Source organism: Leclercia sp. GLN_9, from assembly GCF_043105735.1.
GTDB lineage: Bacteria > Pseudomonadota > Gammaproteobacteria > Enterobacterales > Enterobacteriaceae > Enterobacter > Enterobacter adecarboxylatus.
The window spans coordinates 1-57,148 of the sequence record NZ_JBICLV010000042.1; the positions used below are offsets into that span (position 1 = coordinate 1).

General features: G+C 57.5%; 52 protein-coding genes and 1 pseudogene (1 of these 53 cut by a window edge). 30 read left to right on the forward strand and 23 right to left on the reverse strand.

The window, feature by feature from the left end:
• Positions 1-118 precede the first annotated feature (118 nt).
• Positions 119-715, reverse strand: a complete 597-nt coding sequence (locus tag ACF8PE_RS21300; protein WP_059307867.1) for a TetR/AcrR family transcriptional regulator — start codon at positions 713-715, stop codon at positions 119-121.
• Positions 716-842: 127 nt separating this feature from the next.
• Here ACF8PE_RS21300 and ACF8PE_RS21305 point away from each other — a divergent pair, with 127 nt between their 5' ends.
• Positions 843-1,244, forward strand: coding sequence for a RidA family protein (locus ACF8PE_RS21305; RefSeq protein WP_392495246.1), 402 nt, complete (start codon positions 843-845; stop codon positions 1,242-1,244).
• A gap of 78 nt (positions 1,245-1,322) precedes the next feature.
• Here the strand turns inward: ACF8PE_RS21305 and ansP are convergent, their stop codons facing one another.
• Positions 1,323-2,819: an L-asparagine permease gene (gene ansP, locus ACF8PE_RS21310; RefSeq protein ID WP_392495247.1), complete on the reverse strand. Its 1,497-nt coding sequence runs from the start codon at positions 2,817-2,819 to the stop codon at positions 1,323-1,325.
• A 324-nt stretch (positions 2,820-3,143) separates the two neighbouring features.
• On the opposite strand from ansP, the gene ACF8PE_RS21315 reads away from it, so the two are divergent.
• Entirely contained in the window at positions 3,144-4,127 is a 984-nt protein-coding gene (locus ACF8PE_RS21315; RefSeq protein ID WP_392495248.1) for an aldo/keto reductase, read from the forward strand.
• Between the two features lies 1 nt (position 4,128).
• Here the strand turns inward: ACF8PE_RS21315 and ACF8PE_RS21320 are convergent, their stop codons facing one another.
• On the reverse strand, positions 4,129-5,019 hold the full coding sequence (locus tag ACF8PE_RS21320; RefSeq protein ID WP_103792312.1) for a LysR family transcriptional regulator: 891 nt from the start codon (positions 5,017-5,019) through the stop codon (positions 4,129-4,131).
• A 111-nt stretch (positions 5,020-5,130) separates the two neighbouring features.
• On the opposite strand from ACF8PE_RS21320, the gene ACF8PE_RS21325 reads away from it, so the two are divergent.
• Positions 5,131-5,529, forward strand: coding sequence for a cupin domain-containing protein (locus ACF8PE_RS21325; RefSeq protein ID WP_117386476.1), 399 nt, complete (start codon positions 5,131-5,133; stop codon positions 5,527-5,529).
• On the opposite strand, the gene ACF8PE_RS21330 is transcribed toward ACF8PE_RS21325, so the two are convergent.
• The 3 genes from ACF8PE_RS21330 to ACF8PE_RS21340 form a co-directional block, all read right to left on the reverse strand.
• The gene (locus tag ACF8PE_RS21330) at positions 5,501-6,808 is read right to left on the reverse strand and encodes an MFS transporter (RefSeq protein WP_279869655.1); all 1,308 of its coding nucleotides are present in this window, start codon (positions 6,806-6,808) and stop codon (positions 5,501-5,503) included. The genes ACF8PE_RS21325 and ACF8PE_RS21330 overlap by 29 nt on opposite strands.
• Before the next feature lie 2 nt (positions 6,809-6,810).
• Positions 6,811-8,058 (reverse strand): MASE1 domain-containing protein, encoded by a 1,248-nt coding sequence (locus ACF8PE_RS21335; protein WP_392495249.1) that lies wholly within the window; start codon positions 8,056-8,058, stop codon positions 6,811-6,813.
• A gap of 75 nt (positions 8,059-8,133) precedes the next feature.
• Positions 8,134-9,669 (reverse strand): methyl-accepting chemotaxis protein, encoded by a 1,536-nt coding sequence (locus tag ACF8PE_RS21340; RefSeq protein WP_032618158.1) that lies wholly within the window; start codon positions 9,667-9,669, stop codon positions 8,134-8,136.
• Between the two features lie 348 nt (positions 9,670-10,017).
• On the opposite strand from ACF8PE_RS21340, the gene ACF8PE_RS21345 reads away from it, so the two are divergent.
• From ACF8PE_RS21345 to ACF8PE_RS21430, 18 genes and pseudogenes are all read left to right on the forward strand, one after another.
• Positions 10,018-10,557 (forward strand): (d)CMP kinase, encoded by a 540-nt coding sequence (locus ACF8PE_RS21345; RefSeq protein WP_032618159.1) that lies wholly within the window; start codon positions 10,018-10,020, stop codon positions 10,555-10,557.
• 110 nt (positions 10,558-10,667) lie between these two features.
• Positions 10,668-11,663, forward strand: a complete 996-nt coding sequence (locus ACF8PE_RS21350) for an LLM class flavin-dependent oxidoreductase (protein ID WP_144837994.1) — start codon at positions 10,668-10,670, stop codon at positions 11,661-11,663.
• The gene (locus ACF8PE_RS21355) at positions 11,660-12,781 is read left to right on the forward strand and encodes an amidohydrolase (protein WP_223610543.1); all 1,122 of its coding nucleotides are present in this window, start codon (positions 11,660-11,662) and stop codon (positions 12,779-12,781) included. Before ACF8PE_RS21350 ends, ACF8PE_RS21355 begins: the two co-directional genes overlap by 4 nt.
• A gap of 15 nt (positions 12,782-12,796) precedes the next feature.
• Positions 12,797-15,057 (forward strand): annotated as a pseudogene (locus ACF8PE_RS21360) (NtaA/DmoA family FMN-dependent monooxygenase).
• Between the two features lie 9 nt (positions 15,058-15,066).
• On the forward strand, positions 15,067-15,576 hold the full coding sequence (locus ACF8PE_RS21365; RefSeq protein WP_077227949.1) for a GNAT family N-acetyltransferase: 510 nt from the start codon (positions 15,067-15,069) through the stop codon (positions 15,574-15,576).
• A gap of 9 nt (positions 15,577-15,585) precedes the next feature.
• Positions 15,586-16,509 carry an amino acid ABC transporter permease gene (locus tag ACF8PE_RS21370; RefSeq protein WP_032618165.1) on the forward strand — a complete coding sequence of 308 codons (924 nt, stop codon included), beginning with the start codon at positions 15,586-15,588 and terminating at the stop codon, positions 16,507-16,509.
• Positions 16,493-17,266 (forward strand): amino acid ABC transporter ATP-binding protein, encoded by a 774-nt coding sequence (locus ACF8PE_RS21375; RefSeq protein ID WP_392495250.1) that lies wholly within the window; start codon positions 16,493-16,495, stop codon positions 17,264-17,266. The genes ACF8PE_RS21370 and ACF8PE_RS21375 overlap by 17 nt, the downstream gene beginning before the upstream one ends.
• Before the next feature lie 9 nt (positions 17,267-17,275).
• Positions 17,276-18,163 carry a transporter substrate-binding domain-containing protein gene (locus tag ACF8PE_RS21380; RefSeq protein ID WP_151584649.1) on the forward strand — a complete coding sequence of 296 codons (888 nt, stop codon included), beginning with the start codon at positions 17,276-17,278 and terminating at the stop codon, positions 18,161-18,163.
• Positions 18,164-18,202: 39 nt separating this feature from the next.
• Positions 18,203-18,823: a glutathione S-transferase family protein gene (locus ACF8PE_RS21385; protein WP_032618168.1), complete on the forward strand. Its 621-nt coding sequence runs from the start codon at positions 18,203-18,205 to the stop codon at positions 18,821-18,823.
• 31 nt (positions 18,824-18,854) lie between these two features.
• Positions 18,855-19,085: a tautomerase PptA gene (pptA, locus tag ACF8PE_RS21390; RefSeq protein WP_059307881.1), complete on the forward strand. Its 231-nt coding sequence runs from the start codon at positions 18,855-18,857 to the stop codon at positions 19,083-19,085.
• 468 nt (positions 19,086-19,553) lie between these two features.
• Entirely contained in the window at positions 19,554-22,067 is a 2,514-nt protein-coding gene (locus ACF8PE_RS21395; RefSeq protein WP_144837990.1) for a type VI secretion system tip protein VgrG, read from the forward strand.
• A complete protein-coding gene (locus ACF8PE_RS21400; protein WP_144837988.1) occupies positions 22,064-24,199 on the forward strand; it encodes a DUF3274 domain-containing protein in 2,136 nt (711 codons plus the stop codon). The genes ACF8PE_RS21395 and ACF8PE_RS21400 overlap by 4 nt, the downstream gene beginning before the upstream one ends.
• A gap of 9 nt (positions 24,200-24,208) precedes the next feature.
• Positions 24,209-24,916, forward strand: a complete 708-nt coding sequence (locus ACF8PE_RS21405; protein WP_032610787.1) for a hypothetical protein — start codon at positions 24,209-24,211, stop codon at positions 24,914-24,916.
• A gap of 3 nt (positions 24,917-24,919) precedes the next feature.
• A complete protein-coding gene (locus ACF8PE_RS21410; protein ID WP_144837986.1) occupies positions 24,920-25,627 on the forward strand; it encodes a hypothetical protein in 708 nt (235 codons plus the stop codon).
• Between the two features lie 3 nt (positions 25,628-25,630).
• A complete protein-coding gene (locus ACF8PE_RS21415; protein ID WP_392495251.1) occupies positions 25,631-26,350 on the forward strand; it encodes a hypothetical protein in 720 nt (239 codons plus the stop codon).
• A gap of 3 nt (positions 26,351-26,353) precedes the next feature.
• On the forward strand, positions 26,354-27,049 hold the full coding sequence (locus tag ACF8PE_RS21420) for a hypothetical protein (RefSeq protein ID WP_392495252.1): 696 nt from the start codon (positions 26,354-26,356) through the stop codon (positions 27,047-27,049).
• A gap of 13 nt (positions 27,050-27,062) precedes the next feature.
• Positions 27,063-27,320 (forward strand): PAAR domain-containing protein, encoded by a 258-nt coding sequence (locus tag ACF8PE_RS21425; protein ID WP_032618206.1) that lies wholly within the window; start codon positions 27,063-27,065, stop codon positions 27,318-27,320.
• Positions 27,320-28,702: a hypothetical protein gene (locus ACF8PE_RS21430; RefSeq protein ID WP_164540393.1), complete on the forward strand. Its 1,383-nt coding sequence runs from the start codon at positions 27,320-27,322 to the stop codon at positions 28,700-28,702. The genes ACF8PE_RS21425 and ACF8PE_RS21430 overlap by 1 nt, the downstream gene beginning before the upstream one ends.
• 31 nt (positions 28,703-28,733) lie before the next feature.
• Here the strand turns inward: ACF8PE_RS21430 and ACF8PE_RS21435 are convergent, their stop codons facing one another.
• The gene (locus ACF8PE_RS21435) at positions 28,734-29,627 is read right to left on the reverse strand and encodes an ABC transporter six-transmembrane domain-containing protein (RefSeq protein ID WP_032618172.1); all 894 of its coding nucleotides are present in this window, start codon (positions 29,625-29,627) and stop codon (positions 28,734-28,736) included.
• 92 nt (positions 29,628-29,719) lie between these two features.
• On the opposite strand from ACF8PE_RS21435, the gene ACF8PE_RS21440 reads away from it, so the two are divergent.
• Positions 29,720-30,301, forward strand: a complete 582-nt coding sequence (locus tag ACF8PE_RS21440) for a TetR/AcrR family transcriptional regulator (protein WP_032618173.1) — start codon at positions 29,720-29,722, stop codon at positions 30,299-30,301.
• A 216-nt stretch (positions 30,302-30,517) separates the two neighbouring features.
• Here ACF8PE_RS21440 and ACF8PE_RS21445 read toward each other — a convergent pair whose 3' ends face one another.
• On the reverse strand, positions 30,518-31,453 hold the full coding sequence (locus ACF8PE_RS21445; protein WP_223610539.1) for a LysR family transcriptional regulator: 936 nt from the start codon (positions 31,451-31,453) through the stop codon (positions 30,518-30,520).
• Positions 31,454-31,573: 120 nt separating this feature from the next.
• Here ACF8PE_RS21445 and ACF8PE_RS21450 point away from each other — a divergent pair, with 120 nt between their 5' ends.
• The 3 genes from ACF8PE_RS21450 (at position 31,574) to ACF8PE_RS21460 (ending at position 35,310) form a co-directional block, all read left to right on the forward strand.
• The gene (locus tag ACF8PE_RS21450; RefSeq protein ID WP_392495253.1) at positions 31,574-32,452 is read left to right on the forward strand and encodes an MBL fold metallo-hydrolase; all 879 of its coding nucleotides are present in this window, start codon (positions 31,574-31,576) and stop codon (positions 32,450-32,452) included.
• Between the two features lie 123 nt (positions 32,453-32,575).
• Positions 32,576-34,678, forward strand: coding sequence for an elongation factor G (fusA, locus tag ACF8PE_RS21455; protein WP_392495254.1), 2,103 nt, complete (start codon positions 32,576-32,578; stop codon positions 34,676-34,678).
• Between the two features lie 14 nt (positions 34,679-34,692).
• On the forward strand, positions 34,693-35,310 hold the full coding sequence (locus tag ACF8PE_RS21460) for a hypothetical protein (RefSeq protein WP_392495255.1): 618 nt from the start codon (positions 34,693-34,695) through the stop codon (positions 35,308-35,310).
• On the opposite strand, the gene ACF8PE_RS21465 is transcribed toward ACF8PE_RS21460, so the two are convergent.
• Positions 35,304-35,879 carry a flavin reductase family protein gene (locus ACF8PE_RS21465; RefSeq protein WP_392495256.1) on the reverse strand — a complete coding sequence of 192 codons (576 nt, stop codon included), beginning with the start codon at positions 35,877-35,879 and terminating at the stop codon, positions 35,304-35,306. The genes ACF8PE_RS21460 and ACF8PE_RS21465 overlap by 7 nt on opposite strands.
• Positions 35,880-36,015: 136 nt before the next feature.
• Between ACF8PE_RS21465 and ACF8PE_RS21470 the strand changes: the two genes are divergently transcribed.
• The 4 genes from ACF8PE_RS21470 to nhoA all read left to right on the forward strand — a co-directional run bounded on the left by ACF8PE_RS21470 (position 36,016) and on the right by nhoA (position 40,409).
• Positions 36,016-36,708 (forward strand): ABC transporter ATP-binding protein, encoded by a 693-nt coding sequence (locus tag ACF8PE_RS21470; protein ID WP_392495257.1) that lies wholly within the window; start codon positions 36,016-36,018, stop codon positions 36,706-36,708.
• Positions 36,705-37,673, forward strand: coding sequence for an ABC transporter substrate-binding protein (locus ACF8PE_RS21475; protein WP_230431502.1), 969 nt, complete (start codon positions 36,705-36,707; stop codon positions 37,671-37,673). Before ACF8PE_RS21470 ends, ACF8PE_RS21475 begins: the two co-directional genes overlap by 4 nt.
• A 62-nt stretch (positions 37,674-37,735) precedes the next feature.
• Positions 37,736-39,367, forward strand: a complete 1,632-nt coding sequence (locus tag ACF8PE_RS21480; protein ID WP_392495266.1) for an ABC transporter permease — start codon at positions 37,736-37,738, stop codon at positions 39,365-39,367.
• A 196-nt stretch (positions 39,368-39,563) separates the two neighbouring features.
• Positions 39,564-40,409, forward strand: coding sequence for an N-hydroxyarylamine O-acetyltransferase (gene nhoA, locus ACF8PE_RS21485; protein WP_059307893.1), 846 nt, complete (start codon positions 39,564-39,566; stop codon positions 40,407-40,409).
• 28 nt (positions 40,410-40,437) lie between these two features.
• Here the strand turns inward: nhoA and mazF are convergent, their stop codons facing one another.
• From mazF to ACF8PE_RS21525, 8 genes are all read right to left on the reverse strand, one after another.
• On the reverse strand, positions 40,438-40,764 hold the full coding sequence (gene mazF / locus ACF8PE_RS21490; protein WP_059307894.1) for an endoribonuclease MazF: 327 nt from the start codon (positions 40,762-40,764) through the stop codon (positions 40,438-40,440).
• Entirely contained in the window at positions 40,764-41,048 is a 285-nt protein-coding gene (locus tag ACF8PE_RS21495; RefSeq protein ID WP_392495258.1) for an AbrB/MazE/SpoVT family DNA-binding domain-containing protein, read from the reverse strand. Before ACF8PE_RS21495 ends, mazF begins: the two co-directional genes overlap by 1 nt.
• Before the next feature lie 143 nt (positions 41,049-41,191).
• Positions 41,192-41,872: a respiratory nitrate reductase subunit gamma gene (gene narI, locus ACF8PE_RS21500; RefSeq protein ID WP_059307896.1), complete on the reverse strand. Its 681-nt coding sequence runs from the start codon at positions 41,870-41,872 to the stop codon at positions 41,192-41,194.
• On the reverse strand, positions 41,869-42,564 hold the full coding sequence (gene narW, locus ACF8PE_RS21505; protein WP_130588830.1) for a nitrate reductase molybdenum cofactor assembly chaperone: 696 nt from the start codon (positions 42,562-42,564) through the stop codon (positions 41,869-41,871). The genes narI and narW overlap by 4 nt, the downstream gene beginning before the upstream one ends.
• Entirely contained in the window at positions 42,564-44,108 is a 1,545-nt protein-coding gene (narH, locus tag ACF8PE_RS21510; RefSeq protein WP_059307898.1) for a nitrate reductase subunit beta, read from the reverse strand. The genes narW and narH overlap by 1 nt, the downstream gene beginning before the upstream one ends.
• On the reverse strand, positions 44,105-47,845 hold the full coding sequence (locus ACF8PE_RS21515) for a nitrate reductase subunit alpha (RefSeq protein WP_392495259.1): 3,741 nt from the start codon (positions 47,843-47,845) through the stop codon (positions 44,105-44,107). The genes narH and ACF8PE_RS21515 overlap by 4 nt, the downstream gene beginning before the upstream one ends.
• A gap of 68 nt (positions 47,846-47,913) precedes the next feature.
• On the reverse strand, positions 47,914-49,305 hold the full coding sequence (gene narU, locus ACF8PE_RS21520) for a nitrate/nitrite transporter NarU (RefSeq protein WP_392495260.1): 1,392 nt from the start codon (positions 49,303-49,305) through the stop codon (positions 47,914-47,916).
• A 198-nt stretch (positions 49,306-49,503) separates the two neighbouring features.
• Positions 49,504-50,079, reverse strand: a complete 576-nt coding sequence (locus ACF8PE_RS21525) for a TetR family transcriptional regulator (protein ID WP_103792341.1) — start codon at positions 50,077-50,079, stop codon at positions 49,504-49,506.
• A 115-nt stretch (positions 50,080-50,194) separates the two neighbouring features.
• Between ACF8PE_RS21525 and ACF8PE_RS21530 the strand changes: the two genes are divergently transcribed.
• Positions 50,195-51,682, forward strand: a complete 1,488-nt coding sequence (locus ACF8PE_RS21530; protein WP_392495261.1) for an MFS transporter — start codon at positions 50,195-50,197, stop codon at positions 51,680-51,682.
• Between the two features lie 92 nt (positions 51,683-51,774).
• Here ACF8PE_RS21530 and ACF8PE_RS21535 read toward each other — a convergent pair whose 3' ends face one another.
• The 6 genes in view from ACF8PE_RS21535 to ACF8PE_RS21560 are tightly spaced (at most 28 nt apart) and all read right to left on the reverse strand, a layout consistent with a single transcriptional unit that may run on beyond the window.
• On the reverse strand, positions 51,775-53,001 hold the full coding sequence (locus ACF8PE_RS21535) for a Zn-dependent hydrolase (RefSeq protein ID WP_234548571.1): 1,227 nt from the start codon (positions 52,999-53,001) through the stop codon (positions 51,775-51,777).
• Complete coding sequence (locus tag ACF8PE_RS21540; RefSeq protein WP_059307903.1) at positions 52,998-53,480, reverse strand: L-2-amino-thiazoline-4-carboxylic acid hydrolase; 483 nt, start codon at positions 53,478-53,480, stop codon at positions 52,998-53,000. Before ACF8PE_RS21540 ends, ACF8PE_RS21535 begins: the two co-directional genes overlap by 4 nt.
• Before the next feature lie 17 nt (positions 53,481-53,497).
• The gene (locus tag ACF8PE_RS21545; protein ID WP_077227675.1) at positions 53,498-54,655 is read right to left on the reverse strand and encodes a branched-chain amino acid ABC transporter substrate-binding protein; all 1,158 of its coding nucleotides are present in this window, start codon (positions 54,653-54,655) and stop codon (positions 53,498-53,500) included.
• A 28-nt stretch (positions 54,656-54,683) separates the two neighbouring features.
• The gene (locus tag ACF8PE_RS21550; RefSeq protein ID WP_032618195.1) at positions 54,684-55,403 is read right to left on the reverse strand and encodes an ABC transporter ATP-binding protein; all 720 of its coding nucleotides are present in this window, start codon (positions 55,401-55,403) and stop codon (positions 54,684-54,686) included.
• Entirely contained in the window at positions 55,396-56,163 is a 768-nt protein-coding gene (locus ACF8PE_RS21555) for an ABC transporter ATP-binding protein (RefSeq protein WP_077227676.1), read from the reverse strand. Before ACF8PE_RS21555 ends, ACF8PE_RS21550 begins: the two co-directional genes overlap by 8 nt.
• Positions 56,160-57,148, reverse strand: partial view of a branched-chain amino acid ABC transporter permease gene (locus tag ACF8PE_RS21560; RefSeq protein ID WP_077227677.1) — the 3' portion only. 118 nt of this gene lie beyond the right edge of the window; 989 of the gene's 1,107 nt are visible here — the last part of the coding sequence; the start codon falls outside the window, past its right edge — the gene reads right to left on this strand; the stop codon is at positions 56,160-56,162. The genes ACF8PE_RS21555 and ACF8PE_RS21560 overlap by 4 nt, the downstream gene beginning before the upstream one ends.

Here is a 57,148-nt window from a genome sequence, read left to right on the forward strand (position 1 = left end):
TGTGATGATTTTATTGCTTTGAGGGCAGTAAAATTACTGGGGATCTTTCAGCCCGGTGGGTTAGGGAGAGGGCCAGGACCGCCTGCCGCCGGGCAAAGAGTGCCGATATACACTCATGTTATTGCGGACGCTGGCACAGGCCGCTTGCCAGCTCCGTGAACACCGCAATGATCGCCGGTAGCGCCTTCTGCGGGTCCGGGCTGGCTGCTATCCAAAGTGCGGCATTCATGGCGGCGCTGTTTAACATATAGGCCGCGGCGTCAGCGTCCACGGCTTTGATCACGCCGCGTTCGAGCAGTTGGGTAAGGGTCTGGCGGGTGGATTCAAGGCAGCTCAACTGCCCCGGCCATTGAGCGGGATCGCCCAGAAACGCCGGACCATCAAGCAGAACGATTCGTCGCACTTCAGGGTCGAGCGCCATTTTGATATAGGCGACGCCTTCCGCTAACAGTTTCTCCCAGTCATCTCCCGCATCAGCGGCCTCAGCCTTTGCCTGTTGCGCCATTTCGCCGTCCATCTGGGCCACAACGGCGGCGAGAAGCCCCTTTTTATCGCCAAAATTGTGGTAGAGCGCCCCGCGGGTAAGGCCCACGCTGGCGGTGAGTTCATCCATGGATGCCGCGGCAAAGCCCTTCTCGGCAAAGGCTTTTCGCGCTGCCATAAGCAGTTTTGCGCGGTTCTCTTCCATCGTTTCGCTGCGGCGTTTAACAACCATAGGTTCTCCATCTTCATTTGACATACGCGGCGTATGTGTGATTAATTTGACATACGCCGCGTATATTAAAGCATTCGTATGCGCTGCGCTTTACGTTTTTCACCCTTGATAATGTACAGGATACCTTATGATCCAGCGCGAACCGGTTTTCCCCACCAACCGACATGCTCTTTATGAAGAACACGGTTATTCTGCCGCCATCCGTTCCGGCGATTTACTGTTTGTGTCCGGCCAGGTGGGCAGCCGCGCCGATGGCACGCCGGAGCCGGACTTTGCCGCTCAGGTGCAACTTGCGTTCGATAACCTGAAAGCGACGCTGGCCGCGGCGGGGTGTACGTTTGATGATCTGATCGATGTCACCACCTTCCATACCGATCCGCAAAATCAGTTTGCAACCATCATGCAGGTCAAACAGGCCATTTTCCCCCATCCGCCATACCCGAACTGGACAGCCGTGGGCGTAACCTGGCTGGCTGGATTTGATTTCGAAATTAAGGTGATTGCCCGGGTTCCTGCGCAGGCCCGTTAGGGCCGGGCAAGCGCAGCGCCGCCGGGAAAAGGGGGGAGCACATATAAAAAACGGTCACCTGAGTGACCGTTTTGTTTTTTATCTGGACGTCTCTTCTACCAGCGGACTGTCCCGATTTTCATCGTCCGGGTGTTTCGGCGCGGTGCTGTGGATCTCATGCACGCGCTTACGCACGCCAAACCAGCCAGCCACCAGCAGGACGGCCAGCAGAGGGATAGTGGCGATGGTATAGGTGCCGTTCGGGTAGTCGAACGCCATCAGAACCAGGACGCTGAACAGGAACAGCAGGGTCAGCCAGGAGGTTACCGGTACGCCCGGCATTTTGAAGCTCACTTCCGCCGCGGTGCCTGCTTTAATCGCTTTGCGCAGACGCATCTGGCACACCACGATAAAGGCCCAGGAGGCGATGATGCCCAGTGCCGCCACGTTCAGTACGATCTCAAATACCTGCGATGGCACCAGATAGTTCAGGAACACGCCAAAGACGTAGACCACCAGGGTCGCCAGAATGCCCGCATACGGTACCTGCTGCTTGCTCATCTTCGACATAAACTTCGGCGCAGAGCCGCCCATCGACATGGAGCGCAGGATACGGCCAGTGGAGTACAGGCCGGAGTTCAGGCTGGAGAGCGCCGCGGTCAGCACCACGATGTTCATGATGCTGCCTACGTAAGGCACGCCGAGCTTCGAGAAGAAGGTGACGAACGGGCTTTGTCCCGCCTGATAGGCGTTCCACGGCAGGAGCAGCACCAGCAGCACGACGGAGCCGACATAGAACAGGCCGATACGCCAGATCACGCTGTTGATCGCTTTTGGCACCATGTTCTCTGGATCTTTACATTCGCCCGCCGCCGTCCCCACCAGCTCGATGGAGGCAAAGGCGAACACCACGCCCTGGACCAATACCAGCGCAGGTAACAGGCCGTGCGGAAAGAAACCGCCGTTATCGGTGATCAGGTGGAAGCCGGTCATGTTGCCGTCGAGCGGTTTGCCGCTACCGAGGAACACCGTACCGACGACCAGGAAGATGACAATCGCCAGCACCTTAACCAGTGCAAACCAGAACTCCATCTCGGCGAACCACTTCACGCCAATCATGTTCATGGTGCCGACAATCGCCAGCGCGCCAAGGGCAAACACCCACTGCGGCACATCGCCAAACGCGCCCCAGTAGTGCATGTACAGCGCTACCGCGGTGATATCCACGATCCCGGTCATCGCCCAGTTAACGAAGTACATCCAGCCCGCAACATAGGCCGCTTTTTCACCGAGAAACTCACGGGCGTAGGAGACGAAGCTGCCGCTGGAGGGACGGTGTAAAACCAGTTCGCCCAGGGCACGCAGGATAAAGAAGGAGAAGATACCGCACACCAGATAGACCAGTGCGAGGGCCGGGCCAGCCATTTGCAGACGGGCGCCTGCACCTAAAAACAGCCCCGTACCGATAGCGCCGCCGATGGCGATCATCTGCACCTGACGGTTGCCCATCGCCTTGTGGTAGCCCTCTTCGTGGGCATTCAGCCAGCGACGTTTCGCAGCGTGATGATCGGCTGCGCTTTTATTGCTTGTTTTCATTGAGTTACCTGTTTACCTGTCAAAATCACTCTCATGATGTCCGTACCCGGCGGTCGCAATACAAACGATTGCTCATGCACGGAAATGCGCTGCCTTTCCAGTCATTCTGCGTATGGATAAGGCAAAAACATGGCGAAGCATCCTACCTGCAATTAATGATCGACGCAAAAAATAACGGAGTGAAAGTGATATGTATCGAACTAAATTTTTCGCCGCCACGATTTATGAATCCTGCTCATAACCACAAGCATTTGTCGGCTGTAGTATGCATAAATAAATGTGCCTACAGTAGGGACGATCAGACAACGACCCTTGAGGTGAAAAATGCAACAACGACAACTGGGTAAAAATGGCTTAACGGTCTCAGCGCTTGGCTTCGGCTGCATGGGACTGAGCCACGGCTACGGTCCGGCCACGGATAAACAGCAGGCCATCGCCCTGATTCGTGCCGCGGTGGATAAAGGCGTGACCTTCTTTGATACCGCCGAGATCTATGGCCCGTATCTCAACGAGGATGTCGTGGGGGAAGCCCTGGCCCCGGTGCGTGACCAGGTGTTGATTGCGACGAAGTTCGGGTTTGATTGCGAACAGCCCGGCCAGGTGCTTAACTGCCGACCAGAACATATCCGCGCGGCGGTGGAAGGGTCGTTAAAACGACTGAAAACGGACGTTATCGATCTCTATTACCAGCATCGGGTCGATCCTGATGTGCCGATTGAAGAGGTGGCGGGCACCATTGCCGATCTGATTGCCGAAGGCAAAGTGAAGCACTTTGGCCTGTCGGAAGCCGGTGTAGAAACCATCCGCCGCGCCCACGCGATCTATCCGGTGAGCGCTTTGCAAAGTGAATATTCCCTGTGGTGGCGCGAGCCGGAGCAGGCCATTCTGCCGCTGCTGCAAGAGTTGAGTATCGGCTTCGTGCCGTTCAGCCCGCTCGGGAAAGGTTTTTTGACCGGGACGATTAACGCTGGCACGACCTTTGACAGCAGTGATTTTCGTAACCAGGTGCCGCGCTTTAGTGAAGCCGCGCGTCAAGCCAACCAGCAGTTGGTAGAGGTGGTGCAGCAGCTGGCAGCAGAGCAGGGCGCGACGCCTGCGCAAGTGGCCCTCGCATGGCTGCTGGCGAAAGCGCCATGGATTGTGCCGATCCCCGGCACCACAAAAATGCACCGACTGGAAGAGAACCTCGGCGCGGCAGGCGTGACGTTGTCACCGGAAGCGCTGAACCACATCAACCAGACGCTGGCGAACATTGACGTGGTAGGCGATCGTTATCCGCAACATTTGCAGGCCCGGGTCGGGAAATAAACTACGTTTGACGTAACGCGTCGACCAGCAGGGAAAAGGCAGTGGTGTGCTGGCGGCGGCTGGGGTAGTAAAGACGGTAGCCATCAAACGCCGGGCAGTATGCTTCCAGCACCCGCACCAGTCGGCCCTGGCTGATAGCGTCCTGGACCGTATCTTCCGGGACGTAAGCCAGACCCAGACCTGCCTCAGCGGCATCCAGGCGCTGAGGCAGGTTATTCAGGGTTAACTGGCCGTCCACCCGCACGCGGATCTCCCGCCCCTCACGGGTGAACTCCCAGGCATACAGACCCCCGCGCGTGGGCAGACGCATATTAATGCAGCGATGATCGGCCAGTTGCTCGGGGGTTTGAGGCTCTCCGTGCCGGGCGAAATAACCAGGGGAGCCGACAACGGCCATCCGCATGTCCGGGGCAATCCGCACCGCAATCATATCCTTCGCCACCTGTTCGCCCAGGCGCACTCCGGCATCGAAACGCCCGTCGACGATGTCCGTCAGACCGTTATCCACCGTCACTTCCACATTGATATCCGGGTACTGAAGCATAAAGGGTTTCAACACCGGCCACAGGACCGCAGTCATGGCGTGCTCTCCGGCAGTAATACGGATATTGCCTGCCGGTTGGTCGCGCATGTCGCGCAGGGCGGTTAGCTCCTGTTCAATCTCCAGCAGGTGCGGGCTGAGGCGCGTAAACAGCTGTTCGCCCGCTTCGGTGGGCACCACGCTGCGGGTGGTCCGGGTCAGCAGGCGCATATCAAGACGTGCTTCAAGGTTACGCATGGCGTGGCTGAGGGCAGACTGCGACACGCCCAGTTGGGCCGCTGCGCGGGTGAAACTGCGCTCCCGGGCGACCACCATAAATGACAGCAGGTCGTTAAAATTATCCTTAAGCATCGCGGCGCTCCCGATATATGAATCTGGCTCATGGTTCCTTTCTGATTATGCAGTCTAATCCTCGCCCCGGTCTTGGGCTACTGTTAAGTCCACAGCAAACGAGGAGGTAGCATGAAAATTATCCGCAGTGGTTCATTACCCTCAGTCCGTGGCCCCGAGGCCTGGTTTACCGGCACCGTGCGCATCGACGCGCCATTTCAGGCCACCGAGCCGGCGAAAGTGGGCGGGGCGACCGTTACCTTTGAGCCGGGGGCGCGTACCGCATGGCATACCCACCCGCTGGGACAAACGTTGATCGTCACCCAGGGGCGCGGCTGGCTGCAGGAGTGGGGCAAAGAGGCAGAAGCGCTCAATCAGGGTGATATCGCGTGGATCCCCCCGGGCGTCAAACACTGGCACGGTGCCTGCGCGCAAACCGCGATGACCCACATCGCCATCGCGGAAGCGGTGGACGGCAGCCCGGTGGCGTGGCTGGAGAAGGTCACTGACGACCAGTATCCGCAGCCGTAAACCAGCGCTTTTTGAGGAGGTGGATCAGAGACACGTCTGTGGGGTGAACCACCGCATGCAGCGCCCGGGTATAGTCCAGCACCAGCCCGGGCGTCCAGGCCATGTTGGTGGCGCGCTTACGCAGCTGCGCGGCAATCCATAACTCAGGGATAAATAGCAGTCGCATAAAGCCGCCCCGGGAGCAGCGCTCTTTCAGCGCACCGTCCAGAGCGGCTTCCAGGGCGTAGGCCACGCTGCTGGAACAGTTGCGCCAGGTCAGGTTGTAGGTTTCGGTTTGTCGGTATTGCGTCCAGAAGCTGGTCAATGAGGCCGCATTGAAGGTGGAGAAGTGGATTTTGCGGTCGGACTCGCACCACATATTGGCTTCAAAGCGGTAGTCCGGTTGATACTTGCCCGCCACCGTATTAGCTTCCACCGCCTTCAGCAGGTTAAAAAACTCCGACGGCGAACGGTCGATCTCGGCCGCCGGGTAGAGGCTGATATAGAGCGTCGGCGGGACTTCCAGCGCCGCATGACCGGTGGAGATCACCCCGTTGGCATCGACGGCAGCGATGTAGCGGTTGATCACCGGGCGCGGGAGCGTCTGTTGTTTAGCGGACCCTTCCGGGGTCCAGACGTGGACGATCAGTTGATCCCCTGGCATGCGCTGTACATCCTGCGGCAGGGCCTCACGCGGGCCGATCATCAGGGTCTGCGGGGCGAGAATATCGAACACCGAGCGGCCGTGGCGGATCTGGCGCATCCGCAGGGAGAGGATCACGGAATGCACCCCGCCGGTGAGCATCACCATGCCGATAAACTGCGACACGGTGCCGTCATGTTCTGTCGGAAAAGGCAGGAACAGGAAAATGGCAAACAGGATTTGCAACACCCCGGACAGCAGGGCGCGACGCCAGTGGGTGAAGCGTACCACCACCGCAGAGGCGATGGTAAACAGGCCGGTAATGAAATACGCAATCCCAAACACGATGGCCAGCACAAGGGTACCGTCATGGCGACCCGATAAAATCAGAATGGCGATCAGCAGAAATACGCCGCCCTTAAAGTAAAAAATCCCCCGCTGAGTGCCTTTGGCCGCGGAGCCGAGCGCCAGCGACACCAGGCTGTCGAGCAGCAAAAACAGACCAAAAACGTGCAGGGGGAAGTGCAGCCCGCCCTGCAAACCATCAAGAAAAATGGCCAGCCCCAGCCCGCCCCAGAGCAACCCTGCCACCATAAAAAAGGGGGCCGCTTTGCGGACAAATGTCGCCCCGGCGAGTAAAAAAGCGATCTGCAGCATGGTTAACCTTCCTCCTGCGGCGCTGGGTTAAACAGGCTTCCCTTGTCTTCAGTCCAGAAGGCGACAATCACCGGGCGATCTTTGTCGGTCATCATCAGCATATTTCGCTCTGTTAAGGTGATGGGCGAATGACCGGGAATCGCCAGCGTAAAATGAAACGTCTCAGCGACAGGCTGGCCATTCGCGACCGCCTGCCAGCGCGCGGCCATCCGGGCCTGCTGTTGCGCATCGGGTAGGCACGCCAGCAGCGCGTCCCGGCTGTTAACCGGGGCTAAGGCGGCAGTAAGGGAAGGGTCCGCATCGGGATCCCAGGCGAGGCGGCCCGTTTCGGGATCAAGGGAGTACGCCATCGTCCGGGTTTGACGCATCGCGGTGCTCTGCGTTTTCTGGGCGCGAATAAACACCAGCAGCAGGGCGGCGGCAGAAAGATAAGACTGCGCCAGCAAAACCGACTCTTCCGCTGCCAGCCGGGCAAAATAGAAGGGGCCGGTTTCGCGCCAGGAGGCATAGAGCACCACGGCGCTAAAGAGAATAAACGCCAGCGAGGCCAGGCGATTACTGCAGATAACGGTGGCGGCCGTCAGCAGAACCAACGGCAGGCAGGCCAAAGCGTAGATCAGGGCGATGTTGTCGCTGCGGTCAGGCACATCGCTGAAGATCCACAGGGTCGCCAGCAACACGGCGAACACCAGACAAACACCGGGTAACGATGCTTGCCGCATCTCTTTATTCGTCGGTGACAGCAGGCCCATCAGCGGCGGGGTGACAAACAGCGTGCCAGTGACGTTGGCGCTCCAGGCGATCCACAGCCACTGCATTTGCCAGTTCCCGGCCAGCAGGGAAAGCCAGCCTACGCCCGCGAGTGCGGCCAGGGCGCTGATAACAATCGTGGAGATCACCCAGGTGACGATGTGGTGCAGCCGATCGTAGTCGCGGGAAAACCGCTGCACGCACCAGGCGATGCCCAGGTGGCTGGTCAGGGAAAACAGCGCCAGCACCAGCGAGACGTGAAACGTATGGTGAAAGGTCAGCCCCAGCATCAGGCGGGCGAGGAACAGGGTGAGCAACAGCGCGAGCCACTGCTTTCGCGCGGTGATCAGGAAGGCGGCGACGGCCACGCCCGACGGCAGCCAGATAAAGGCCACCCGGCTTTCCGGGCCGTCAAGGTTTAACGAGATCCAGCCCAGCAGATAATAGAGTGCGCCCCAGGCGAGTAACGAGACAGCTAAGGTCTTCTTATCTGCTTTCATCCAGGCCTCCCGGCAGCGACTATCGCTTTAAAAAGATATGACCTTTTCGCCGGGTTAGCCATTTTTGCTGCGGCGTTAGCCGCCGAACACCGCAATCGCCTGTTGCAGGCGGGTGGTGCGCTGGGTGAGATGATTTGCCGCCTGGGTGACGTGCTCCACCATCCCTGCGTTGTTATGGGTCATCACCCCGATACGTGAAATCGACTCGTTAATCAGGGACAGCGCCTGAGTCTGTTCCTGGGTTGCGTGGCCGATCTCCTTAATCAGAGCCGACATATTCAACACATTACCCATCATGGCGGTCAACTGAGTTTCGGTCTGCTCGACCATATTTACCCCGGCGTTAACGCTGGCGACGTTTTTCTCGATAAGTGACGCGATCTCCTTTGCCGCAGAGGCAGAGTGTTGGGCCAGATTACGCACCTCGGCGGCGACCACGGCAAAACCGCGTCCAGCTTCTCCGGCACGGGCGGCTTCCACCGCGGCGTTCAGGGCCAGAATATTGGTCTGGAAGGCGATACGGTCGATTACGGCGATGATATCGACAATCTGGCCGTTATCCCGTGACACCGACTGCATCACGTCGATGGTCTGCTTCAACACTGCTTCGCCGCGGTACGCGCTGGCGCTGGTCTGGTCGGCCATCGTGATCGCCTCTTCCGCCGTCTGGGCGGTCTGTTTGACCGCGCTGGCAATTTCTTCCACCGCTGCGGCCGTCTGCTGCAGATCCCCAGAAGTTTCTTCCGAGCGGGTCTGCAGGGCATCACCTTCTTTGGCGACCTGCTGGCTAATCTCGCGGATGCCGCTGATTTGCGTCCCGACATCATCCACCAGCGAGTTGAGGTTTAAGCCGGACTGATTGACCAGCCGCATCATCAAGCCAATCTCATCGACCCGATCGAAATGGGTATAGTCGGTTTTGCGGCCCGAGACCACGCGCTGCATCTGTTTGACGATGGTTGTTACCGGTCGGCATATCTGGGCATTAAGAAATAACGCCAGCAAAATAAACAGCAGCGCCAGGCCACCAGCCTGTATTACCCCGCCCGGAAGTAATAAAGGAAGCGCCAGGGCGAGCAGGGCGGTAATACCAACGGAGTAATTAACCCGCTTCGCGGTGCTGAGCCGTTTGAATATTGAAAGAAAAGAGAGTATTCCCCGACGCACCAGCACGCCTTTATAAAAACGATGGCCTTTTATTTCGTTATTTCGCACCCGCTGATAAAGCGCCTCACTGGCATCAATTTCGTGGCGCTCGGGAATATTACGCACCGAAATATAGCCGGTGAGCGTATCGTTCTGGTAGACCGGCGTAACGTTGGCCCGCACCCAGTAGTGATCGCCGTTGCGACGGCGATTTTTAACCAGCCCGGTCCAGCTCTCGCCCTGTTGCAGGGTATACCACATATCGCCAAAGGCTTCCGCGGGCATATCAGGATGGCGAATCACATTATGCGGTTCACCGATAAGGTGTTCTTCTTTATAACCACTGGCATCAATAAAGGCAGAGTTGGCGTAAGTAATATGACTCTGAATAGTGGTGGTCGACATTAGCGTCGAACCTTCGTTAAGCAAATACTCGTTTTGTGTAACGTGATTGTTACGCCTCATGAATAACTCCATGGTGATGTCTGAGTAAAAGAGAAGCCGCCCGAAAAAGAGTCAGGCAAGGTTAAGGTTTTATTCTTTAATATTACGGCTGGCGTATTCTCCACAATCTTCAATGAATTAGAAAGCGCCGGAATTAACTATTTTTTCGTATTAACCTGTGCTTATGTAATCAAATTGCAATGCGCGTGGGATAAAAAACAGCGCGGGCGGGAATTAATGTGACTTAAGGTAAATATTAAGGAAATAATGAATCCGTGGCAAAAACCAGACTGCCGATATCGTGTTTCATTAACATTCATAAAACATTATGATTGTTGGCCCGGTTTTTCCGTCTCAGCAGGAAATGTGATGAAAATCAATATTGTTGGCACCAGCGGCAGCGGTAAGAGTACGCTGGCCCGCAGAATGGCCGCCGAACTGGCGCTCCCTTATATCGAAATGGACACCCTGTACTGGCTGCCTGACTGGCAGGGCACCCCGGATCACCTCCTGTTCGCCAGGCTCGAAACAGTGCTCAACGCCAGCCCTGGCTGGGTGCTGGACGGCAACTACAACCGCACCCGTCCGGTAAAATGGCGCAACGTCGATCTGGTGGTGTGGGTGGATTATGGCTTTGTCCGTACCCTGCGCCAGGCGGTGACGCGGGCGGCAAAACGCGCCTGGACCCAACAGGAGCTGTGGCCCGGCACCGGCAACCGGGAAAGTTTTCGGCGCTCCTTTTTCAGCCGCGAGTCGATCCTGCTGTGGACGATGAAAACCTGGCGCAGCAATCGCGCACGTTATGAAGCGGACATGGAAAACCCCGCCTTTGCCCATATTCGCTTCGTGCGTATCACCTCCCGTCATCAGGCTGACGCGCTGATCGCAGAGCTTCGTGCCTCGCGCTAACCTGGCGCCTTATATCTGAAATCCGGCAAACCAAATGTAAATTAATTGTTTCTCAGCGGTGAAATCGCCCCTTAATAATGGCGACATGTTTAGTCAAACGAGATTGCAACATGTCATGGCGAATCAGCATTCTGGATAAAAGTCCTGTCGCAGAAAACGAAACGGCCGCCGATGCGTTAGCACGCACGCTGAGCCTGGCGCAGCAGGCAGAAACCCTGGGTTATCACCGTTTCTGGATTGCCGAACACCACAACACCCCGCAACTGGCCAGCCCGTCGCCCGAACTGCTGATCGCCTGGATCCTAGGGCAGACCAAACGCATTCGCGTCGGCTCCGGCGGGGTAATGCTGCAACACTACAGCCCCTACAAAGTCGCCGAAAACTTCAACCTGCTGGCCGCCATTGCCCCCGGTCGTGTGGATCTGGGCGTCGGCAAAGCGCCTGGCGGTCTGCCGCTTTCAACCCGGGCGCTTCAAATCGGCCTCAGCCAGCAGGAGAAGGGCGATTTTGCCGCCCAACTGGCGCAGCTGAAGGGCTGGATCACCCCGGGCTCACCAGACGAGGAGGTTCGCGCCACGCCGTTACCGCAGGTGGCGGCGGCTGGCTTCCTGCTGGGTGCCAGCGCGGAGAGCGCGCGCCTTGCTGCCAGCCTCGACTGGGACTTCGTTTTCGCCGCTCATCTGAATGGCGATCCTGAACTGCTGCGGGACGTGATCGGCACCTGGCGCGAGCATAGCCTCAGAGAGGTGATTATCGCGGTGCAGGCCATCGTCGCCCCGACCCAGGCGCAGGCCGAGGCGCTGGCGAAATCTGTCGAAGTGTGGGGCGTAGAATTGACCAATGGCCAGCGCGTGACGGTCGCCAGCGAAGAGCAGGCTTACGCCTTTGCCCGTCAGGCAGGCAGCGAGCCGCTACGCATCGCCCGCCGCGCCCAGTCTCTGCTGGTGGGCACCGCGGAGTCGGTGCTCGGGCAACTGGAGGCGCTGCATCAGCAGTGGGGCATTGATGAGTTCATCATTGATACCCCGGTGGCTGACGGGGCTGCCCGGGTGCAATCTCTGCGCCTGCTGGCCGAGGCCCGGGAATCGCGGGAGGTGGCGGTATGAGCCTCGAACAACAGCTGATCGCCTGGCGTCGCGAGCTGCACCAGAACCCTGAACTCTCCGGCGAAGAGGTGCAAACCACCGCCCGCCTGCGCCAGTGGCTGGGGGAGGCCGGGATCACCGTCCTGCCTTATGACCTGGCAACAGGGGTGGTTGCGGAAGTGGGCAAGGGCGACAAACAGATTGCCCTGCGCGCCGATATCGACGCCTTGCCGATTGAGGAGCGCAGCGGCGTGGCCTTTACTTCTCAACGTCCTGGCGTGATGCATGCCTGCGGCCATGACATCCATACCAGCGTGATCCTCGGCGCGGCCTTAACGCTGAAAGCGCGGGAGGCCTCACTTAATGGCCGGGTGCGGATCCTGTTCCAGCCTGCGGAAGAGAACTTCGGCGGTGCCAAAAGCCTGGTGCGCGCCGGGGCTTTGCGCGACGTCAGCGCCATCTTCGGCATGCATAACGAACCCGGTCTGCCGGTGGGCAGTTTCGCCACACGCGGCGGCCCTTTTTACGCCAACGTCGATCGCTTCGTGTTCCGCATTACCGGCAAAGGGGCGCACGCCGCCCGTCCACATGAAGGCAACGACGCCATTCTGCTCGCCAGCCAGCTGGTGACCGCCCTGCAAAGCGTTGCCAGCCGCAACGTCAACACCCTCGACTCGGTGGTGCTGAGCGTGACGCGCATTACCGGCGGCAATACCTGGAACGTGTTGCCCGAGAGCGTCGAGCTGGAGGGCACCTTGCGCACGCATCGCACACAAGTGCAGCAAAACGTGAAGGCCCGGGTGGCTGAAATCGCCGCCGGGTTTGCCAGCGCCTTCAACGCGCAAATTGATATCACCTGGTATGCCGGACCCACAGCGCTGGTCAACGACGCCAACTGGGCGGAATTTGCCACCTCGGTGGCCAGCGAGAGCGGCTATGAAACCCGGCAGGCCGAGCTGCACATGGGTGGGGAGGATTTCGCCGTCTATTTGCAGCAGATCCCCGGGGCCTTCGTCAGCATCGGCAGCGCCAGTCAGTATGGTTTGCATCATCCGGCCTTTAACCCGGACGAGGCATTAATTGCACCCGCCGCGCGCTATTTCGCCCGACTTGCGGAAAAAGCACTGAATCAACTTTAAGGGTAAGGAGTGAATATGTCCGCAACACGACAGCTGCGACTGGGCACAATATTGCATGGCGCCTCCGGGAACATGTCGGCCTGGCGTCATCCGGCGGCACCTGCCGATGCCAGCATCAATTTCAATTTTGTTAAAGAGACGGCCCTGAAGGCCGAAGCGGGGAAACTCGACTTTATCTTTGTCGCCGATGGCCTCTACATCAACGAAAAGTCTATCCCGCATTTTCTCAACCGCTTTGAGCCGCTGACCGTGCTGTCGGCGCTGGCGACCGTCACCTCACGGCTGGGGTTGGTGGGAACGCTGTCCACCTCATACAGCGAGCCGTTTACCGTGGCGCGCCAGTTTGCCAGCCTCGATCACCTGAGCAATGGCCGGGCGGGCTGGAATGTGGTGACCTCGCCGCTGGAAGGATCGGCAAAGAACTTCTCCCGCGACACGCACCCGGAGCACGCCCTGCGTTACCGCATCGCCGATGAATATCTCGACGTGGTGAAAGGGCTGTGGGACTCCTGGGAGGGCGATGCCTTTGTGCGCAACAAAGAGACCGGGCAGTTCTTCGATCCGCAAAAGCTGCACACCCTCGATCACCATGGCGATTTCTTTAAGGTCGCCGGGCCGCTGAATATCGGCCGCACGCCGCAGGGCAGACCGATTGTATTCCAGGCCGGTGCCTCGGAGGACGGCAAAAAGCTGGCGGCAAAACATGCCGACGCCATCTTTACCCATCATGACACCTACGAAGAAGCCCAGGCGTTCTGGCACGACGTGAAAAGCCAGCTGAAACAGCATGGGCGAAGCAATGATGAGCTGCACATCTTCCAGGGGGTGAGCGTGATCGTCGGGAAGGACGCCGACGACGTGGAGCAGCAGTACCAGACCACGGCGGCGCTGGTCTCCATCAACGATGCCCTGAACTATCTCGGCCGCTATTTTGAGCACCATGACTTCAGCCAGTACCCGCTGGATGAACCCTTCCCGGACATTGGCGACCTGGGGAAAAACAGCTTCCGCAGCACTACCGATGAGATCAAGCGCAACGCCCGGGAGCGCAACTTAACCCTGCGCCAGGTGGCGCTGGAAGCCGCCTCGCCGCGCCCACGTTTTTCGGGCACCCCGGAACAGGTGGCGGACGGTCTGCAGCAGTGGTTTGAAGGCTATGCCGCGGATGGTTTCATCATCCAGGGCGGCACCCCGGATACCTTCCCGCGTTTCGTTGACCAGGTGGTACCGCTGTTGCAGGCGCGCGGTCTGTCCCGCACCGAATACCCCGGCACCACGCTGCGTGAGAGCCTGGGATTAGAGCAACCCGCCAATCAGTTCACACAACAATAAGAGAACCTGCCATGCAAAAATCATCGCTTATTCTGGCGCTCGCGCTGGCCTTTACCCCAGCCGTCTGGGCAGAGAACGTCAATATTAACGGCACCGGGGTCAGCCTTGAGGCTAACAAAACGCCGATCAACACCGCCAAAAACCCGCAGGCCATCGCCCAGCTGCCCGCCAGCTTTAAGCCGGTGGTGCCGGGGAAATTCACCGTGGCGATTGCCGGGTTGAGCCAGCCGCCGCTGACGGTGTTTGCCGATGACAACAAAACCCTGATCGGCAGCGAGGCTGACATTGCCCGCCTGGTGGCGGATAGCCTCGGGCTGGAGCTGAACGTGGTGCCCACCTCCTGGGAGGACTGGCCGCTGGGGGTGACCTCCGGGAAATATGACGCGGCGATCAGCAACATCACCGTGACCAAAGAGCGTAAAGAGAAGTTCGATTTCGCCACCTACCGGAAGGATTCGCTGGGCTTCTACGTGAAATCCTCCAGCCCGATCAAGAAACTGGAGACGGCGGAAGACATCGCCGGGCTGCGCATTATCGTGGGTTCCGGCACCAACCAGGAGGCGATCCTGCTGGCGTGGGATGCGGAAAACCGAAAGAAGGGGCTGAAGCCCTTCACCCCGATCTACACCAAAGACGATGCCGCCCAGACCCTGGCGCTACAGTCCGGTCGGGCTGACGCCTACTTTGGTCCGAATGTGATAGGCGCATGGAAAGCGGCCCTCAACGGCAAAACGAAGCTGGTGGGCAGCGTGGATGGCGGCTGGCCGAAAGCGGCGCACATCGCCGTGACCCTGAAGAAAGGCAGCGGCCTGGCGGAGCCGGTGCAGACCGCCCTCAACGGCGTAATCAAGAACGGCGACTACGACAAGGTGCTGAACCGCTGGGGTGAAGGCGTGGAGCGTATCCCGAGTTCCGAAGTTAACCCGGCTGGCCTTGGCGACTAAGGAGAACCTATGCGCGACCTTTTTCGTGATGTTTCGCCGGAAGACGCCGATCTTCAACCCATCATTAATGGGCTGTTCGGAGAGTACGCGGCGCGCTACGGCGACTATTTCTCTAAAGATGCGGAGGTCGAACTGACCGAGTGGTATCTGGCGCCGCAGGGGCTGTTTATTGTGCTGGAGCGCGACGGAAAAATCATCGCCACCGGGGCCTATAAACCCTTCGATGCCCAGACCGCCGAGATCAAACGGATCTGGACCGACAAATCCCTGCGCCAGCAGGGGCTTGCCGCCCGGGTGGTACAGGAGCTGGAGCGCCGGGCGATACTGGCCGGATACAGCCAGATCTACCTCACCACCGGCTTTCGCCAGCCGGAGGCGGTGCGACTCTATCTGAGTCAGGGCTACACGGCCCAGTTCGACCTGACCCGCGATCCGGAAGAGTACAGCCAGCCGCCGTTCGACGGGCGGCTGCGCTTCACCAAAACGCTGGTACGTGAAACGTTCAGTAAATCGGCATGAGGAACGACCATGAACAACGTTGAAACCATCAAAGTGGTCCCGGCGCGCTACCCGCTGCGCACGGTGGGCGCGATCGTGGCGCTGTTTGTACTGGCGGTGGTGATCCAGTCAGTGGCCTTTAACCCCCGCTGGGAGTGGAGCGTGTTTGCGCGCTGGTTCTTCGACCCGGTGATCCTGGAAGGGGTGGGGCAGACGCTGCTGCTGACCCTGATTGGCACCGCGCTCAGCGTGGTGATCGGCGGCCTGTTAGCGCTGGCGCGGCTCTCGTCATCCTGGCTGTTGAGCAGTCTCGCCTGGGGTTACATCTGGCTGTTCCGCTCCCTGCCGCTGATTGTGGTGCTGATCATCCTCTATAACTTCTCCTATCTGTACGACACCCTGTCCCTCGGCGTGCCGTTCACCGGCATTACCTGGGGCAGCTTTGAGACCATCAATGTGCTGGGGCAATTCTCCACCGCGGTGGTCGGGCTGACGCTGGTGCAGAGCGCCTATACGGCGGAGATCATTCGCGGCGGCTTCCTCGGGGTCGATCACGGCCAGTATGAAGCGGCAGCGGCCCTGGGGTTACCGGCTTCGCGTCGCACCCTGCGGATTATTTTGCCGCAGGCGCTGCGCACCATTCTGCCTGCCGGATTTAACGAAATCATCAGTCTCGCCAAGGGCACGGCGATGGTTTACGTCCTGGCGATGCCGGAGCTGTTCTATACCATCCAGATGATCTACAACCGCACCCAGGAGGTGATCCCGCTGCTGATGGTGGGGGCCGTCTGGTATCTGGTGATCACTACCGTCCTTTCCGCCATCCAACATCTGGTTGAGCGCGCCCTGGCCCGCAGCGAGCGCCGCTCGGCGGTGAACTCTACCCGCGCAACCCGCACCCGTTCCGTTACCACCCAAACCACACAGGAGCCTGTCCATGCAAGCCTCTCCTGAAGGACATATTTCGATAACCGGCGTCAGTAAGTTCTTTGGTCGCCACAAGGCGCTGGATAACGTCTCGCTGGAGATACCGCCCGGCTCGGTAACGGTGATCCTCGGCCCGTCCGGCTCCGGTAAATCCACGCTGCTGCGCACCATTAACCACCTGGAGCGGGTCGATGAAGGCTTTATCCAGATTGACGGGGATTACATTGGCTATCGGCGGGAGGGCAACATGCTGTACGAGCTGAAGGAGAATGCGATCCTCAAACAGCGGGTTAACGTCGGCTATGTGTTCCAGAACTTCAACCTGTTCCCGCACCTGACGGTGCTGGAGAACCTGATCGAAGCGCCCATCGCGCATAAACAGCTGAGCCGTAAAGAGGCGGTAGAGCGGGCTTACGATCTGCTGGACGTGGTGGGGCTGCGCGATAAAGCCGATGCCTGGTCACGCCATCTTTCCGGCGGGCAGCAGCAGCGCATCGCCATAGCCCGCGCGCTGGCGCTGCGCCCGCGAGTGATGCTGTTTGATGAGCCGACCTCGGCGCTGGATCCCGAGCTGGTGGGCGAGGTGCTGGACGTGATCAAAAAGCTGGCCCGCTCCGGCACGACGCTGGTGGTGGTCACGCACGAGATTGGCTTCGCCCGGGAAGTTGCCGACCAGGTGGTCTTTATGGTGGATGGCAAAATCGTGGAACAGGGCAGCAGCGACGAGGTGTTGAACCGTCCGTCCCACGCCCGAACGCGGCAGTTCCTGTCGAAAGTGCTCTAAGGAGAGAAGATGAAAAAAGGATTACTGGCGCTATTCATGGTGGCGTCGACCAGCCACGCCGCCATCGATTTGAAAGCTAACGAGCAGCCGCTGCCGGTATCGGTAGACCCGCAGGCGGTGACGAAGATCCCGGCGAACTACAAATTTGTCGAACCGGGTACATTAACCGTCGCCATTTCGGCCCTGAACTCACCGCCGCTGGCGTTGCTGGCCAGCGATAACCGCACCCGCATTGGCAGTGACCCGGATATCGCCCGACTGCTGGCGGGCAGTCTCGGGCTGAAGCTTAAGCTGGTGCCGACGGCGTGGGAGGACTGGCCGCTCGGCATTACCTCCGGGCGCTATGATGTGGCGCTGGTGAACATTGCGGTGACCGAGCAGCGTAAACAGAAGTTTGATTTCGCCACCTATCGCGTCGATTCGCTGGCCTTTTCGGTAAAGTCCACCAGCGAGGTGCAGTCGATTAAGGGGGCCGCCGATCTGTCGGGTAAAAAGGTGATTGTCGGCTCTGGCACCAACCAGGAGCGCATTCTGCTGGGCTGGAACGAAGAGAATAAAAATGCCGGGCGCGAGCCTGCGCTGCCGGTCTACCTGACTGACGACGCCTCCGGCAATCTCTATATTCAGTCCGGCAGGGCAGATGTGTTCTTCGGCCCGCAGTCGGTCTCGGCCTATAAAGAGGCCCTGACCGGCAAAACCCGGGTGGTGGGCTTAGGGCCGAAAAAAGCGTACGTGGCTACTACCACCAAAAAGGGGAATGGGCTGGTGTATGCCTTGCAGGCCGCGCTCGACGGCGCCATCCAGCGGGGTGATTACCAGAAGGTGCTGGCGCGCTGGGGCGAGCAGGGCGAAGCGGTGGCGCAGTCAGTGGTCAACCCGCCCGGGATAACCTACTGAGGCTGCTCTACACTTAAGGCTTTGACTGAGGTGTTACCGATGATCAAAGTCTATGGCGTCCCTGGCTGGGGTTCAGCCATCAGTGAAGTCATGCTGACCCTGGCCGACATTCCCTATCAGTTCATCAACGTTGACGGGTTTGATAAGCCCGGCGAAACCCGTGAACTTCTCGAAAAACTCAACCCCTTGTGCCAGGTGCCGACCCTGGAGCTGGAAAACGGCGAGATCATGACGGAAACGGCAGCCATTGCGCTGCTGGTGCTGGATCGCTGTCCCGATCTGGCACCGCCCGTCGGGCACGCGGATCGCCAGCAGTTCCAGCGCCTGCTGATCTGGCTGGTGGCCAACGTCTATCCCACCTTTACCTATGCCGATTACCCGGAACGCTGGGCGCCAGACGCCCCGGAACAGCTGCAACAAAGCTGCCGCGAATACCGCAAATCGCTCTACCTGTGGCTGGATAATCACCTTAAAGCCACGCCCTATACCTTTGGCGAGCAGATTACCCTTATCGACTGTTATCTGTGTGTGATGCGTACCTGGGGGCCACGCCCGGACTGGTTTGCCGCTAATACGCCGAACATCACGGCAATTGCCGATAGCGTGTGCAAGCTCCCGAAACTGCACAAGGTGCTAAAAGCGAACGATATTCTCTGCTAGTCTGAAACGCTTACTCAAAAGGAGCCTGCACATGCCACACGTAGATATTAAATGTTTTCCCCGTGACCTGAACGACGAGCAAAAAACCGCCCTGGCCGCAGATATCGCCGAGGTGATTACCCGCCATCTGAACAGTAAAGATCGTTCTATTTCTGTGGCCCTGAACGAGGTTCAGGAAGCCGACTGGAAAACGCAGGTGTGGGATACGGAGATTGGCCCGAAGCTGGACGAGTTGATTAAGAAGCCGGGATATTCGATGTAAAGGCAAAACGGTAACTCAGGTTACCGTTGCGTGCGTTTGCTCTCTCTGCTGTGGGGGAGTGGATCAGAGCGCACTGTTTTGCCGGGCGGCGCTGCGCTTGCCCGGCGATAATCGCGCGGCATCCATCGGCCGGATGAGGCCTAGTTGCCACCCGATGAACAGGGTAATTTGGTAAAATACTGTATTTTGTTGCCATGTCATTTCCTCAGGCGTTCTGCTGCTTATTAGAATAATGATTAATAATTTTTTATCATGGTGCTTATATAATTCGGCTTCACTTTCATTTTCCTTTTGTAAATAAATAATCCATTTTATATTTGCTTGTTGATTGCTTTATATTTATTAATTTCTTTGGTGAATGTTATTAAGTTTTTGGCGCCTGGTTTTGCTGGGTTGAATCATATTTTAATTATCAATAGGGGTGTAATATTGAAATAAAGCCACCGTTAATTAAAAGGATGTTTGACAATGGAAGGGCAATCCGAATTACTCCAGCAACAGACGACCTTAAACCGATATTTACTGTACTTTCCCCATAATCAAAACGTTATTCCTGATGTTCATTCATTTACTGGAACAGAGGGATTGAGCGAGCCCTGGCGCTATACTATCCGCTTTACCAGTCCGGATCAGAACATTGCCATTGATGCCGTCCTTAACCAGATGGCTGAATTTATTCTGCGTGCCCCCAATCCAAAAGCCGCCTGGCAAGGGCAAACGCCCTGGCTGCCGGTACGGCAGATCAATGGCACGATCACCAAATTTTCCCGCCTTAAGTCTTCAGGTGATGAAGCCCTGTATGAATGTGTGCTGGAGCATGAGCTGGCGCTGCTGGATAAGAACTATCGTTCCGCCGTGTACATGAACATGACGGTCCCGGAGCTTGTCACAAAGCTAATGAAGGACAGTGGTCACTTTGAAGGCTACAACATCGATTTTGACCAACTGAGCCACAACTATCTGCGTCGGGAAATGATCGTTCAGTGGAAAGAAACCGATCTGCAGTTTATCCGCCGGCTGTTGGCTGAAGTGGGGATCTGGTTCCGCTTAGAGAATCACGACAAAGTGAAGGCGGAAACTGTGGTTATTTTCGGCGATTCTGACCGCCGTTACCGCTTTTGCGACAAACAGGTGCCTTATGTCCGCCATTCTGGCATGACCAGTTATGCCGAATACATAACCGATCTGGAAGAACAGCACGACCTGATCCCTAAAAACGTGCTGGTTCGCACCTACAACTACCGCGAACCGCATTCACCGCAGGCGGATAAAACCATTGAAATGAGTGACATTCCTCAGGGCATCACTTTCGGGCAACACTATCACTACGCCGATCCCTATCTCACTGATGGTGACTGTTATGGCACAGAGGCGGAAACGGCTACGTTTTACGCAAGGTTGCGCTATGAGCGTCTACTGAACAGCCAGAGTGTTCTGGGGGCAACCACCAGCGATCCCGAACTTCAGCCGGGCATTATGTTTAACCCTACAGGCCCCATCCCTGATGGGTTTAAGTCCGGTTTTCTGATAACGAAGATGACTATCCGCAGCAGCCGCGCGGAACACTACCGCGCCGTGTTGTCGGGGATCCCCTGTACCAGGAGCTACAGCTTCCGCCCTGGCTATATACCCCGACCAGTGATAGCCGGAACGATACCCGCCAGAGTGGCGGCTATCGGGGGAGATAAAACCTATGCCGGGCTTGATGCGCATGGTCGCTACCGGGTGAAGTTTGATTTTGACCTTGATGAAAAGCGTGACGGGTTCGAAAGCGCCCTGGTACGCCTCGGCAGAGCGTATGCGGGTGACACCTTTGGTATCCACTTTCCACTACTGGACGGAACCGAGGTCGCCGTGGGTTTTGAAGGCGGCGATCCAGACCGGCCTTTCATTGCTCACGTAATGCACGATGGCAGCCGGCCGGATTTAGTCACCAACCGCAACGATAGCCGCAACGTGATCCGCACGGCCGCGTCCAACAAGATCCGTCTTGAGGACCGCCGCGGCAAGGAGCATATCAAGATTTCCACGGAGTACGGCAAAGGGCAATTCAGCGTTGGCCACCTGGTGGATGCGGAAGGTAAAAAACGCGGGGAAGGCGTGGAAGCCCGTACCGACGACTGGATGGCGCTGCGTGCCGCTAAAGGGGTGATGATAACCACAGAGGCCCAGCCGCGTGCCGCGGGAAAACAGCTGGATATGACGGACGCCATTGCGCAACTGGAGAAAGCCTTAACGCTGGCGATGACCCTGCAGCAAAGTGCGCTGACGGCTGGTGCCAGTCATGTGGAAACCGATCGGCAGAATGCGCTCAGCCAGACGTTAAGTCACCTCACGGGGCCTGGCATTCTGGCGTATGGCAAAAACGGCGTCGCTCAGGTGACCCCGGATAGCCTGCAACTGTCAGCCGGGCAAGACCTGATCGTCACGGCAGGCAATGATACCAGCATGAATGTGGTGAAAAAATTCTCGCTGGCCGTGGGGGAGAAAATTTCGCTGTTTGCCCGCAAGCTCGGTATCCAGATGATTGCCGGCGCGGGAGATATTACGTCTCAGGCACAGCGCGGTGAAATGCACATGCTGTCGCAGAAGGATTTTACGATGACCAGCACCGCCGGGAAGATGAACGGCAGTGCCCGGGAGGGGATGCAGTTTGTCTGCGGCGGGGGCGGGATCCGTATCAGCCCAAACGGGCTGGTTACCCTTTTCTCGCCAACCGGCATTGAACTGAAAGCGCCGAGCCTGAAATACGACGGTCCGGATAGTGCGTCAGTCCAATCACCATCCTTCGAGAAAGGCGCATTTAAACTCCGTTACAAGCTGCACGCTGGCGATGACCCGGAGCAAATTCTGGCGAACAAAAAATTCAGACTGACGAATTCGGCCGGCCAGATTGTAGAAGGCGTCACGGACAGCAAGGGTCATTCACCGCTGCTTGATGCTGACGACCTCGATAGTTACAAAATGGAGCTGATGGAATGACGGAGTCGAAGACAAAACCGTACGCCCCGCGGGTGGTATCGGAAGGGGATATTCCGGTACACAGAACTCTGGGAGAGGCTGCCCAGACGCGCAACGTGGGAGTACCGCGCCCGATGCCGGGGATTATCATTCTGATCCACGGCGTGAACGATGTGGGTGAAGCCTACCAGAATCAGGAGAAGGGGATACTTGCAGGACTGGGGAAACGGCTTAACCGCCAGGATTTTTACGCCCATCAGTGGAAAGATTACAGGATCGCGGCGCCCGGTCGCTCGCCCATTATCCCGTTTTACTGGGGATATAAACCGGTCACCCATGACGATTACCGGGCAGATCAGAAACGCTACCGGGAAGAGGTCGGCAAGATGAGTGACAAAGCCCATTTACCCTATGATGCTTACCAGGAAGATAACGAAGCGAATAAAGCCGCGCTGGGTAATGACGGCAACGGACCGTTTAAGTACCACAACGATAACTTCAAAAATGCGCTGGATACGCACTTTGCCAAAAATGGCGGGACCTTTGCTAATGCTACGACCACTATCCCCGATATGTTAGGACCCGGTGCGGGTGGCTTCGGTGTGGCCGCTGCGGGATTTGCTTCGTTGCACTTTAATGATGGCGATTTCACGCATCCTATCTTTGAAAACCCGCACCGGATTTATCAATTCTTTGCCGCTCAACGGCTGGCGGATTTGATTCTGCAGATTCGAAGTGAGCCTATTACTGTAAAAGATGTGATTAACGTTGTGGCCCACAGTCAGGGCACGATCATTACCATGCTGGCAAATATGCTGGTTAAGCAAGCCGGATATGCTCCGGTTAACTGTGTGATTCTTAACCACTCTCCCTATTCACTAGAGTCGCGCGTGGCTGAAAATATTCAGCCTGGCTATCAACAGACCGACTCAGCAAGACAGAAGACCTTTAAAAACTTCTGTCGCCTGATGTATACGCAATGGAAAGGTGGCGGAAAGATGTCTGAAGCGGAATTATTGAACCTGGAGGCCTCCTGTATCCTGCGAAAGCCCTCCGATAACCCGCTGCGATCCGATGACAGATATTGCCGTAGCAACGACGGTAAAGTGTATAACTATTTTTGCCCGAACGACGGTGTCGTGTCGCTGGAAAATGTGCAGGGTATCGGCTGGCGTGGCATTCCTCAGAAACTAGCCAGTGAAATTCCTAATCTGTATCAGCGCGTGTTTTATCAGCATGGTGAGGTGGGAAAAGCCCCTGACGCTAAACCCTTAGAGTTACCGCCACGAAAGGAGGGGGATGCAAAATATGCCTTCTGGACAAATGCCAGCTACAGTGCGCGCGATGTAGTGGTTAATGGCGAGGAATTACCGGAACCTTTTATTTTCAAGCTTCAGGGTCAGGATAATTATCCTGATAACGATCCGAAAACCAGCGACACGCCCTATACGTATTATATCGATCCCGATAGCCCGGATGCCTACATCTCTTATTCAGCCAAGGCCAGCACCATCAAACGCACGGAATCTGCGATGTATATGCTCAACAGTTACCAGCGTATTAGCTGGAAACCGGGACATATTTTAACCCCAGACGAACTTAAAGTTGAAAAGGCCGACAGAAAACTCGACGTTATTCATGGAGCGGTCAGTGGTTCTAAAGACTATCCAGTGCTGACCATTACCTGGCGGAAAACTCGTGAGGAACTGGAAAAGGAATGGCAGAAAACCGATCCGGTAGGTTACAGCCAGCACTCTTCTATTGTGATGAGTGAATATGCGCCTTCACATGCGATGGCGTTCGATCTGGCAATTGGACAATGTAAATCGTTTGACTATAAGGCTGGGAAATTCTGGGAAGAGCTATTACATCTGGCAGACTGGCGCGACCCACTGAATAAAAATAGTGATGCTAAAGAATATTATCGATCAGGCAAATTACCTGAGATCTCAACAAAATTCCATATGAATAAGCCCGAAAAAGTGCTGCCTGAAGGTGAGTTCGGGGTGGAGAATGATTATGCCGGTAACCGACCCCGTGCACGTAATCCAAGGCATATTGAGATGGGGATTGTCAGGTCGGAAGATTTCCAGGAAATAAAGTTATTGCAATGGGAAATGCCAAAACCTAAAAGTGACAGCCAACTGGCTTAAGGATCGAGCATGAAAGGATTATGTACCGCTTTCGCAGTGGCCGCTGTTGTAATGGCTGCTGAATGCATGGCAAAGGAACCGCCGACACAAGTTATTTATCGGTTCGATGACCATCGCTACCTGGAGCTTAAAGGCTGGGACTGCGAAGGTGAACTCTGGTACACGGATATAAAACGAGGTATTCACACCCAACCAGCCAGCCAGTTTTATCGAATATTTACCCGTAAATTCATCCATCCGTCAGAGAAATATATAGCTATTACCAACTGGGAGGTGGATGGATTCCTTGTTTCGAAAGATTATGGCGAAACATGGAGGGCTGTTGGCTTTGCTCCCGGTCATAATGAACCTAATGGGGATAACAGAGCACCAGCCGAAGACGCGGTGTCGTTTACCGTCGTCAACGATCAGGGTTTTTTGCAGACCAGACACCGGCTGTATATTTCGTCAAAGCCGTTTGAAGACCCACGCATTTTGCCCGGCGGTCCAGGGATTGCTTATACCGTAGATGACGGGATGGGAAATAAAGTAAGCGATAGGCTGGAATCCCGTTTCCCTGGATGGGCCTGGGGCATGGTCTACATGACTAAGCAAGCGCTGGGGAACAGCACTCAGCAATTTAAGACGAACTGGCAAGATTTACCCGATAAAGTCCCCGAAGTAAAAGAGTACGCCGGCTGGGATCGGATGCGCTGTGATATGGATGCGGGGCGATAAATAATGAAAGGATTATGTGCCGTTCTCGCAGTGGCCGCTGTTGCACTGGCTGCTAATTGTATGGCGAAGGAGCCACCGACGCAGGTGGTATATCGCTTCGATGACCATCGCTACCTGGAATTGAAAGGCTGGGATTGTCAGGGAGAACTCTGGTATACCGATACAAAGCGGGGCATTCACTCACAGCCTTATTTTCAGTTTTACCGGATATTCACCCGTAAATTTATCCATCCTTCAGAACGTTATATTTCTATCCCAAACTGGGAGGTGGATGGATTCCTTGTTTCGAAAGATTATGGCGAAACATGGAGGGCTGTTGGATTTGCTCCCGGTCATAATGAACCTAATGGGGAGAAAAGAGCACCGGCCGAAGACGCGGTGTCGTTTACCGTCGTCAATGATCAGGGTTTTTTGCAAACTAAACACCGGCTGTACATGTCATCAAAGCCGTTTGAAGACCCGCGGATTCTGCCTGGCGGCCCGGGCATTGAATATACGGTGGATGACGGTATGGGAGGCACAGTCCACGGGAGGCTGGAACCTCATTTCCCAGGGCATGCATGGGGACTGGATTACATCACCAAAGAAGCTCTAAAAGAGGATACCGCGCAGTTTAAGATAAACTATCAGGACCTACCCGACAAAGTCCCCGAAGTTAAGGGTTATACCGGCTGGGATCGGATGCGCTGTGATATGGATGCGGGGCGATAAATAATGAAAGGATTATGTGCCGTTCTCGCAGTGGCCGCTGTTGCACTGGCTGCTAATTGTATGGCGAAGGAGCCACCGACGCAGGTGGTATATCGGTTCGATGATCACCGCCACCTAGAAATCAAAGGCTGGAACTGCGAAGGTGAGCTCTGGTACACGGATACAAAGCGAGGTTTCCATTCAAGAATAGCCAGTCAGTTTTATCGAATCTTTACCAAAAAATTCGTACATCCATCAGAACGCTATCTTGCAATTCCATGGTGGGGACATATTACTGGTGGTTTTTCAGTATCCAAGGACTATGGGAAAACATGGGAAAGAGGGGGGGCATCCATGTCGCCTGGAGGCAATGAACCTGATGGAGGTAACGCGCCTTATTATGATGATGTTATCTCTTTCACTGTCGTCAATGATCAGGGTTTTTTGCAAACTAAACACCTGCTGTATATGTCGTCAAAGCCTTTTGAAGACCCGCGGATTCTGCCTGGCGGCCCGGGCATTGAATATACGGTGGATGACGGTATGGGAGGCACAGTCCACGGGAGGCTGGAACCCCGATTCCCTGGTTGGGCCTGGGGCATGATCTACATGACTAAGCAAGGGCTTGAGGGCAGCTCTCAACAACTGAAGACGAACTGGCAAGATTTACCCGATAAAGTCCCCGAAGTGAAAGGTTACACCGGCTGGGATCGGATGCGCTGTGATATGGATGCGGGGCGATAAATAATGAAAGGATTATGTACCGCTTTCGCAGTGGCCGCTGTTGTACTGGTTGCTGAATGCATGGCGAAGGAACCGCCGACACAAGTTATTTATCGGTTCGATGACCATCGCTACCTGGAGCTTAAAGGCTGGGACTGCGAAGGTGAACTCTGGTACACGGATATAAAACGAGGCATTCACACTCAACCAGCCAGCCAGTTTTATCGAATATTTACCCGTAAATTCATCCATCCGTCAGAGAAATATATAGCTATTACCAACTGGGAGGTGGATGGATTCCTTGTTTCGAAAGACTATGGCGAAACATGGAGGGCTGTTGGCTTTGCTCCCGGTCATAATGAACCTAATGGGGATAACAGAGCACCAGCCGAAGACGCGGTGTCGTTTACCGTCGTCAATGATCAGGGTTTTTTGCAAACTAAACACCGGCTTTATATGTCGTCAAAGCCGTTCGATGACCCACGCGTTGTCACTGGGGGCCCCGGTATAACGTACACACTTGACGATGGTACCGTCCAGTCAATTACCCCGGAATTTCCCGGTTGGAAGTGGGGTATGGTGTACTTCACTAAGGGATGGCTCGAAGGAAAAGTTGTAAGTCATGAACAAAACTATCAGGACTTACCTGATACAGTCCCGGAGGTGAAAGGTTACACCGGCTGGGACCGGATGCGCTGCGATATGGATGCAGGACGATAAGGAGATAAAAATAATGAAAGGTGTCATTCGACTGAACGACCCGCTTATAGGCGGTGGAAAAGTTATAAAAGCCACTGGTGCGGACTTTATGGGTAAGCCTGTAGCCCTGAGTGGTGATCTGGTGCAGTGCCCTATGCACAAAGGGACATTCACTATCAATGAATGTCATCCAACCTGGACCATGCACGGCAAGGGGGTTGTGGTGGATGGTTGTCACGCGGCCTGTGGCTGCGAAATCAAAAGCACCTTGCCTGTTGCGGGGGCTGCGTGATGAAAGAGTGGTGGTTATACAAGCAACAGCCAGATGCAGAAAGTAATGTATCCGTCGCGGTAATTATTGCCATATATGTTCTGGCTATAGGCGCCAGTCTGCTGATCAGAGCATTAACCTGGCCTGAAAAGGAACATGTTACTGCTATATTTTTTGTGCCTTCCGTTATTCTCCCTTTCTGCCTTGTCTCTATGTTTGTATATATAGCGTTCATGTTTGATGATACCCATGTTCACTATTTCGAAACGCGTAAATTCATCGCAAAAGAGCGAGAAATCAATTTAAAAACGTATGCTCGGAAAAATGTGGCTATTGCAGCCTGGTCTGCAATCACTCCTCTGGAGCAACCGGCACTGAATATGTTGAAGCTTGAAGGGGAGTTTCCGCTGGCACCGAAAACGCCGGTTAAAATTCACCAGGAAGCGCTTTTCGACCAGTCCCGTAATGAACAGATATTTAATCGCCTGCTGGCCCCGATGGCCGAAAAGCTGAAGGGATACAATTATCGTGTGTTTGAAATCGTTGTCTGGGTTCGCGGTGGGAATGAGAATTGTATTGAAGAACTCCGGCGTTCACTGGAGCGAATGAGTGTTGATCATGCCAGTACCTGCAAAATTGAATATATGACGGAATGCCCCGATTATGCGCTTATCAGCCAATGGGCTAATCTGGCAGATTACAGGATTGAAAACCGGTTAGTTGTTATTCTTGATTTGCATGAAGAAGACGACGAATCAAAGTGCATGGAAAATGCCTGTGCATTCCTGCTGACCAACCATTATGTTTGGGAGGAAGGTGAAAGACCGGTTTATCTGTATCAGCCCATGTCCGGTGTCACAGATATTGAGGCAAAAATGCCGATCTATCTGCAGGTGGAATCTGTGCTTACGCCAAAAACGCTCTGGTATACCGGTCTTTCCCGTACCGAGAAATACCCGTTAATGCAGGCCCTGGATGAAAAGGGGCAGGCGCCGGAACGTTTGGATCTTGATACCTCATTAGGCGAGAAGAGTGCCGGGTATCGGTGGCTCGCGCTGGCGTTGGCGGCAGATGCGGTGAAATATGCCCAGGGGGAGCAGTTGGTGGCTTCTTCAGAAAAAAACAAATTTAGTATTACTGCGCTCTCTTCTCAGAAAACCGCCACTCCTGCAAACCTTGTATGGGGGACATGGAGTAATCCACTGTTGCCTGCAGGTATGGCGGCGTTTTTCTTTATAGTTTCACTCTTTGCGTATTATATTAGTTTCGCAGTTGAAAATGATCCCCTCTCTATGTGGGAGCTTGTTGCAAGCATCATCATCCCATTTGTTGTTTTTATTGGCACAGGTTTTTTACTTTTAATAGTAAAAACCAACGAAGCTTATAAGGATATAGGATACTAAAATTTATACCGCCCAGGCGAGCCGCTTACTTTCAAAGGGTACTGGTATTTACCCGCTTGCCAATATCTTTTAGCTGAGAATATTTTTCCAGCAGTTGCGGCCCGTCATCCAGACTCATCGCAAACATCCACATGTAGGTCATGACCGAATAGATATGCCCGGCATCCATTCCGCCTTCGAACGACATGGTCAGTATGGTACTGGCGAATAAAATCGCGGTCACCGTACCGATGGCTAAATAGCCAAACGCTTCCCGATCTGACAGCTTAATTCGGAGCCGCGCCAGCACATCGTAGTGCCTGGACAACGACCTCCTGGATGCGCTGTTCACGAACGCCACCTCTTTTTCCAGCCGATCGTTTAGTCGCACGAATAGCGCTTCGTTCCTGGAGGAGAAGCCCGGTAAAAAGAGGGCAAAAAAAGCCAGGATGAACAGACAGGCGACGCCGGTCCAGAACTGTAGCAGGAGCAACATCGCCGCGGCACCGATGATTGACGCGACAGAGGTCACCAGCACCGGCAGATGTTTCTCGAAGAAATCAACAAATTCACGCGACAGCGCCACGCGTGCGGCAATGGTTGAGGCGCTGTGCTGCTCTTCGCGTTGCGCAATGATGACCGGAACGGCCAGCTCGGCGTAAATGCGCGCAAAGGTGCGGGTATCGATGCTGCGTCTTGCCGCGCCAATCGCCCACATCACAAACACCATCACCGCATAGAGCACGGCATGTAACGCCTGGCCCGTAACAATGGCATTGATCGCAAAGCCTGCCAGCAGAGGGTAGAGCAGCATCGTGATATTTTCAGCCGCCACCAGTAAGAACGTGAGAATGAGTTTTCGGCTATGTCGTTGGCCCAGCAGTTTGAGCGTTTTGACCGCGCTGTTTGATACTGCGGCGGGTGCCGCATTTTTTAAGGTAAGCATAAAGTTTTTTGTTAAGATGGACTTGAGCGGTTGCTCAAATCTGTGGGGTGAGTCTATTTGAGCGCTTGCTCAAAGTCAACATAGGCAGGTCGATGAAAGAAGCAAAAGAGGCGTTAAAAGTCAGGATTCTGGACGGGGCTATCGCTCTATTTCTGGAGAAGGGGATTGCCAACGTCACCACGCGTGAGTTGACCGAGTCGTTAGGGATCTCACGCAGCCATATTTATCATTATTTCAGCAACTGGCAGGCCTTGTGTATTGCGGCGCTGGAGCGGTTTATGCGCGACGAGCTGGAAATCTTTACGCGAGAGGTGGCGGCTTTACCCTCCACGCAAAAAATGGATCGTCTGGTCGCCGATTTTTTGCCCTTTGAGCAGGATGCCGCCTGGCAGCTGTATGGCGCAACCTGGCAATTGGCGCTGCATAACGACGTTTACGCTGAACTGGTTGAATCCATTATGCAGGCGTGGAGCGAGCTGGTGCGCGACATCATTGAGGAGGGCGTCGAAAATGGAATCTTCCGCGCGTGCGACGCCAGCCGCACCACGCGACAGCTCATCTCACTCCTGAGCGGATATGATGAGTTTCTGGGTGTGCGACCCTCAGCAGAAAAGTGCGCAATGGTCCAGGCCGATATTGCCGATTTTATCCAACGGTTTATTTATAAGGCGTAAGAGCCGGTTTTAACCCGGCGGGCTGCGATCTATCCCCTTAATCTCTCTCGAGGGAGAGGGGGCAGACCTTGCTGTAGGCCGGGCGAAGCGAAGCCGCTACCCGTCTGGTTGAACATGGCTATTTTTGACATTTCTCACCTCGAATGACGTAACGGACAAATTGAAGGTCAAACTGTACCGGGCAGCATTCGGGGGAAAAACAGCTCACACGGAACTTCACTGTTTCCCTGGGGGTAACAATCCATGCAGTTGGGCGCTATTGTCGGCAAAAAGCGCGCTTAACCAGTCGATAAAGACTCTCACTTTGGGGGCAAGGTAGCGGCGATCGGGATAAAGCACTGAGATGGGTTTAGTGACGGTGGTGTAGCTGGCAAGGACCTCAACCAGCCTGCCAGACTCCAGATGCGGAGCCAGAATCGCACGGATGCCCTGCAACATTCCCAGGCCGGCAAGCCCGCACGAGAGCAAGATATCCGAATTATCCACCAGCATGGTGCGTGCGGGGCGCACAATCACCGGCGTGCCGTCCTGCATAAAGCGCCAGTCCATCACCGCACGGCTCTGACCGGAAAAGAACATTACGGCTTTATGTCCCGCCAGATCGTCAGGGGTTGTAGGCGTGCCGTATTTTTTCAGGTAAGCGGGCGCCGCGCAGGTGACCAGTCGCGCATCACCCAGACGCCGGGAGATGAGCGTCGAGTCCTGTAACTCCCCAAGGCGGATCACGCAGTCGATCCCTTCTGCCACCATATCGACGCGGTGATCTGAGGAGGTCAGTTCCAGTTCAATATCCGGGTATTTTTCCTGAAACCCGGAGAGCGCAGGGATAAGTACCGCATGGGCCAGCGACAGCGGCGTATCGACTCGCAGCCGACCACGGGGAGGACGCGTGGGCGAGAAGAAAGCCAGCACGTCGTCTACTTCATGCAGTAAGACTTTTGCACGCTGAAAAAAAAGCTCCCCTTCCGAGGTGAGGCTGATTTTGCGGGTGGTCCGATGGAGGAGTTTTGTCCCCAGTTCGTCTTCCAACTGCTGCAGGGCTTTGGTGACGGCAGGGCGGTGAAGCTGTAGTCTGTCTGCCGCCCGGGTAAAGCTGCCCTGTTCGGCAACCTCCACAAATATGTTCATCCGTTCAAACATCCTGGCGCTCATCGTCTTCAGCCTTTTGGTGGGATTGTTTCTCATTGGATAACAGTGTAATACGAAAAAGCCACTTTTTACTGTACCAGCAAATACTTATCCTGATGTCATCCAACGCAATGAGGTCATGACATGTCGAAATTTCACAATTACCAGGCACCCGCAGTCAATCGCAAACAGGTGGGTGATACCCTGGTCACCTTGGTGAGCGATGGCTATCTGGATGCTTCATTTGAACTGTTATCCGGTATTACCGGTTCGCAAGCGGAAGCGGTACTGCAGCGGCGGGGTGCATCGACGCTGCCGCGTATGAATATCAACGTCTACGTGATTCAGAACGGCAAGCAGACGATCCTGGTTGACAGTGGGGCGGGTAACTTCAAGGGCTGGGGCGGACGCCTGCCCGTGGCGCTGGCAGCAGCAGGGATTGATCCGCTGCAAATTGATACGATCCTGCTCACCCATGCGCATCCTGACCATATTGGCGGCCTGGCTGGCCCGTTACACACGCCACACTTCCGCAATGTGGAGCGACTCTTTGTTCATCAGGATGAGCTGGCTTTCTGGCGCAATAAAACGCTACAGGCTTCTGCCCCGGAGGGTTTCAAGCCCGCTTTCGCGCTGGCGCAAAACGCTTTTGCGGCCTACGAACAGAAGCTGGTTCCGTTCAAACACGAGGATATCCTGCCGGGAATACAGGCGGTGGCACTGCCGGGGCATACGCCCGGGCACAGCGGCTACGTTATAGGGGACGAGAAAGAATCCCTTCTCATCTGGGGCGATATTGTCCATTTCCCACACATTCAGGTTGAACACCCGGACGTGACCATCGCCTTTGACAGCGATCCGGCGGCAGCGGCAGCCACCCGCAAACGTCTTCTGGAGCGCGTGGCGACGGATAAACTCATCGTTTCGGGCATGCATTTCAACGCGCCCATTACGGCCACGGTGAAACAGGGGGCGGCCCAACAGTTTACGCTCCACTATGACAGCTGGTCTCCGGTGGTCTGATTCTCTCTACTCTTCGACCGCAGAATCACCCGTCCCCCTGTTGACAGGGCACTACACTGATCTACATACCTGCACGCGCTAACCCAGCGCGTGATTGTCGTGTCTATTACATAAGGATGCATCATGATCCGGTCCATTCCTCTTGAGCGTTATCGCAACATCGGCATCTCGGCACATATTGATGCCGGTAAAACCACCACCACCGAGCGCATCCTGTTTTACACCGGGGTGAGCCACAAGATGGGGGAGGTCCACGATGGCGCGGCGATCACCGACTGGATGGCGCAGGAGCAGGAGCGGGGCATTACCATCACCTCTGCGGCGGTAAGCTGTTTCTGGTCCGGGATGGATCGCGGTTATGAGCCGCACCATATCAATATTATCGACACCCCCGGGCACGTCGATTTCACTATCGAAGTGGAGCGATCCATGCGGGTGCTGGACGGGGCTGTGATGGTCTACGACTCGGTGGGCGGCGTGCAGCCGCAGTCGGAAACCGTCTGGCGGCAGGCCAATAAGTACCGGGTGCCGCGTATTGCCTTCGTCAATAAGATGGACCGTCCGGGGGCCGATTTTTTCCACGTAGTGCAGATGATGATAGACCGGCTGAAAGCCCACCCGGTGCCGATTGTCATCCCCATCGGGGCCGAAGATCATTTCACGGGCGTGGTCGATCTGATCAAGATGCGGGCCATTATCTGGGATGATGCTACCCAAGGGATGACCTTCAACTATGCCCCGGTGCCGGATGACCTGCTGGCTACCGCGCAGACGTGGCGGGAAAAAATGGTCTCGGCGGCAGCGGAAGCCAGCGACGATCTGATGGATAAATACCTTGAAACCAACGCTCTGGACGACGCGGACATCATCCGTGGCTTGCGCCAACGCACGGTTGCCGGGGAGATCCAGCCAATGCTGTGCGGCAGCGCCTTTAAAAACAAAGGGGTGCAGCGAATGCTGGATGCGGTGATCGAGCTGATGCCGTCACCTCTCGACGTGCCCGCCATCGACGGGGTGGATGAGAAAGGACAGCACGCCGAGCGTCACCCTAACGATGACGAACCCTTCTCCGCGCTGGCGTTCAAGCTGATGTCCGACCCCTACGTTGGCCAACTGACCTTTATCCGCGTCTACTCCGGGGTGTTAAAAAAAGGCGACGCGGTGTTCAACCCGGTTAAGGGTAAGAAAGAACGCATCGGGCGTATCGTGCTGATGCATGCCAACGACCGTCATGACGTCGAGGAGTTACGCACCGGGGATATCGCCGCCTGCGTGGGGCTAAAAGATGTCACCACCGGGGATACCCTGACAGACCCCGGCGCGGTGATCACCCTCGAGCGGATGGAGTTCCCGGATCCGGTGATCTCGCTCTCCATCGAACCCAAAACCAAAGCCGACCAGGAGAAAATGGGCATCGCGCTGCACCGTCTGGCGGCAGAAGATCCCTCCTTCCACCTGCATACCGACGAAGAGTCCGGCCAGACCATCATCTCCGGGATGGGCGAGCTGCATCTGGAGATTATCGTTGACCGTATGCGGCGTGAGTTCGGCGTCGAGGCCAATATTGGCCGTCCACAGGTAACCTACCGGGAAACCATCCGCAAAGGGGTGAGCGATATCGAGGGCAAGTTCGTCCGCCAGTCCGGCGGGAAAGGGCAGTATGGCCATGTGGTGCTGAGTCTCGAACCGCAGGAACCGGGCAGCGGTTTCACCTTTGTCGATGCCACCAAAGGCGGGGTGGTGCCGCGGGAGTATATTCCGTCGGTGGAGAAGGGGCTGCGGGAGGCGATGAACAGCGGCGTGCTGGCGGGCTACCCGGTGGTGGATGTCAAAGCAATCCTGACCTTTGGCTCCTACCACGACGTTGACTCCTCAGAGATGGCCTTCCGCATGGCAGCCATCTTCGGCTTTAAGGATGCGGCGCGCAAAGCCGACCCGGTGATCCTCGAGCCGATGATGCACGTCGAGGTCGAAACCCCGGAAGAGTACGCCGGTAACATTATGGGCGATCTCTCCTCCCGCCGCGGCCTGGTGCAGGGGATGGAGGAGCGGTTCGGCAGCCAGATTATCCGCGCCGACGTGCCGCTGGCGGAGATGTTCGGTTACGCCACCACGCTGCGATCCATGTCCCAGGGGCGGGCGACGTACAGCATGGAGTTCCACCATTACGCCGAAGCGCCGCGTATCGTGGCGGATGACATCATCGCCGGGCGGTCGAAAAAGTAGCCCTGGAGTGAACCATGAAGCGTCCGCATCTTGCTCTCGCCGCGCTCATGGCCTCCCTGACACTGCTTGGGTGCGTGGTGATGTCCGGCACCAGCCGCACCGACTTTACCGCCACCAGGCAGGCAGATTTAGTGTTTATTGGCCTGCCTGCGCCGTTGAACTGGCTTGCGGCGGGGATGCAGGGCACCACCTTTCCGGTCTCCAGTACCCTGTCGCTTACCGCCGCCCACGTTGCGGTGCCGTTGCTGAAGCCCATTAAGGCGCAACATCCCCTCTGTGATGTGGCGGTGATTGGCGATAACAACCGGGGCAAGATCGTGCATCAATTGGCCTATGCCAGAGCCGGACGCAACGTGACCCTGTTCGGCTACAGCGCTATCAACAGCCTGCCAAAATCCAGCATGGGCAAGATTGACGGTTTCGTAAAGCGTGACGGCTGCTACTACGGTGTCATCACCGGGGCGGGGGCGGTATCCGGCATGTCCGGCGGACCGGTAGTGGACAGCCTGACCGGGGAGACGGTGGGGATCATTACCAACGTGATCCCGGGCAAAGGGGCCGTAGTCTTTATCGCGGTGCAGGATTTTACCAACCTGCTGGACCGGATGCGGATCCTCTATAAAACCTACTGACCCGGCGCTTTTACCTGTCTGCCGCTGGTCACAAAGGTGCCCGCCCCCAGGTGGTGCAGGGTATTAAGCTTATCGTCGTCAAACTGCCAGCGCCCGGCGACAAACGCCCGTTCATCCGCCGCGGCAGAGACCACTTCACCAAAGAGGGTGTCATACTTTTCCGCCGCCGGGGTCGCAGGCAGCAGACGGCACTCCATCCACGCCAGACACTTCTCTTCCACCACCGGCAGACCCAGCACCGGGCCACTGATGACCGGAATACCGTAGCAGTTGAATTTATCCTCATCCCGGCCGCTGACGCTGCCGACCGCCCAGGTCCAGTTGGCAGCCGCCACGCCGGGAATAACGATCCCGAACATGCCGCTGCGCTCAATCAGCTCCCGCGACCAGGTGCTTTTATCCACCACGATGGCGATGCGCGGCGGCTCGAACTCCACCGGCATTGACCAGGCTGCGGCCATCACATTGCGCCGGTCAAGGTTGTCGTCGCGGCTGGTGATCAACACCGTGGGGCCGTGATTCAACAGACGGCTGGCGTGCATTAACTCAACGGGGCGGAAGTGGCTCATAGAAATTCCTCACAGAACGGGTCAGAGCATTAAACGTCTGAAAGCCATCGGAAATCAATACGCAACATTTACGTCATGTATTCGTCACATAAGCTGCCTACAGTGGCGAGCATCAAATCCCAAAGAGGATAACAATATGCTCACTTCCATAACGCTCAAAGGCGTCTCGTACGCTTTTGGCGCGAATACCGTTTTGAATCAAATCGATCTGCATATCGAGCCGGGTAGCGTGGTTGCGCTGCTGGGGCCGTCGGGCTGCGGCAAAAGTACGCTTCTGCGTCTGCTGGCAGGGTTAACCCAGCCTGCGGAGGGGGCGATCCATTTCGGCGATCGCCTGGTGGCGAAAACCGGCTGGGCGCTGCCGCCGGAAGCCCGGGACATCGGCATGGTGTTCCAGGATTACGCCCTCTGGCCGCACATGACCGTGGCACAGAATGTGATGTTCCCGCTGAAGATGCGCCATATCCCGCGCCAGGAGTGCGACCGCCGGGTCGCGCAGGCACTGGTGCGCGTGGGCTTAAGCGAGTTCGCTGACCGCAAACCCGCGGGATTGTCCGGCGGGCAGCAACAGCGCGTGGCGCTGGCCCGGGCGATTGTCGCCGAACCGCGGGTACTGCTGTTTGACGAGCCGCTCTCCAACCTCGACAGCGAACTGCGTGGAACCTTGTGTCACGAGATGGCCACGCTGCTGCGCCAGCTCGGTACCACCGCCGTCTATGTTACCCACGACCGCCGGGAGGCTGAAATCCTGGCCGATCGCATCGTGCATTTGTCTGCTGGCAGCGTCGCTGCCGATCGTTTGATTACATCCTCAGGGGAGTTCGCATGAAAGCTGCAATGTCCGTAAAAAAAGGAGTGCTGTTAGCCATGGCGTTATCGTCCGTTATGATGTCCAGCGCACACGCGCTGACCGTCTACACCGCAGGCCCGGGGTCGCTCGCCAAAAGCCTTGCCAGCGGCTTTGAAAAGAAAACCGGCGTCAAGGTGGATATCTTCCAGGCGACCACCGGCAAAGTGATGGCCCGCCTCGAAGCGGAACAGGCTAATCCGCAGGCCGATATTTTGATTTCCGCCTCCTGGGATACCGCGGAAGATCTGCACAACCGCGGCTGGCTGCTGCCGTACCAGAGCGCCAATGCGGCGAACGTGCCCGCAGACCTGAAATCAGACGACTTTGTGGCGCAGGGCGTCTCAGCGTTAGGCATCGTCTGGAACACCAAAAGCGGCACCCCGGAGCCGAAAGAGTGGCGCGATCTGACCACTGACGCATTTAAAGACAAAGTCACCACCCCGGACCCGGCGCTGTCCGGTGCTTCGCTCGATCTGCTGATCGGTCTGCAAAATGGCATGGGCGATAAGGCCTGGACCCTGTTTGAGGATCTCAAGAAGAACGGCATGGTGGTGAGCGGCCCGAATGCCCAGGCGGTGACGCCGGTCATGCAGGGGGCGAAAGCGGCGGTGTTCGGCGCGGTGGATTATGTCTCCTATGGCAACATCAGTCAGGGTGAATCCCTGAAGGTGATTTTCCCGGCCAGCGGCACGGTGATGGCCCCGCGTCCGATGATGATCCTCAAATCTACCCAGCATGCGGATGATGCGAAAGCCTTCGTCGATTACGTCCTGTCGCCAGAAGGCCAGGCGATGGTGGCCGATGCCTGGCTGATGCCAGCCCGCGGCGACGTACAGGCTAAACGTCCGCTGCTCAACGACCTGAAAATCCTGCCGACCAACAGCGACGGCACCAGCGAACGCAGCGATATCCTCAAGCGTTTCAATAAGCTCTTCACCTTATAATCACGTGACGGGGGCAACCCCGTCTTCAGGACTGCTTTGTGAATCCTAAATTCTTGTCGGTGATGACGCTGGCGCTACTGGTGATCCTGGTGGCGTTTCCGCTGGCGTTTATCTTGCTACAGGCGGTGTTTCCGCAGTTCAGCGCCGGGGTGTTCTCGGGGGCCTTGAGCGGCGTCGCAACGCTGCTGGCCGAGCCGCACTTGCCCACCATGCTGGGCGGCACGCTACAGGTTGGGGTTGGTGTGGCCCTGGTGAGTGCCTTGATTGGCTTTCCACTTGGCGTGGCGCGCGGGCTGTTGAATCTGCCGCTGCCCCGGCTGTGGGATCTGCTGTTTCTGATCCCGTTTTTAACCCCGCCCTATATTGCCGCGCTGTCGTGGATGCTGGTGCTGCAAACCAACGGCTATCTACAACAGCTCACCGGCTTCAACCTCAATGATGTGTTGTTCAGCCAGACCGGGATTGTGCTGGTGATGGCGCTGAATATCTTCCCGGTGGTCTATTTCGCGGTATCGCGCAGCCTGCTGGCCAGCGGACAACGTCTGGCGCTGGTGGCCCGGGTTCACGGGGCCAGTCCCGGACGGGCGTTCTGGCATATCACGCTGCCGATGCTTTCGCCGTCGCTGGCGGCCGGGATGCTGCTGACCTTCACTCTGGCGATTGAGGAGTATGGCGTGCCCGCCGCACTTGGCACCCGCGCCGGGGTGTTGATGCTGACTACCGATATCGAGAAAAAGCTGGCGGAATGGCCGATCGATCTCTCCGGTGCGTCGATGCTCTCCGTGGTGCTGGTGACCCTTGCACTCAGTGCCTGGTGGCTACAGAAAAAACTGACCGGTAATCAGGATGTGACCAGTATTACCGGCAAACCGACAGAGAACATGGGCGCGGATGCGGGGAGCTTTACCCTGCCGATAGTGGCGCTGCTGGGGTTGACCGGGTTTGTCGCGGTGATCCTGCCGGGTGCCTCGATGGCCTTATCCGGAGTGCTGGGCACCTTGTCGGGCGGGGTGTCTCTCGCCAATCTGACCGCTTCCCATTATGCGGCGCTGTTCAGTCAGCAGGGGGATGCGCTGTCGGCGCTGGGCACCAGCCTGTCGCTGGCGCTGGGGGCGGCCTGCATCACCGGCTTGCTCGGCCTGCTTGCTGCATGGCTGGTGGTGGTGCAGAAGATTAAGGGCCACGGGCTGGTGGATGCCCTGTCGCTGATGCCCGCTGCGTTGCCCGGCGTCGTGGTGGGGGTAGGGTTGATCCTGCTGTGGAACCAGCCCTTCTGGCCGGTCTCTCCTTACAACAGCTGGGCGATCCTGCTGCTGTCGTATTGCTGCCTGCTACTGCCGTGGCCGGTACGCTATGTCGGCAGTGCGCTGCGCCAGCTAGGGGGGAATCTGGAGCCTGCCGCCCGGGTACATGGCGCGTCGGCGCTGCAGGCGTTGCGTTTTATCGTCCTGCCGCTGGTCTCTCCGGCCATGCTGGCGGCCATGCTGATGGTGTTTGCCATTGCCTCGCGCGAGTTGGTCACCTCGCTGCTGCTGGCCCCTGCGGGCACGCAAACCGTGTCGGTGTTTATCTGGCGGCAGTTTGAGCAGGGATCCGTCGGGCAGGGCATGGCAATGGCTACCCTGACGCTGCTTACCGGGCTGGTATTGATGCTGACGGCGCTGGGGATCATGCAACGCACCACGCGCGGTTAAAAAGCACTTTTGAAACAGTCGCAGGCGAAAAATAGGTTATAAACACTTCATCCTTCACGCTGCCTCTGCGTTGGCTGCGTCTGCACACCCCGGTCGCTTACTCAAGTAAGCGCGCGGGTGTTCTCAGACTTGCCGTCTTGATGCAACATGAATGGTTTTGCGTAGAGATAAGGACGAATTGTTAAAGGAGCCAACCATGACCCCGTTTTTAACCGAGTATTTCGCCCGCACCGGCTGGCAGCAGCCGGTTTCTGTGGATATAGAGACCCTGCGGGCGCTGCACCTGCAACACAACAGCACCATCCCGTTTGAAAATATTGACGTGGTGCTGCCGCGGGAGATCCAGCTCGACGATCAATCCCTGGTGGATAAGCTGGTCACCGGCCGCCGCGGCGGTTATTGCTTTGAGCAAAACGGTCTTTTTGAGCGGGTGCTGCGTGAGGTAGGGTTTAACGTCCGCAGCCTGCTGGGTCGGGTAGTGATGGCGAACCCACCCCAAATGCCGCCGCGCACCCATCGTCTGCTGCTGGTTGAGCTAAATGGCGAACGCTGGATTGCCGATGTCGGCTTTGGCGGACAGACGTTGACCGCACCGATTCAGTTGATCGCCGAGAAGGAGCAGGCGACACCGCACGGGCTCTACCGGCTGATTAACGATGGTCTCGACTGGGTGCTCCAGTTCCGCCATCACGAACACTGGCAGTCGATGTATCACTTCGATCTCGCCGCCCAGTATCAAAACGATTACGTGATGGGCAACTTCTGGTCAGCGCACTGGCCGCAGTCCCATTTTCGTCATCATTTGTTGATGTGTCGGCATCTGCCGGACGGCGGCAAGCTGACCCTCACCAACCTGCACTTTACCCACTGGCAGAACGGGCAGGTGATTGAGCAGCGAAACCTGCCTGATGCAGATGCGTTGTATCAGCTGATGCAGGAGCGGTTTGGGCTTGGAGTGGACGATCCGAAACACGGTTTTTCACTGGCAGAACTGACGGCGGTGATGGCCGGGTTTGAAACCCATCCGCAGGCGGGAAAATAAAACGGGAAGGGGCGTAAGCCCCTCTCTGTTAGCCGATCAAAACCTTCGCCCGCATTCTCACGGCATCCAGTTCTTCGGCAGTTGCCGTTCCCTTTTTCACTGCGTGACGCGCGCGCCAGTCCAGACTTTTGATCTGATCGGCGAGGGCGACATTGCGGCGTGCTCCGCTAATGACAACTTCGAAGGGGTAGTTTTTGATTTGCGACGTGACTGGACAGCAGAGCATCAGACCGGTGCGTCCATTGTAAGTGGCGGGTGAAATAACCAGCGCAGGGCGATGGCCTGCCTGTTCATGACCTGACTGCGGATCAAAATCCAGCCAGACGATATCGCCCGCTTCCGGGATGTAGTCCATCACAACAGCTCCTTACCTTGCGGTTCTCCAAAGGTGACTTCGTGATGCAGATTGTCGTCGGTGATCGCAGCGAGCAGCGATTCCAGCGTCGGTTCGTCCTTCCTGACGGGTGTCAAAATAATGCGTCCTTCTTCGTCTACGTTAACGTTCACCACATCGTCAACGTGCAATTCAGCCTCGCGCATAACTGCGACAGGCAGCCTGACAGAAGGGCTGTTACCCCATTTTTTGACGGTGACTTGCGGCATAAAAAGACTCCAGATGTCGATAAAAAGTATCGTCATCATAAAGCGTGGGGATTTTATGTGTCAACATTGTCGATACAGTGGCGGGGTGAAAACGCCGGGCGACGCATGCGCCTGCCCGGCTGGGTGGGGCGGTTTCGTAAGCCGGGTAAGGCGTAGCCATTACCCGGCATGGCTCGGGCCTACCTTCTGGATCTCACCAGCTGATAGCGCCGGGTGATGTACTCAAACGGCGCGCTCCAGACGTGGACCAGGCGGGTGAAGGGGAAGATCAGGAAAATAGTCATCCCCAGCACCAGATGGAGACGGAAGATAAAGGCCACGCCGGTCAGCATCTCAGACGAGCCGCCGCGGAAGGTAAAGATCCCCTGCGCCCAGCCGACCAGCTTCAGCATTTCACTGCCGTCCGGGTATTGCGCCGAAAACGGGATGGTGGTCAGGCCGAGCACGCACTGGGTCAGCAGAATACTCATGATGATGATATCCGGCGTGGTGGAGGTGGCGCGCACCCGCTGGTTGAACAGGCGACGATACAACAGCATCGAGCCGCCAATCAGGGTCAGCACGCCGCAGATCCCCCCGGCAATCATCGCCAGCTGCTGTTTGACCGCCATAGGCAGGAACCAGGCGTACATCCAGTGCGGGGTTAACATGCCGAACAGATGCCCGAAGAAAATCCCCAGAATACCGATGTGGAACAGATTGGAACCCCAGTTCATGCCGCGCTTGCTCAGCAACTGGCTGGAGGATGCGCGCCAGGTGTACTGGCCGTAGTCGTACCGCAGCCAGCTGCCGAGGAAAAACACCGCGGCGCAGATGTAGGGGTAAATGTCGAAGAAAAAGACGTTCAGATGGTGTGTCATTTTGGGCCTCCGGCACTGACGTCCACGTACTGCGGCGCGACGTCCTGGCTAAAGCGTCGTTGATATTGCTGCATGGGCGAGCTGTCGCAGGCCGTCGCGTTATCTTCAATAAACTTCACTTGCTCCTCTTCCCAGACCGCATCCAGCGCCTGGCGTGTGTCATCCCGTTTTTCGCCCACCACCTGCTGCGTGACACTGTCACTTGAGAGCTTGCTGCCTGCAAACCTCAGCAGGGCGTCGAACAGCTGATAGTGGGCCACCTGTCGCTGTTTCAGCCGCCCGCCAATCAGCGCCAGAATGGGCGCGACGTTCTGCAACCCCTCCCGGGCCTGCGCGTCGGGCAAGATGCTTAAATACTCCAGATAGAGCGGCAGATAGTCCGGCAGTTCGCGGCAGTCGAGTTGCAGCCCGGCCTGCTCGTACTGGTTCATCAGGTCAACCATCGCCTGGCCGCGATCCCGTGATTCGGCATGGACATGTTCGAACAGTAGCAGCGAGGTGGCGCGTCCGCGCTCGAACACTTCGCACCAGGAAGCCTGTTGGTCGAGCAGCGGGGCGCTAAGGTACTGCTGCGCAAACGGCAGCAGCATGGGCGCATCCTGCGTCACCAGGGCGAGCGCTTCGTCGCGGCTCTCCCACAGCGCCTCGTCCGGGTACTCAATCAGCAGGGCAATAATTTTGAGGATCTGCATTAGTCTCCCTCCCCGTGTTCACGCACCTCGGTGATATTGATGGCATCGATGCGGCTGCTGTTGAACAGGTTGAATTTGGTGTCGGAGCCGTGGCAGCCGTCACCGAACGTAAAGCCGCAGCCGTTTTTCTCCGGGAAGGCGTCGCGCGCCATTTCCCGGTGGCTGGTGGGGATCACAAAGCGGTCTTCGTAGTTGGCGATAGCGAGATAACGGTACATCTCCTCGACCTGTTCGACGCTCAGGCCCACTTCCTCAATGGCGCGGGTGTCGGTCACGCCTTCCACGGTCTGGGAACGTTTGTAGTGGCGCATCGCCATCATGCGTTTCAGGGCGCGCAGCACCGGGCCGGTATCCCCCGCGCTGAGCATATTCGCCAGATACTGCACCGGAATGCGCAGGCTTTCGACCGCCGGGAGGATGCTGTCGGTCTGCGGCAGGCCACCGGCGTCGGCGTAAGACTGGATCGGCGACAGCGGCGGCACATACCAGACCATCGGCAGGGTGCGGTACTCCGGGTGAAGAGGCAGGGCCAGCTTCCAGTCCATCGCCAGCTTGTAGACCGGTGAGCGCTGCGCCGCGTCAATCACGTTCTGCGGGATCCCTTGCTTAACCGCCTCTTCGATGATGGCCGGGTCGTGCGGATCCAGGAACACATCGCACTGACGCTCATAGAGATCGGTTTCGTGTTCGGTGCTGGCCGCCTCCTCGATACGGTCTGCGTCATAGAGCAGCACGCCCAGGTAGCGGATGCGTCCGACACAGGTTTCAGAGCAGACGGTAGGCTGGCCGGATTCAATACGTGGATAGCAGAAGATGCATTTTTCCGACTTGCCGCTCTTCCAGTTGAAGTAGATTTTTTTGTACGGGCAGCCGCTGATGCACAGACGCCAGCCGCGGCATTTGTCCTGGTCGATCAGCACGATGCCGTCCTCTTCGCGCTTGTAGATCGCCCCGCTCGGGCAGGTCGCCGCGCAGCTCGGGTTCAGGCAGTGTTCGCACAAGCGCGGGAGATACATCATGAAGGTGTTTTCAAACTGGCCGTACATCTCCTTCTGCATCCGGTCGAAGTTACGGTCCCGGGCGCGCTTTTCAAACTCGCCGCCGAGCAGCTCTTCCCAGTTTGGCCCCCATGTGATCTTGTCCATGCGCTTGCCGTCAATCAGCGAGCGCGGGCGGGCGGTAGGCAGGTGGTTACCCTCCGGGGCGCGGTGCAGATCCTGGTAGTCGAAGGTGAAGGGTTCGTAATAGTCGTCAATCTGCGGCATCTGCGGGTTGGCGAAGATTTTCGACAGCACCCCCAGCTTGCCGCCGAGACGCGGGGTCAGCTTGCCGGTAATACTGCGGATCCAGCCGCCTTGCCAGGCTTCCTGATCCTCCCAGTTTTTCGGATAGCCGATGCCGGGCTTGGTTTCGACGTTGTTAAACCAGGCGTACTCCATGCCTTCGCGCCCGGTCCAGACGTTTTTGCAGGTCACCGAGCAGGTGTGACAGCCGATGCATTTATCAAGATTGAGGACCATGCCAACCTGTGAGCGTATTTTCATTTTTTCGCCTCCTGTACCTGATCCCGACCTTCGCCATCCAGCCAGTTAATGTTTTTCATCTTACGGATCATGATGAATTCATCGCGGTTCGACCCGACGGTGCCGTAGTAGTTAAAGCCGTACGCCAGCTGGGCGTAGCCGCCAATCATGTGCGTCGGCTTCGGACACACGCGCGTCACCGAGTTATGAATCCCGCCGCGCCGTCCGGTCACCTCTGAACCTGGAATGTTCAGGATGCGCTCCTGGGCGTGGTACATCATGGTCATGCCTGGCGGCACGCGCTGGCTGACCACTGCGCGGGCGGTGAGGGCGCCGTTGGCGTTAAAGCACTCGATCCAGTCGTTGTCTTCGATGCCCAGCTCGCGGGCATCGGTTTCGCTGATCCAGACAATCGGCCCGCCGCGCGACAGGGTCTGCATCAGCAGGTTTTCGCTGTAGGTGGAGTGAATCCCCCATTTCTGGTGCGGGGTCAGGAAGTTGAGCGCCTTCTCCGGGAAGCCGTTCGGCGGGATCTCGCGCATGTGGGTCACGCTGCGGGTATCAATCGGCGGACGATAGGCCACCAGACTCTCGCCAAAGGCGCGCATCCACGTGTGATCCTGATACAACTGCTGCCGCCCGGAGAGGGTGCGCCACGGGATCAGCTCATGGACGTTGGTGTAGCCAGCGTTGTAGGAAACATGTTCGCTCTCAATGCCGGACCAGGTTGGGCTGGAGATGATTTTGCGCGGCTGGGCCTGAATATCGCGGAAGCGGATCTTCTCGTCTTCCTTGTTCAGCGCCAGATGGATGTGCTCGCGACCGGTAAATTCGGCCAGCGCCTCCCAGGCTTTGACCGCCACCTGACCGTTGGTTTCCGGGGCGAGGGCGAGGATCACCTCCGAGGCGTCGATTGCCGTCTCGATGCGCGGACGGCCTTTCGCCGGGCCATCGAGCTTCACATAGTTCAGCTTGCCGAGGAAATCGACCTCATCCTGGGTGTTCCACGAGATGCCTTTCCCGCCATTGCCAAGCTTGTCCAGCAGCGGCCCGAGGGCGGTAAAGCGTTCGTAGGTTTCCGGGTAGTTTCGCTCCACCACGGCGATGTTCGGCGCAGTTTTGCCGGGGATTAGATCGCATTCGCCCTTGCGCCAGTCGGCAATGTCGAACGGCTGCGACAGTTCCGCCGGGGAGTCGTGTTGCAGGGGCTGCAATACCACGTCGGTTTCGCTACCCAGGTGGCCGACGCAGACCTCAGAGAAAGCTTTGGCGATGCCCTTGTAGATCTCCCAGTCGCTGCGTGACTCCCAGGCCGGGTCCACTGCGGCAGAGAGCGGGTGAATAAACGGATGCATATCCGAGGTATTCATATCGTCTTTCTCATACCAGGTGGCAGTCGGCAGAACGATATCCGAGAACAGACAGGTGCTGGACATGCGGAAATCCAGCGTTACCAACAGATCCAGCTTGCCCTCGATGGCGGCGGTCTGCCACTCCACCTCTTCCGGCTTCACGTCATCCGTCGTGCCGAGATCGTCGCCCTGAATGCCGCTTTCGGTGCCCAGCAGGTATTTAAGCATGTACTCGTGGCCTTTCCCGGAGGAGCCGAGCAGGTTAGAGCGCCAGACAAACAGATTACGCGGGTGGTTGTTGCCGCTGTCCGGCTGTTCGCAGGCCATACGGATATCGCCGGAGCGTAGCGCCTGGGCGGTGTACTCCTGCGGCGACATGCCAACGGCATCCGCCTGAGCCTTAATGTGCAGCGGGTTAAGGTTCAGCTGAGGCGCAGACGGCAGCCAGCCCATGCGTTCGGCACGCACGTTAAAGTCGATCAGATGGCCGGTAAACTTCGAGGCATCGGCCAGCGGGGAGAGCAGTTCCTGGGCCGTGAGTTTTTCATAGCGCCACTGGCTGGCATGGTTGTAAAAGAACGAGGTGCTGTTCATCTGGCGCGGCGGGCGGTTCCAGTCGAGGGCAAAGGCCAGCGGCAGCCAGCCGGTTTGCGGACGCAGCTTCTCCTGGCCGACATAGTGCGACCAGCCCCCGCCGCTTTTGCCCACGCAGCCGCAGAAGACCAGCATGTTGATCATCCCGCGGTAGTTCATGTCCATGTGATACCAGTGGTTCACCCCGGCACCGAGAATAATCATCGACCGGCCATGGGTTTTATGCGCCGTGTCGGCGAACTCCCGGGCGATCTGCTCGATATGGCGACGCGGCACCCCGGTGATCTGCTCCCCCCAGGCCGGGGTGTAGGCTTTGATCTCGGCGTAATCTTTTGCCGCAAGGTCATCCTCCAGCCCCCGATCGAGGCCATAGTTAGCCAGCACCAGATCGTAGACGCTGGCGACGTGCAGTTGTCGGCCATCGACGAGGCTCAGGGTTTTTACCGGCAACTGGCGCACCAGCACCGGCTCCTGCTTCACGCTGCGGAAGTGCGGGTTTTCGTTGCCGCCAAAGTAGGGGAAAGCCACCCCGGCGACCGTGTCGTGGGTGCCCAGCAGAGAGAGCGCCAGGTCGGTTTCCTGGCCTGCCGCCAGCGATTCAAGGTTCCATTTGCCTTTCTCACCCCAGCGGAAGCCGATAGAGCCGTTCGGCACCACCAGATCGCCCATGGAGGTAAAGGCGACGGTTTTCCATTCCGGGTTATTGGCTTCGCCCAGCCCTTCGGCAAGGTCGGAGGCGCGGAGCATCCGGCCCGGCACGTAGCTGCCATCGTCGCGGGGATCGAGCATCACCAGCATCGGCATATCGGTGTAGCGACGGCAGTAGTTGAGGAAATAGTCGCTCGGGTTGTCGAGGTGGAACTCTTTCAGGATCACGTGGCCCATTGCCATGGCCAGGGCGCTGTCGGTGCCCTGTTTCGGTGCCAGCCACTGGTCGCTGAGTTTGGCCACTTCCGAAAAGTCAGGCGTGATGGCGATGGTTTTGGTGCCTTTGTAACGCACTTCGGTAAAGAAGTGGGCGTCCGGGGTACGGGTCTGCGGCACGTTCGACCCCCAGGCGATGATATAGCTGGAGTTGTACCAGTCGGCGGATTCCGGCACGTCGGTCTGTTCCCCCCAGGTCATCGGCGAGGCGGGGGGCAGGTCGCAGTACCAGTCATAGAAGCTCAGGCAGGTCCCGCCCAGCAGGGAGAGATAGCGGGTGCCCGCAGCGTAAGAGACCATCGACATCGCCGGGATCGGCGAGAAGCCCGCCACCCGGTCAGGCCCGTAGTGTTTGATGGTCCAGACGTTGGTGGCGGCGATAAGCTGGTTCAGCTCTTTCCAGTTCGAGCGAATAAACCCACCGTGACCGCGCGCCTGCTTGTAGCTCAGGCTCTTTTGTGGGTCATTCATGATGGCATTCCAGGCCAGCACCGGATCGCTGTGCTGGCCCAGTGCCTCGCGCCATAGCTCAATCAGCTTGCGGCGTACCAGCGGGTATTTCAGGCGGTTGGCGCTGTAGAGATACCAGGAGTAGCTGGCCCCGCGCGGGCAGCCGCGCGGCTCATGGTTCGGCAGGTCGGGGCGGGTGCGGGGGTAGTCGGTCTGCTGGGTTTCCCAGGTGACCAGGCCATTCTTGACGTAGATTTTCCAGCTACAGGAACCGGTACAGTTCACGCCGTGAGTGGACCGCACAATTTTGTCGAACTGCCATCGCTGGCGATAGCTGTCCTCCCAGTCGCGGTTGGTGTGCATCACCTGACCGTGTCCATCTGCGAAGGTCTCGCCTTTTAGTTTGAAATAACGAAAGCGATCCAACAATTTACTCATGACGTTTCTCCTGACGGGGCGACTCCCGCCCCGTGGTTACACTGCTCACAAAAAAATTGAAATACGCGTTATGATTTGACGTGCTTCTGACGACGGCCATACACCAGCCAGGTGATGAACACGCAGACGATGTAAAACACCAGGAAGACCTTCATCGCCCCCACCGGCGAGCCGGTCATCGCCAGCGAGGTGCCAAAGGCTTTGGGAATGAAGAACCCGCCGACAGCGCCGATGGCCGAGATAAAGCCCAGCGCGGCCGCCGTATCGGTGACGGCCTCTTTCTGGGCCTGCTCGTCCGTACCGCCGCGCAGTTTCACTCTATAGACGGTGATTTGCCGGAAGATGACCGCAATCATCTGGAAGGTGGAACCGCTGCCCAATCCGGCGGTGAGGAACAGCCCCATAAACACCAGATAAAAGGCGGTAAAGCTGCCAGAGCCGGAGCCGGGCAGGGTGAGGAACAGCAAGGCGGTGAACAGCGCCATAAAGATGAAGTTCACCAGCGTGACGCGCACCCCGCCGAGCTTATCGGAGATAACCCCACCGGCAGAGCGTGCCAGCGCCCCGATCAGCGGGCCGAAAAAAGCCAGGTGCAGGATGTTAACGTCCGGGAACTGGGTTTTCGACAGCATGGCAAAGCCAGCAGAAAAGCCGATAAAGGAGCCGAATGTCGCCAGATAGAGCAGACTCAGCAGCCACAGGTGCAGTCGCTTCAGCACCGGTAGCTGGCTGGCGATGGTCGCTTTCGAGCTGGCAATATCGTTCATGCCAAAAAAGGCGGCAAGGGTTGCCAGCAGCAGCAGCGGTGCCCAGATCCAGGCGGCATTAGCCAGGAATAACGACGAGCCATCCTCCTGGGAGACGCCGTGAACCCCGAGGAAGGTGAACATCGGCAGGAAGATCACTACCGGCGCCACCATCTGCATCACGCTGACGCCGAGGTTGCCCAGTCCGCCGTTAATGCCCAGCGCGCTGCCCTGTTTGGCTTTGGGAAAGAAAAAGCTGATGTTGCCCATGCTGGAGGCAAAGTTGGCCCCGGCGAAGCCGCACAGCAGGGCGATGACGATAAAGATTTCGTAAGGCGTGGCGGTATTCTGCACCGCAATACCCAGCCACACACAGGGCACGATCAGAATAACGGTGCTTAATACCGTCCAGTAGCGCCCGCCAAATATCGGCACCATAAAGGAATAGGGGACACGTAATATTGCCCCGGAGAGTGAAGGCAGAGCGGTTAACATAAACAGCTGATCGGTACTGAAATTAAAACCCACTTTATTCAGGTTGACTGCCACGGCGCTAAATAACATCCACACGCAGAAGGCCAGCAGCAGACAGGCAACCGAAATCACTAAATTTCGCCGCGCAATGGGTTTGCCTTTCTTTTCCCAAAATGCGGCGTTTTCCGGTTTCCAGTTACTTAACAAATAGTGATTATTCTTCTCAGCTTGTTGTGACATATTGCCCTCTTGCATATCCGTAAATGGCAGAAAGAGAAATACATTCAGGTGGTTACCTGTTTTTTTGATGAGAATTTATCTGGAGTGTTTTAGGAGACTTCTGAAAGGATAGATAAAAAAGCGAATCCATGAGTTTTGAAGGGAGAAATGGATCCGCTTAATATGTTACAAAGCGTAACAGTTAAGAGATGCTGATGATTAACCCAGCTCGAGCGTAATTAATGTTTTCAGGTGCTGATTAAATGCGGCGTCGTCCATCTCCGGCATGGATAGCGCGTATAACCCGTCGAGCCCACAGACCAGACCAATCAGCCGCCAGGCGACGTTTTCGGCCGTGTCTTTCAGCGTAAAGGCTTTCGCCTGTTCGCCCGCACGTATGATGTCCACCGTTTCCTGATGCCACATCTCCATGGTTAACAGATAAGCGCCTTTTATCTCCGGGTCGCGGGCGGCTAATAGCTGGGCTTCCCGCCACAGACGAATGTAGGGTTCAAAGCTGCGGTCGTCGCTGCCGAGCATGGCGAACAGGCGTTCGCGCCAGCTGGCGTTTTCAGCCACGACGTCGGCATCCAGCAGCGCCCGGATCAGGCTGATAAAGGCCTGGGCTTTCAGTTCACCGGCCGAAGCAAAATGGTGATGCACCTGGCCCGTCGCCACCTTCGCTTCGGCGGCGATATTTCTCACGGTCATCCCGGTAAAGCCGTCGTTCAGCGCCACACGCATCGCCGCCTGCAGGATCGCTTCCCGCCGCTCATCCTTGCTCAGATAGGTCATTTTTTTCACTCTCAACTGGGGGTCAACGAGTGTAACAAAAGGCTGGACATGCGTTCAACTTTCCGTAGGATCGCATTCTGGACATGTGTCCAGCTTTAATCAAATAAGGAAATCTATGTTTCGTCAGTGGTTAGCGTTAGTGATTATCGTGCTGGTCTATATCCCGGTTGCGATTGACGCCACGGTGCTGCACGTTGCCGCCCCGACGCTGAGTATGACTCTGGATGCCAGCGGCAATGAATTGCTGTGGATCATTGATATCTATTCGCTGGTGATGGCCGGCATGGTGTTGCCGATGGGGGCGCTCGGGGATCGCATCGGCTTTAAGCGCCTGCTGATCATGGGGAGCACCCTGTTTGGCCTCTCTTCGTTAGCGGCGGCGTTTGCCCCCACGGCGGGGTGGTTGATTGCCGCGCGGGCCTCGCTGGCAATCGGCGCGGCGATGATCATTCCCGCGACGCTTGCCGGGATCCGCACGCTCTTCCCGGATGCGCGTCAGCGTAACATTGCCCTTGGCGTCTGGGCTGCCGTCGGGTCCGGCGGGGCAGCCTTTGGCCCGCTGGTGGGCGGGATGCTGCTGGCCCACTTCTACTGGGGTGCCGTGTTTTTGATCAACGTTCCCATTGTGTTGCTGGTGGTCTCCCTGGCGGCGCGTTTTGTCCCGGCCCAGCAAGGGCGACCGGAGCAGCCGCTGAACATCACGCACGCTCTGATGCTGATTGTGGCGATCCTGCTGTTGGTCTACAGCGCTAAAACGGCGCTGAAAGGGGAACTTTCTCCCTGGGTAGTCGCGGGCTCGCTTCTGATCGGGGCGGCAATCCTGTGGGCCTTTATTCGCATTCAGCTGCGTGCCCACACGCCGATGATCGACATTCGCCTGTTTGGCCATCGCATCATTCTCAGCGGCGTGGTGATGGCGATGACGGCCATGATCGCCCTGGTGGGTTTTGAGCTACTGATGGCCCAGGAGCTGCAGTTTGTCCACGGGTTCACCCCCTTTGAGGCAGGGATGTTTATGCTGCCGGTCATGGTCGCCAGCGGCTTTAGCGGGCCAATAGCCGGGGTGCTGGTAGGGCGTCTGGGATTACGGGTTGTAGCCACTGGCGGTATGGGGCTGAGCGCACTTAGCTTTATGGGGCTGTCGATGCTCGATTTCAGTACCCAACAGTGGCAGGCCTGGTGCCTGATGGTGCTGCTGGGCTTTAGTGCGGCGAGCGCATTGCTGGCCTCTACCGCCGCGATCATGGCCGCCGCGCCGAAAGAGAAGGCCGCAGCCGCCGGGGCGATTGAAACCATGTCCTATGAACTGGGCGCGGGGCTGGGGGTTGCGATTTTTGGACTGTTACTGACCCGCAGTTTCTCGGCATCCATTGAGCTGCCCCAGGGGCTGGACGCTTCCCTTGCGGATCATGCCGCCTCGTCCATCGGTGAGGCGGTGAAGGTGGCGCAGGATCTCTCCCCGTCGCTGGCAGAGTCGGTGATTACAGCGGCGAAAACCGCCTTTATCACCTCGCACAGCGTGGCGCTGGGCAGCGCGGGCGGGATGCTGATGGTTCTGGCGATTGGGATCTGGTTTAGCCTCGCTAAAGTATCGCAGCGGTAAACAACGCCCGACGGCGCGGTGTAAACCCTCTCCCTGTGGGAGAGGGTTGGAATGAGGGCAACCGGCCGTACAAAACGCCCGGTGGCGTGGTTTTACAACTCCTGTGCCGCACTCAGTACGCTGTGCAGCAACACATTCGCCCCTTTCTCTGACCACGCCGGCAGGATCTTTTCCGCTTCGTTATGGCTAATGCCTTTCACGCACGGAATAAAGATCATGCTGGCAGGGGCTATCTTGCTGACATAACAGGTGTCGTGCCCCGCACCGGAAACCATCGATTTTGCGGAATAGCCCAGGGCTGCCACGGCGTTTTCCGTGCGCGTCAGGCAAGTGGCATCAAACGCAATGGGCGCATAGTCAAAGATGCGCTCGACGTTTGCGCTGACACCGCGGGCAGAAAGACTCTCTGTCGCCTGATGCAGTGCAGCTTCCATCGCCTCCAGCGCCGCGCTCTGCGGATGACGGAACTCCACGCTGCACACCACGCGGGAAGGGACGACGTTGCGCGAGTTGGGGGTCACGTTCGCCATGCCGATGGTCGCCCGACCGTCGGGCGCATGCTGATACCCAATGGCTTCAACCTTCAGCGCCAGCACCGCAAAGGCGGTTAAGGCGTCGCGACGGCTGTGCATCGGCGTGGTACCCGCATGCGCGGCAAATCCCTCCAGCGTGATCGTGAACCAGCGCTGGCCCATCGCCGCCCGCACCAGTCCGATATCCACCGCCTCATCTTCAAGGATCGGTCCTTGTTCGATGTGCAGTTCATAGCAGGCGTGGATCGGGAAAGCGCGGGCAGGGAGCTCACCGCGATAGCCGATGGTATCCAGCGCGTCACCCACCGTAATACCATCCCGGTCGGCCCGGGCGTGGGCATAGGCCTCGCTGAACTGCCCGGTCCAGACGCCGGAGGAGAGCATTGCCGGGGCAAAACGCGCCCCTTCTTCGTTGGTCCAGTTCACCAGCACGATGTCGCGCTCGGTTTCAATCTGATGGTCGTTCAGGGTACGTAGCAATTCCAGCCCGGCCAGTACGCCGTAAACTCCGTCGTAATTGCCACCCAGTGGCTGGGAATCCACATGCGAACCGGTCATCACCGGTGCCAGGGCGGGATTTTTTCCGGCACGGCGGATAAACATGTTGCCCATGCTGTCCACCTTGCAGGAAAACCCCGCCTCCAGCGCCCAGTCACGCAGCAGGTTGCGGGCGATCCGATCTTCATCGCTTAACGCCAGCCGGGTGACACCCCCGGCGGGCGTGCCGCCGATCTGCGCCATCATCGCAAGCGTTGACCATAACCGGTCTGCGTTTACGCGGATCATGCTTTGTCCTTGTTGCTGCGATAGCGGAAGTCGCAGCATTTACCGCCCTGCATGATGGTGGTGGTGCGGGTCAGCTCCACGTCCGGCGCATAGCCGACGATAAATTTTTCATCGCGCGCGCACGACAGCAGGTGGCCGATCTCCCCCAGCCCCATCTCGTGATACATCTCGGCATAGCGGCAGCGGGTGACGTCGTAGTTGTACTGCTGGTCGTCGGCGTCGATCACCCGCACGTCCAGGGCGTTATCTTTCTCCCACAGATATTGCAGGGCGATAAAGCTCTTCACGTCTGCGCCGTTCGGCTCTTTGCTGGCAAACTCTTTGCCTGCATTAATGGCGGCCTGCTCAATGGCCTCGCCAATGACCGCCTGGGCGCGGGTCTTGCCGATCTCGCGCACCAGGATTTCATAAATTGGCTTAATAATTTCTGCTTCAATTTTGCGGCGGGCGAGAATGCCCAGCTCATTATTATCACTCATCACATTGCCTCACTGCGTTACTTCGTTTGTGCGCCGCCGAGCACGGTTTGCGGCTGCCATTTGCCATCGACCACTTTATAAACGGTGAATGACGGGGCTTTCAGGTTGCCCTGGTTATCAAAGGCGATCTGCCCGGTGACGCCGGAATAGCTGATGGCGCGCAGGGCAGGCAGGTACTCTGCCGGATCCACCGAGTCGGCTTTTTCCATCGCGGCCACCAGGACACGGGTGGCGTCATAGGCGAACGGGGCGTGCAGTTCGATATGGGTGTGGTAGCGGGACTGATACGCCTGTTCGAAGGTCTTGCCGCCCGGCATCTGATCCACAGGCAGGCCCGGTTCCAGCGCCACTACGCCTTCACCCTCTTTCTGCGCCAGTTGCAGGAAGGTCTGGCTGACAAAGCCGCCTGCGCCCATCAGGGTGGCCTTCATGCCCAACTGTTTAATACGACGCGCCAGCGGTGCCGCCTGGCTGTCCACGCCACCGAAGAAAATCAGATCCGCATTTTTGCTGCGAATGGCGGTCAACACGGCGCTGAAATCAACGGTTTTGTCGTCAACGTACTGGCGATCGACAATCTTCACGCCCTGGGATTCGAGCGATTTAATAAACTCATCCGCCAGCCCCTGACCAAAGGCGGTACGGTCGTCAATGACCGCGATGCGTTTGGCTTTCAGGGTATTGACCGCGTACTGCCCGGCAAACTGACCGCCGTCATCATCGTGACCCATCACGCGGAAGCTGGTGTCGAAGCCCTGTTTGGTATAGGCATGGCCGGTGGCAACGGGTGCCACCTGGGCGATACCGGCATCGTGATAGACGCGGGCCGCCGGGATGCTGGTGCCGGTGTTCCAGTGGCCGACCACGCCTGCCACGTCGCTGTCCACCAGGCGCTGCGCCACGGCCACTGCGGTACGCGGATCCGACTGGTCATCTTCGGACTGCAGCTTAAAGGTCACCGCTTTGCCGCCGATGGTCGGGTGCTGCTTGTTGATGTCGTCAATTGCCAGCTGAGCACCGTTCTCCAGATCTTTACCGATACGGGCAGACGGACCGGTGAGCGGACCTGCCAGGCCAATCACCACGGTTTCACTGTCGGCGGCCCAGGCCGCGGTAGAGGCTAATCCGCTGAGCAGGATCGCGGCGCTGAGCGCGCTCATTGTTACGGTTTTCATTGTTATTCCCTGATGTTGGTGGGTGTTGTTAAACGGGCATTTCGCCCAAATAAATCTGTGCAATCTGGTCATCGTTAAGCATCGCTTTGGATTCGCCATGATGAACGATGCTGCCACTGTCCATCACCCAGGCCTGGTCGGTCACTTCCAGCGCCAGGCGGGCGTTCTGTTCGATGAGCAGCAGGGCCACACCACGCTCTCGCAACCCGGCGATGACGGCAAAAATGTTTTCTACCATCTTTGGCGCGAGGCCCATGGAGGGTTCGTCCAGGATCAGCAGACGCGGGCGGCTGAGCAGGGCGCGATTCAGCGCTAAAAGCTGCTGCTCTCCGCCGGAGAGCAGCCCGGCCAGCTGATGCTGGCGTTCGCCAAGACGTGGGAACCGGGCAAAAATCTCGTCCATCTCCTGCTTCACGGTGACAGTGTCACGGCGAAGCCAGGCTCCCATCTGCAGGTTCTCCAGCACCGTCATACGGGCGAAGATACCCCGGCCTTCCGGGACCATCACCAGCCCGTCGCGCAGCAGCGCTTCGGCTTTCTGTTTACGCACCGGCTTGCCGTTAAATTCAATGTTGCCGCCAAAACGCTCCAGCCCGGTGATGGCTCGTACGGTGGAGCTTTTGCCCGCACCGTTGGCCCCGATCAGCGTGGCCTGTTCACCTTCGCGCAGGCTAAAGGAGACGCCGCGCACCGCCTGGATACCGCCGTAATGCACGTCCAGGCGTTCCACTTTCAGTAATTCAGACATGGGCATTGCCTCCAAGCCAGGCGGCGATCACCGCCGGGTCGCGTCGCACGCTGTCCGGCGTACCGCTGGCCAGCGTTTTGCCATAATCCAGCACCGTGAGGCGATCGCAGATCCCCATCACCAGCTTCACGTCATGTTCAATCATCAGCAGGGTTTTTCCGTCGTCGCGGATGCGGGTCAATAGCTCCCCCAGAGCCACTTTTTCTGCTGCGTTCATCCCGGCGGCAGGTTCATCCAGCGCCAGCAGAAGCGGATCGGTGGCCAGTGCGCGGGCGATTTCCAGCCGACGCTGATGGCCGTAAGCCAGATCGCAGGCGCGGTAGTGGGCGAACTTTGCAATGCCGGTGTACTCCAGCCAGTGCCACGCCTGTTCCCGGGTCTGGGCCTCTTCTTCCCTGGCGCGCTTGTGACGGCTCAGCGCGGCCCACAGCCCGTTGCGGGTACGTACATGGCGACCCACCATCACGTTCTCCAGCACCGACATCTCGTTAAACAGACGGACGTTCTGGAAGGTGCGGGCGATGCCTGCGGCGGTCACTCTTTCGATCTGCTTCGGGAAGTACGGTGTATCGGCAATGGCAAATTCGCCGCTGTCTGCCGGGTACAGCCCGGTGATCAGGTTGAAGCAGGTGGTTTTACCCGCGCCGTTAGGGCCAATCAGACCGTAAATTTCGCCTTTGTTGATCGAGAGTGAGACGTTGTCCACCGCCGTCAGGCCGCCAAAGCGTTTGGACATATTGCGCACGGTTAACAGACTCATGCGTTGACCTCCTTGTGGCGAACCGGCCAGATGCCCGACGGCCGAACCAGCATGACAAGCACCAGCGCCAGACCGTAGAACAGCTGACGCAGGATCTCCGGGTCTATCAGCACCGAACCAAACAGCGCCTGCTGTACCGGCGCAGCCTGGCTACGCAGCAGTTCTGGCAGGGCAGTGAGCAGCACCGCGCCGAGGATCACCCCCGGGATATTGCCCATACCGCCCAGCACCACCATCGCCAGCACGGCAATCGACTCCTGCAAGGTGAAAGATTCCGGCGAGACAAAGCCCTGGAAGGCACCAAACAGCGCCCCGGCCACGCCGCCAAAAGAGGCACCCATGGCAAAGGCCAGCAGCTTAAAGTTGCGCACGTTGATCCCCATCGCCCGGGCGACGTCTTCATCTTCGCGAATGGCGTGCCACGCCCGGCCAATGCGCGAGTGTTGCAGGCGCAGACAGACAAAAATGATCCCGACAATCACCAGCATCAGCAGGTAGTACCACAGCCACAGGGCGGGCACCTTGACGCCGAACCAGTGGTAAACCCCGCTGAACTTCAGCCCAAACAGGTTGAGGGTATCGACGCCGGTAATGCCCTTAGCACCGTTGGTGATGTTCACCGGGCGGTCGAGATTACGCATCAGAATACGGATGATCTCCCCGAAACCGAGGGTCACGATCGCCAGATAATCGCCGCGCAGCTTCAGCGTTGGCGCGCCGAGCAGGATGCCACACACCGCCGCGACCAGCGCCGCAATCGGGATGATCAGCAGATACGACGTATGTAGCCCATCCGGGAACCAGACGTTGAGGATCGGGAACACCTCCGCCAGGTGCGGCGACGCCAGCAGTGCAGCCAGATAAGCGCCGACAGCATAGAAAGCGATAAAGCCCATATCCAGCAGGCCGGTGTAGCCGACCACGATATTCAGCCCCAGCGCCAGCATGATGTAGAGCAGGGCGAAGTCGATCACCCGCACCCAGT

Bases quoted from the DNA above. Each gene is read 5' to 3' on its own strand.
- ACF8PE_RS21300 (WP_059307867.1), bottom strand. From the start codon at position 715: ATGGTTGTTAAACGCCGCAGCGAAACGATGGAAGAGAACCGCGCAAAA.
- ACF8PE_RS21305 (WP_392495246.1), top strand. From the start codon at position 843: ATGATCCAGCGCGAACCGGTTTTCCCCACCAACCGACATGCTCTTTAT.
- ansP (WP_392495247.1), bottom strand. From the start codon at position 2,819: ATGAAAACAAGCAATAAAAGCGCAGCCGATCATCACGCTGCGAAACGT.
- ACF8PE_RS21315 (WP_392495248.1), top strand. From the start codon at position 3,144: ATGCAACAACGACAACTGGGTAAAAATGGCTTAACGGTCTCAGCGCTT.
- ACF8PE_RS21320 (WP_103792312.1), bottom strand. From the start codon at position 5,019: ATGCTTAAGGATAATTTTAACGACCTGCTGTCATTTATGGTGGTCGCC.
- ACF8PE_RS21325 (WP_117386476.1), top strand. From the start codon at position 5,131: ATGAAAATTATCCGCAGTGGTTCATTACCCTCAGTCCGTGGCCCCGAG.
- ACF8PE_RS21330 (WP_279869655.1), bottom strand. From the start codon at position 6,808: ATGCTGCAGATCGCTTTTTTACTCGCCGGGGCGACATTTGTCCGCAAA.
- ACF8PE_RS21335 (WP_392495249.1), bottom strand. From the start codon at position 8,058: ATGAAAGCAGATAAGAAGACCTTAGCTGTCTCGTTACTCGCCTGGGGC.
- ACF8PE_RS21340 (WP_032618158.1), bottom strand. From the start codon at position 9,669: ATGAGGCGTAACAATCACGTTACACAAAACGAGTATTTGCTTAACGAA.
- ACF8PE_RS21345 (WP_032618159.1), top strand. From the start codon at position 10,018: ATGAAAATCAATATTGTTGGCACCAGCGGCAGCGGTAAGAGTACGCTG.
- ACF8PE_RS21350 (WP_144837994.1), top strand. From the start codon at position 10,668: ATGTCATGGCGAATCAGCATTCTGGATAAAAGTCCTGTCGCAGAAAAC.
- ACF8PE_RS21355 (WP_223610543.1), top strand. From the start codon at position 11,660: ATGAGCCTCGAACAACAGCTGATCGCCTGGCGTCGCGAGCTGCACCAG.
- ACF8PE_RS21365 (WP_077227949.1), top strand. From the start codon at position 15,067: ATGCGCGACCTTTTTCGTGATGTTTCGCCGGAAGACGCCGATCTTCAA.
- ACF8PE_RS21370 (WP_032618165.1), top strand. From the start codon at position 15,586: ATGAACAACGTTGAAACCATCAAAGTGGTCCCGGCGCGCTACCCGCTG.
- ACF8PE_RS21375 (WP_392495250.1), top strand. From the start codon at position 16,493: ATGCAAGCCTCTCCTGAAGGACATATTTCGATAACCGGCGTCAGTAAG.
- ACF8PE_RS21380 (WP_151584649.1), top strand. From the start codon at position 17,276: ATGAAAAAAGGATTACTGGCGCTATTCATGGTGGCGTCGACCAGCCAC.
- ACF8PE_RS21385 (WP_032618168.1), top strand. From the start codon at position 18,203: ATGATCAAAGTCTATGGCGTCCCTGGCTGGGGTTCAGCCATCAGTGAA.
- pptA (WP_059307881.1), top strand. From the start codon at position 18,855: ATGCCACACGTAGATATTAAATGTTTTCCCCGTGACCTGAACGACGAG.
- ACF8PE_RS21395 (WP_144837990.1), top strand. From the start codon at position 19,554: ATGGAAGGGCAATCCGAATTACTCCAGCAACAGACGACCTTAAACCGA.
- ACF8PE_RS21400 (WP_144837988.1), top strand. From the start codon at position 22,064: ATGACGGAGTCGAAGACAAAACCGTACGCCCCGCGGGTGGTATCGGAA.
- ACF8PE_RS21405 (WP_032610787.1), top strand. From the start codon at position 24,209: ATGAAAGGATTATGTACCGCTTTCGCAGTGGCCGCTGTTGTAATGGCT.
- ACF8PE_RS21410 (WP_144837986.1), top strand. From the start codon at position 24,920: ATGAAAGGATTATGTGCCGTTCTCGCAGTGGCCGCTGTTGCACTGGCT.
- ACF8PE_RS21415 (WP_392495251.1), top strand. From the start codon at position 25,631: ATGAAAGGATTATGTGCCGTTCTCGCAGTGGCCGCTGTTGCACTGGCT.
- ACF8PE_RS21420 (WP_392495252.1), top strand. From the start codon at position 26,354: ATGAAAGGATTATGTACCGCTTTCGCAGTGGCCGCTGTTGTACTGGTT.
- ACF8PE_RS21425 (WP_032618206.1), top strand. From the start codon at position 27,063: ATGAAAGGTGTCATTCGACTGAACGACCCGCTTATAGGCGGTGGAAAA.
- ACF8PE_RS21430 (WP_164540393.1), top strand. From the start codon at position 27,320: ATGAAAGAGTGGTGGTTATACAAGCAACAGCCAGATGCAGAAAGTAAT.
- ACF8PE_RS21435 (WP_032618172.1), bottom strand. From the start codon at position 29,627: ATGCTTACCTTAAAAAATGCGGCACCCGCCGCAGTATCAAACAGCGCG.
- ACF8PE_RS21440 (WP_032618173.1), top strand. From the start codon at position 29,720: ATGAAAGAAGCAAAAGAGGCGTTAAAAGTCAGGATTCTGGACGGGGCT.
- ACF8PE_RS21445 (WP_223610539.1), bottom strand. From the start codon at position 31,453: ATGAGCGCCAGGATGTTTGAACGGATGAACATATTTGTGGAGGTTGCC.
- ACF8PE_RS21450 (WP_392495253.1), top strand. From the start codon at position 31,574: ATGTCGAAATTTCACAATTACCAGGCACCCGCAGTCAATCGCAAACAG.
- fusA (WP_392495254.1), top strand. From the start codon at position 32,576: ATGATCCGGTCCATTCCTCTTGAGCGTTATCGCAACATCGGCATCTCG.
- ACF8PE_RS21460 (WP_392495255.1), top strand. From the start codon at position 34,693: ATGAAGCGTCCGCATCTTGCTCTCGCCGCGCTCATGGCCTCCCTGACA.
- ACF8PE_RS21465 (WP_392495256.1), bottom strand. From the start codon at position 35,879: ATGAGCCACTTCCGCCCCGTTGAGTTAATGCACGCCAGCCGTCTGTTG.
- ACF8PE_RS21470 (WP_392495257.1), top strand. From the start codon at position 36,016: ATGCTCACTTCCATAACGCTCAAAGGCGTCTCGTACGCTTTTGGCGCG.
- ACF8PE_RS21475 (WP_230431502.1), top strand. From the start codon at position 36,705: ATGAAAGCTGCAATGTCCGTAAAAAAAGGAGTGCTGTTAGCCATGGCG.
- ACF8PE_RS21480 (WP_392495266.1), top strand. From the start codon at position 37,736: ATGACGCTGGCGCTACTGGTGATCCTGGTGGCGTTTCCGCTGGCGTTT.
- nhoA (WP_059307893.1), top strand. From the start codon at position 39,564: ATGACCCCGTTTTTAACCGAGTATTTCGCCCGCACCGGCTGGCAGCAG.
- mazF (WP_059307894.1), bottom strand. From the start codon at position 40,764: ATGGACTACATCCCGGAAGCGGGCGATATCGTCTGGCTGGATTTTGAT.
- ACF8PE_RS21495 (WP_392495258.1), bottom strand. From the start codon at position 41,048: ATGACGATACTTTTTATCGACATCTGGAGTCTTTTTATGCCGCAAGTC.
- narI (WP_059307896.1), bottom strand. From the start codon at position 41,872: ATGACACACCATCTGAACGTCTTTTTCTTCGACATTTACCCCTACATC.
- narW (WP_130588830.1), bottom strand. From the start codon at position 42,564: ATGCAGATCCTCAAAATTATTGCCCTGCTGATTGAGTACCCGGACGAG.
- narH (WP_059307898.1), bottom strand. From the start codon at position 44,108: ATGAAAATACGCTCACAGGTTGGCATGGTCCTCAATCTTGATAAATGC.
- ACF8PE_RS21515 (WP_392495259.1), bottom strand. From the start codon at position 47,845: ATGAGTAAATTGTTGGATCGCTTTCGTTATTTCAAACTAAAAGGCGAG.
- narU (WP_392495260.1), bottom strand. From the start codon at position 49,305: ATGTCACAACAAGCTGAGAAGAATAATCACTATTTGTTAAGTAACTGG.
- ACF8PE_RS21525 (WP_103792341.1), bottom strand. From the start codon at position 50,079: ATGACCTATCTGAGCAAGGATGAGCGGCGGGAAGCGATCCTGCAGGCG.
- ACF8PE_RS21530 (WP_392495261.1), top strand. From the start codon at position 50,195: ATGTTTCGTCAGTGGTTAGCGTTAGTGATTATCGTGCTGGTCTATATC.
- ACF8PE_RS21535 (WP_234548571.1), bottom strand. From the start codon at position 53,001: ATGATCCGCGTAAACGCAGACCGGTTATGGTCAACGCTTGCGATGATG.
- ACF8PE_RS21540 (WP_059307903.1), bottom strand. From the start codon at position 53,480: ATGAGTGATAATAATGAGCTGGGCATTCTCGCCCGCCGCAAAATTGAA.
- ACF8PE_RS21545 (WP_077227675.1), bottom strand. From the start codon at position 54,655: ATGAAAACCGTAACAATGAGCGCGCTCAGCGCCGCGATCCTGCTCAGC.
- ACF8PE_RS21550 (WP_032618195.1), bottom strand. From the start codon at position 55,403: ATGTCTGAATTACTGAAAGTGGAACGCCTGGACGTGCATTACGGCGGT.
- ACF8PE_RS21555 (WP_077227676.1), bottom strand. From the start codon at position 56,163: ATGAGTCTGTTAACCGTGCGCAATATGTCCAAACGCTTTGGCGGCCTG.